47 protein-coding genes are annotated in these 52,653 nt (G+C 49.6%); 22 read left to right on the top strand and 25 right to left on the bottom strand.

Features of this window, described 5'->3' with window-relative positions:
• Positions 1 to 442 (bottom strand): GH116 family glycosyl-hydrolase (locus tag ACN4EG_RS14345; protein WP_431630386.1); only part of this gene is annotated, 442 nt, incomplete at its 3' end.
• Positions 443 to 902: 460 nt separating this feature from the next.
• On the opposite strand from ACN4EG_RS14345, the gene ACN4EG_RS14340 reads away from it, so the two are divergent.
• Both ACN4EG_RS14340 and ACN4EG_RS14335 read left to right on the top strand, forming a co-directional pair.
• Complete coding sequence (locus ACN4EG_RS14340) at positions 903 to 3,275, top strand: alpha/beta hydrolase family protein (RefSeq protein WP_431630383.1); 2,373 nt, start codon at positions 903 to 905, stop codon at positions 3,273 to 3,275.
• 147 nt (positions 3,276 to 3,422) lie between these two features.
• Positions 3,423 to 3,644: a hypothetical protein gene (locus ACN4EG_RS14335; RefSeq protein WP_431630381.1), complete on the top strand. Its 222-nt coding sequence runs from the start codon at positions 3,423 to 3,425 to the stop codon at positions 3,642 to 3,644.
• Between the two features lie 254 nt (positions 3,645 to 3,898).
• On the opposite strand, the gene ACN4EG_RS14330 is transcribed toward ACN4EG_RS14335, so the two are convergent.
• The 5 genes from ACN4EG_RS14330 to ACN4EG_RS14310 form a co-directional block, all read right to left on the bottom strand.
• A complete protein-coding gene (locus ACN4EG_RS14330) occupies positions 3,899 to 4,273 on the bottom strand; it encodes a hypothetical protein (RefSeq protein WP_190570888.1) in 375 nt (124 codons plus the stop codon).
• Between the two features lie 89 nt (positions 4,274 to 4,362).
• Positions 4,363 to 4,725, bottom strand: a complete 363-nt coding sequence (locus ACN4EG_RS14325) for a hypothetical protein (protein WP_431630378.1) — start codon at positions 4,723 to 4,725, stop codon at positions 4,363 to 4,365.
• 170 nt (positions 4,726 to 4,895) lie between these two features.
• A complete protein-coding gene (locus tag ACN4EG_RS14320) occupies positions 4,896 to 5,237 on the bottom strand; it encodes a hypothetical protein (RefSeq protein ID WP_431630377.1) in 342 nt (113 codons plus the stop codon).
• A gap of 57 nt (positions 5,238 to 5,294) precedes the next feature.
• Entirely contained in the window at positions 5,295 to 6,116 is an 822-nt protein-coding gene (locus tag ACN4EG_RS14315; RefSeq protein WP_431630375.1) for a DUF6745 domain-containing protein, read from the bottom strand.
• A gap of 18 nt (positions 6,117 to 6,134) precedes the next feature.
• Complete coding sequence (locus ACN4EG_RS14310) at positions 6,135 to 6,371, bottom strand: hypothetical protein (protein WP_431630374.1); 237 nt, start codon at positions 6,369 to 6,371, stop codon at positions 6,135 to 6,137.
• Positions 6,372 to 6,578: 207 nt separating this feature from the next.
• On the opposite strand from ACN4EG_RS14310, the gene ACN4EG_RS14305 reads away from it, so the two are divergent.
• Together ACN4EG_RS14305 and ACN4EG_RS14300 are read left to right on the top strand one after the other, a co-directional pair.
• Positions 6,579 to 6,947 (top strand): helix-turn-helix domain-containing protein, encoded by a 369-nt coding sequence (locus tag ACN4EG_RS14305; protein ID WP_431630372.1) that lies wholly within the window; start codon positions 6,579 to 6,581, stop codon positions 6,945 to 6,947.
• A 525-nt stretch (positions 6,948 to 7,472) separates the two neighbouring features.
• On the top strand, positions 7,473 to 7,694 hold the full coding sequence (locus ACN4EG_RS14300) for a hypothetical protein (RefSeq protein WP_431630369.1): 222 nt from the start codon (positions 7,473 to 7,475) through the stop codon (positions 7,692 to 7,694).
• 338 nt (positions 7,695 to 8,032) lie between these two features.
• Here the strand turns inward: ACN4EG_RS14300 and ACN4EG_RS14295 are convergent, their stop codons facing one another.
• Genes ACN4EG_RS14295 through ACN4EG_RS14280 form a run of 4 tightly spaced genes read right to left on the bottom strand, consistent with a single transcriptional unit; the run spans position 8,033 to position 11,456 of the window.
• Positions 8,033 to 8,314 carry a helix-turn-helix domain-containing protein gene (locus ACN4EG_RS14295; protein ID WP_431630368.1) on the bottom strand — a complete coding sequence of 94 codons (282 nt, stop codon included), beginning with the start codon at positions 8,312 to 8,314 and terminating at the stop codon, positions 8,033 to 8,035.
• The gene (locus ACN4EG_RS14290) at positions 8,311 to 8,448 is read right to left on the bottom strand and encodes a type II toxin-antitoxin system RelE/ParE family toxin (RefSeq protein WP_431630388.1); all 138 of its coding nucleotides are present in this window, start codon (positions 8,446 to 8,448) and stop codon (positions 8,311 to 8,313) included. Before ACN4EG_RS14290 ends, ACN4EG_RS14295 begins: the two co-directional genes overlap by 4 nt.
• 48 nt (positions 8,449 to 8,496) lie before the next feature.
• On the bottom strand, positions 8,497 to 10,170 hold the full coding sequence (locus tag ACN4EG_RS14285) for a tetratricopeptide repeat protein (protein WP_431630367.1): 1,674 nt from the start codon (positions 10,168 to 10,170) through the stop codon (positions 8,497 to 8,499).
• A complete protein-coding gene (locus ACN4EG_RS14280; RefSeq protein WP_431630366.1) occupies positions 10,167 to 11,456 on the bottom strand; it encodes a P-loop NTPase fold protein in 1,290 nt (429 codons plus the stop codon). Before ACN4EG_RS14280 ends, ACN4EG_RS14285 begins: the two co-directional genes overlap by 4 nt.
• 206 nt (positions 11,457 to 11,662) lie before the next feature.
• Here ACN4EG_RS14280 and ACN4EG_RS14275 point away from each other — a divergent pair, with 206 nt between their 5' ends.
• A complete protein-coding gene (locus ACN4EG_RS14275) occupies positions 11,663 to 12,295 on the top strand; it encodes a DUF4231 domain-containing protein (RefSeq protein ID WP_431630365.1) in 633 nt (210 codons plus the stop codon).
• Between the two features lie 28 nt (positions 12,296 to 12,323).
• On the opposite strand, the gene rppB is transcribed toward ACN4EG_RS14275, so the two are convergent.
• From rppB to ACN4EG_RS14245, 6 genes are all read right to left on the bottom strand, one after another.
• Positions 12,324 to 13,682 carry a two-component system sensor histidine kinase RppB gene (gene rppB, locus ACN4EG_RS14270; protein WP_431630363.1) on the bottom strand — a complete coding sequence of 453 codons (1,359 nt, stop codon included), beginning with the start codon at positions 13,680 to 13,682 and terminating at the stop codon, positions 12,324 to 12,326.
• A 99-nt stretch (positions 13,683 to 13,781) separates the two neighbouring features.
• Positions 13,782 to 14,483: a two-component system response regulator RppA gene (rppA, locus tag ACN4EG_RS14265; RefSeq protein ID WP_431630362.1), complete on the bottom strand. Its 702-nt coding sequence runs from the start codon at positions 14,481 to 14,483 to the stop codon at positions 13,782 to 13,784.
• 7 nt (positions 14,484 to 14,490) lie between these two features.
• Positions 14,491 to 15,924 (bottom strand): hypothetical protein, encoded by a 1,434-nt coding sequence (locus ACN4EG_RS14260; RefSeq protein ID WP_431630361.1) that lies wholly within the window; start codon positions 15,922 to 15,924, stop codon positions 14,491 to 14,493.
• Positions 15,921 to 16,718, bottom strand: a complete 798-nt coding sequence (locus ACN4EG_RS14255) for a cysteine synthase family protein (protein WP_431630360.1) — start codon at positions 16,716 to 16,718, stop codon at positions 15,921 to 15,923. The genes ACN4EG_RS14260 and ACN4EG_RS14255 overlap by 4 nt, the downstream gene beginning before the upstream one ends.
• Before the next feature lie 38 nt (positions 16,719 to 16,756).
• Positions 16,757 to 17,074, bottom strand: coding sequence for a pyridoxal-phosphate dependent enzyme (locus tag ACN4EG_RS14250; protein ID WP_431630359.1), 318 nt, complete (start codon positions 17,072 to 17,074; stop codon positions 16,757 to 16,759).
• A 110-nt stretch (positions 17,075 to 17,184) separates the two neighbouring features.
• Positions 17,185 to 17,862 carry a DUF305 domain-containing protein gene (locus tag ACN4EG_RS14245; protein ID WP_431630357.1) on the bottom strand — a complete coding sequence of 226 codons (678 nt, stop codon included), beginning with the start codon at positions 17,860 to 17,862 and terminating at the stop codon, positions 17,185 to 17,187.
• A gap of 245 nt (positions 17,863 to 18,107) precedes the next feature.
• On the opposite strand from ACN4EG_RS14245, the gene ACN4EG_RS14240 reads away from it, so the two are divergent.
• On the top strand, positions 18,108 to 18,824 hold the full coding sequence (locus ACN4EG_RS14240) for a Coq4 family protein (RefSeq protein WP_431630355.1): 717 nt from the start codon (positions 18,108 to 18,110) through the stop codon (positions 18,822 to 18,824).
• A gap of 71 nt (positions 18,825 to 18,895) precedes the next feature.
• Here the strand turns inward: ACN4EG_RS14240 and ACN4EG_RS14235 are convergent, their stop codons facing one another.
• Positions 18,896 to 19,642 carry an SDR family NAD(P)-dependent oxidoreductase gene (locus ACN4EG_RS14235; RefSeq protein ID WP_431630354.1) on the bottom strand — a complete coding sequence of 249 codons (747 nt, stop codon included), beginning with the start codon at positions 19,640 to 19,642 and terminating at the stop codon, positions 18,896 to 18,898.
• A 1,602-nt stretch (positions 19,643 to 21,244) separates the two neighbouring features.
• Here ACN4EG_RS14235 and ACN4EG_RS14230 point away from each other — a divergent pair.
• The 10 genes from ACN4EG_RS14230 to ACN4EG_RS14185 all read left to right on the top strand — a co-directional run bounded on the left by ACN4EG_RS14230 (position 21,245) and on the right by ACN4EG_RS14185 (position 34,110).
• Complete coding sequence (locus tag ACN4EG_RS14230; RefSeq protein WP_431630353.1) at positions 21,245 to 21,448, top strand: hypothetical protein; 204 nt, start codon at positions 21,245 to 21,247, stop codon at positions 21,446 to 21,448.
• A 262-nt stretch (positions 21,449 to 21,710) separates the two neighbouring features.
• A complete protein-coding gene (locus ACN4EG_RS14225) occupies positions 21,711 to 23,102 on the top strand; it encodes an SGNH/GDSL hydrolase family protein (protein WP_431630352.1) in 1,392 nt (463 codons plus the stop codon).
• A gap of 147 nt (positions 23,103 to 23,249) precedes the next feature.
• On the top strand, positions 23,250 to 24,809 hold the full coding sequence (locus ACN4EG_RS14220; RefSeq protein ID WP_431630350.1) for a class I SAM-dependent DNA methyltransferase: 1,560 nt from the start codon (positions 23,250 to 23,252) through the stop codon (positions 24,807 to 24,809).
• Positions 24,799 to 25,911 carry a virulence RhuM family protein gene (locus tag ACN4EG_RS14215; protein WP_431630348.1) on the top strand — a complete coding sequence of 371 codons (1,113 nt, stop codon included), beginning with the start codon at positions 24,799 to 24,801 and terminating at the stop codon, positions 25,909 to 25,911. The genes ACN4EG_RS14220 and ACN4EG_RS14215 overlap by 11 nt, the downstream gene beginning before the upstream one ends.
• Positions 25,908 to 27,161 carry a restriction endonuclease subunit S gene (locus tag ACN4EG_RS14210; protein ID WP_431630346.1) on the top strand — a complete coding sequence of 418 codons (1,254 nt, stop codon included), beginning with the start codon at positions 25,908 to 25,910 and terminating at the stop codon, positions 27,159 to 27,161. Before ACN4EG_RS14215 ends, ACN4EG_RS14210 begins: the two co-directional genes overlap by 4 nt.
• 38 nt (positions 27,162 to 27,199) lie before the next feature.
• Positions 27,200 to 27,796, top strand: a complete 597-nt coding sequence (locus tag ACN4EG_RS14205) for a hypothetical protein (RefSeq protein ID WP_431630344.1) — start codon at positions 27,200 to 27,202, stop codon at positions 27,794 to 27,796.
• A gap of 29 nt (positions 27,797 to 27,825) precedes the next feature.
• Complete coding sequence (locus ACN4EG_RS14200; RefSeq protein ID WP_431630342.1) at positions 27,826 to 30,981, top strand: type I restriction endonuclease subunit R; 3,156 nt, start codon at positions 27,826 to 27,828, stop codon at positions 30,979 to 30,981.
• 190 nt (positions 30,982 to 31,171) lie between these two features.
• Positions 31,172 to 31,780 carry a hypothetical protein gene (locus tag ACN4EG_RS14195; protein ID WP_431630340.1) on the top strand — a complete coding sequence of 203 codons (609 nt, stop codon included), beginning with the start codon at positions 31,172 to 31,174 and terminating at the stop codon, positions 31,778 to 31,780.
• Between the two features lie 164 nt (positions 31,781 to 31,944).
• Positions 31,945 to 32,529: a C39 family peptidase gene (locus tag ACN4EG_RS14190; RefSeq protein WP_431630338.1), complete on the top strand. Its 585-nt coding sequence runs from the start codon at positions 31,945 to 31,947 to the stop codon at positions 32,527 to 32,529.
• A gap of 33 nt (positions 32,530 to 32,562) precedes the next feature.
• Positions 32,563 to 34,110, top strand: a complete 1,548-nt coding sequence (locus ACN4EG_RS14185; protein WP_431630337.1) for an aminotransferase class I/II-fold pyridoxal phosphate-dependent enzyme — start codon at positions 32,563 to 32,565, stop codon at positions 34,108 to 34,110.
• A gap of 153 nt (positions 34,111 to 34,263) precedes the next feature.
• On the opposite strand, the gene ACN4EG_RS14180 is transcribed toward ACN4EG_RS14185, so the two are convergent.
• Both ACN4EG_RS14180 and ACN4EG_RS14175 read right to left on the bottom strand, forming a co-directional pair.
• Complete coding sequence (locus ACN4EG_RS14180; RefSeq protein ID WP_431630336.1) at positions 34,264 to 35,106, bottom strand: hypothetical protein; 843 nt, start codon at positions 35,104 to 35,106, stop codon at positions 34,264 to 34,266.
• Positions 35,081 to 35,230, bottom strand: a complete 150-nt coding sequence (locus ACN4EG_RS14175; protein WP_431630335.1) for a hypothetical protein — start codon at positions 35,228 to 35,230, stop codon at positions 35,081 to 35,083. Before ACN4EG_RS14175 ends, ACN4EG_RS14180 begins: the two co-directional genes overlap by 26 nt.
• An 83-nt stretch (positions 35,231 to 35,313) precedes the next feature.
• Between ACN4EG_RS14175 and ACN4EG_RS14170 the strand changes: the two genes are divergently transcribed.
• Positions 35,314 to 36,348, top strand: coding sequence for a DUF1350 family protein (locus ACN4EG_RS14170; RefSeq protein WP_431630334.1), 1,035 nt, complete (start codon positions 35,314 to 35,316; stop codon positions 36,346 to 36,348).
• A gap of 54 nt (positions 36,349 to 36,402) precedes the next feature.
• Here ACN4EG_RS14170 and ACN4EG_RS14165 read toward each other — a convergent pair whose 3' ends face one another.
• Positions 36,403 to 37,371 carry an RluA family pseudouridine synthase gene (locus ACN4EG_RS14165; protein ID WP_431630333.1) on the bottom strand — a complete coding sequence of 323 codons (969 nt, stop codon included), beginning with the start codon at positions 37,369 to 37,371 and terminating at the stop codon, positions 36,403 to 36,405.
• Between the two features lie 299 nt (positions 37,372 to 37,670).
• On the opposite strand from ACN4EG_RS14165, the gene ACN4EG_RS14160 reads away from it, so the two are divergent.
• The 3 genes from ACN4EG_RS14160 (at position 37,671) to ACN4EG_RS14150 (ending at position 40,488) form a co-directional block, all read left to right on the top strand.
• Positions 37,671 to 38,036, top strand: coding sequence for a carboxymuconolactone decarboxylase family protein (locus ACN4EG_RS14160; protein WP_431630331.1), 366 nt, complete (start codon positions 37,671 to 37,673; stop codon positions 38,034 to 38,036).
• Positions 38,037 to 38,175: 139 nt separating this feature from the next.
• On the top strand, positions 38,176 to 39,252 hold the full coding sequence (locus ACN4EG_RS14155) for a S66 peptidase family protein (protein WP_431630330.1): 1,077 nt from the start codon (positions 38,176 to 38,178) through the stop codon (positions 39,250 to 39,252).
• A 234-nt stretch (positions 39,253 to 39,486) separates the two neighbouring features.
• A complete protein-coding gene (locus ACN4EG_RS14150; RefSeq protein ID WP_431630329.1) occupies positions 39,487 to 40,488 on the top strand; it encodes a 2-hydroxyacid dehydrogenase in 1,002 nt (333 codons plus the stop codon).
• A gap of 20 nt (positions 40,489 to 40,508) precedes the next feature.
• On the opposite strand, the gene ACN4EG_RS14145 is transcribed toward ACN4EG_RS14150, so the two are convergent.
• The 3 genes from ACN4EG_RS14145 to ACN4EG_RS14135 all read right to left on the bottom strand — a co-directional run bounded on the left by ACN4EG_RS14145 (position 40,509) and on the right by ACN4EG_RS14135 (position 44,209).
• Positions 40,509 to 40,982, bottom strand: a complete 474-nt coding sequence (locus tag ACN4EG_RS14145; protein ID WP_431630328.1) for a hypothetical protein — start codon at positions 40,980 to 40,982, stop codon at positions 40,509 to 40,511.
• Between the two features lie 88 nt (positions 40,983 to 41,070).
• Complete coding sequence (locus ACN4EG_RS14140) at positions 41,071 to 43,317, bottom strand: CHASE2 domain-containing protein (protein ID WP_431630326.1); 2,247 nt, start codon at positions 43,315 to 43,317, stop codon at positions 41,071 to 41,073.
• A gap of 46 nt (positions 43,318 to 43,363) precedes the next feature.
• A complete protein-coding gene (locus ACN4EG_RS14135) occupies positions 43,364 to 44,209 on the bottom strand; it encodes a FecR family protein (protein WP_431630325.1) in 846 nt (281 codons plus the stop codon).
• A gap of 2,252 nt (positions 44,210 to 46,461) precedes the next feature.
• On the opposite strand from ACN4EG_RS14135, the gene ACN4EG_RS14130 reads away from it, so the two are divergent.
• Positions 46,462 to 47,790, top strand: coding sequence for an AAA-like domain-containing protein (locus tag ACN4EG_RS14130; protein WP_431630324.1), 1,329 nt, complete (start codon positions 46,462 to 46,464; stop codon positions 47,788 to 47,790).
• A gap of 231 nt (positions 47,791 to 48,021) precedes the next feature.
• Here the strand turns inward: ACN4EG_RS14130 and ACN4EG_RS14125 are convergent, their stop codons facing one another.
• On the bottom strand, positions 48,022 to 48,309 hold the full coding sequence (locus ACN4EG_RS14125) for a hypothetical protein (protein ID WP_431630323.1): 288 nt from the start codon (positions 48,307 to 48,309) through the stop codon (positions 48,022 to 48,024).
• 530 nt (positions 48,310 to 48,839) lie between these two features.
• On the opposite strand from ACN4EG_RS14125, the gene ACN4EG_RS14120 reads away from it, so the two are divergent.
• Complete coding sequence (locus tag ACN4EG_RS14120) at positions 48,840 to 52,355, top strand: DNA polymerase III subunit alpha (protein WP_431630322.1); 3,516 nt, start codon at positions 48,840 to 48,842, stop codon at positions 52,353 to 52,355.
• A 65-nt stretch (positions 52,356 to 52,420) separates the two neighbouring features.
• Here ACN4EG_RS14120 and ACN4EG_RS14115 read toward each other — a convergent pair.
• The coding region (locus ACN4EG_RS14115; RefSeq protein ID WP_431630321.1) for an ISAzo13-like element transposase-related protein at positions 52,421 to 52,653 on the bottom strand (233 nt) is incomplete at its 5' end.

Raw genomic sequence — 52,653 nt, 5'->3', positions numbered from 1 at the left:
AGGGTGGGAGGGTAGGGGGGTACCATTGCCAAGCGGAGAGGCTACCATCGTCCGGGGCAGCGGTGGCGAGGGCGTAGGCTTGGGTGCCGTTCTGTGTCGATTCAAAGATGCTGAACTGACAGCCTGCGAAATTCTGAAACACATGTTCGCCGCCGTCAATGTGCCATAGGTTAAATTGCCCGTTGGAGCCGCGCCCAATGCAACCCGCTCCAAAACCGCCCAGCGGTGCCCCATGCCATGGCCCATCGTCGAGGTTGCTGGGATAGCGGACGGTGTAGGGGTTGTCCCAGCCTTGACCGATCGATCGACGCCAAGCACAGGATGGAATGTTCACAGCAGCCATGGTTACGGGGTTCAGTACAGAGTTAACTTGACGGTTAAAATAAACCGCCTTCAGCATACTGCGAATTGGCGATCCTGGGCAGGGCAACGGCTCACCCACAACTAGACTCCTGAAAAATCGATCGTTCCTCAAACACTGACGGTCGATCGGGCAACACATCCGTAGCCTTGAGCCGCGTGCTTCACCGGAGAGAACAGAAGATGAATCCTCTTTAAATTTAAAAGCAAGAATTTCCTAGTAATTTAGGGTTTTAATCCTCAATTTCGTCGGCATTGTTTAACGACTGTTCCAGCATTATTCATGACATTTTTAGGCATCGAGAAATCTATTCTTCTAAAGGATTGGCTCGCAAGTCTCTCCTGTTCTGGCAGAGGGGGCGAGGGTGAACGGTAACCCCAATTTTTGAGCGGCATTCCGTTGAATTAGATACGAATCGCATTAAATTTTTCTGATATACGAAAAAATACGCGCAAAAGACCCGATCGCCCATCTAACCACGCGCCGTAACGATTGCCGCTATGATAGAAAGACTTTCCTGAATGTTAATCTTCTTTAAGTAATGACCGAAACCGCAAATGCGCCCGTAACTTGGCAACGTCCCCCCGCGCCGATCGATCAAATCCTCAATGCACCCGCCTCTCCCACGGTGGCCATTTCCCCTAACAATCGTTGGTTATTGGAATTGGAATATACGGATCTGTTACCGATCGCTGAACTTGCCGAGCCAGAAATTGCGGTTGCTGGATTTCGCCTCAATCCCCAAACTAACGGCCCCGCCCGTCCTAATCCCTACCGCAAGATTAAAATTCACGAACTGAAAACCGATGGTTCGCCCTTGTCCGAGGCCATTCCAATCAACCTGCCGGACAATGCCCGCATTAGTTTTCTCTACTGGTCACTCTGCGGCGATCGCTTGGCCTTTACCCTAACGCGCAACCAGCATTTAGAAGCTTGGTTACTGGATTTGCCGACGGCTAGTGCAAAACAATTGACCGATACGCCCCTGAACGGCACCTACGGCACCCCCCTGCGCTGGTTATCCGAAGACACCCTACTGTGCAAAGTGGTGGATAGAGATCGGGGTATCCCTCCGGTGGCCAAACCCGTTCCCTTTGGGCCGATCGTCCAGGAAAACCTGGGTGGCAAAAAACCCAACCGCACCTACACCAAACTGCTGCACAATCCCCACGACGAAGAACTGTTTGAGTATTACGTTAGTTCGACGTTAGAAATTGTTAACCTCAACGGCGAACACCATCGCATTTGGCCTGCGTCGTTGATTGATGAAGCGATTCCCTCCCCCGATGGGCAATACATTCTACTGACAACGCTGCACCGTCCCTATTCCTACCAATTGCCTGCCGACTATTTTCCCCGCAAGATCCAAGTCATCGATCGCCAAGGCAACTTAGTTTATACCATTGCCGATGTGCCGTTGATTGATAGCCTATCAACCAAGTTTGATGCGGTACGGACGGGCAGACGGCATGTTTCCTGGCGCAGCGATCGCCCCTCTACGCTCTATTGGGTGGAAGCCTTGGACGGCGGAGAACCGACACAACCGGCGGACGATCGGGATGTGGTGTTTCAACTGCCCGCCCCGTTTACTGAGGAACCCCAGGAATTGTGGCGCTGTGGCTATCGCTTTCGGCGGCTGCTCTGGGGCCGGGAAGATGTGGCACTGGCCTGGGATCGGTGGTATGACACGCGGCAAATTCGCATGTGGCGGATTAATCCCTCCCAACCGGAGCAAGCGCCTGTGTTGTTATTGGAACGCAGCTTTGAAGATAATTACAGCGATCCGGGGTTACCCTTGCTGCGCCGGGGAGACCATAATTGGAACGTGATGTACTTTACCTCCGATGGAGAAGGCATTTACTTCACCGGGCGCGGGGCTTCGCCTCAGGGGGTATATCCGTTCCTCGATCGTATGGATTGGCAAACGGGGGCAATGGAACGCATTTGGCAATGTCAAGATCCCTATTTTGAAGGGGTCGTTGATTTGTTAGATGCTGGAGCCAATGTCTTTATTACGAACCGTCAGTCCACCACAGAACCGCCGAATTACTGGTTGTATTACGATCGCACGCAACAGCCCATTCCCCTGACGCGCTATCCTGATCCGGCTCCAGAATTTGCCGGGATTTCCGAAGAATTGGTGCAGTACAAGCGTCAGGATGGAGTCGCACTTTCCGCCAAGCTGTATCTCCCCGCAGGCTATAACCCCGATACCGATGGGCCATTACCGACGATCTTTTGGGTTTATCCGGAAGAATACAAGGATGCAAAATTAGCGGGACAAATTACGACCTCCACTAACCGCTTTAGTCGTCCCTATCGCACATCGATTTTATTTTTACTGACCCAGGGGTATGCCGTGTTGGATAATCCCAGCATGCCGATCATTGGCGAAGGGGATGCGGAACCCAATGACACCTATGTTGATCAATTGATTTCGGGTGCAAAGGCGGCGATCGATTATGTGGTCGATCGAGGCATTGCCGATCGCGATCGTATTGGTATTGGTGGCCATTCCTATGGCGCGTTTACCACAGTGAATCTTCTAGCGCATACGGATTTGTTTAAAATTGGGATTGCCCGCAGCGGAGCCTATAATCGCACCCTGACGCCCTTTGGGTTCCAAGGGGAACAGCGGAACTTCTGGGAAGCTTCAGAAACCTATATTCAAATGTCGCCCTTCACCCATGTGCACCAGGTCAAGTCGCCCTTGCTCCTAATCCATGGGGGAGATGATAGCAACGCTGGAACCTATCCGATTCAAACGGAGCGGTTGTACGAAGCGCTGAAGGGATTGGGGGGCATTGTCCGCTGGGTGGAGCTACCGTTGGAGGATCACAGTTATCGCTCCCAGGAGGCAGTGGCCCATGTGTTGTGGGAAATGGTGAATTGGTGCGATACCTATCTGAAGTGACAGGGGTAGGAGGGTGAAGGGGTAGGAGGGTAGAGGGGGGACTATGGATCCGAGAACTATGTCTGGGGATCGTAACGTTCTATCAAGAAAGTGTGTAAGTGTCCCCAATATTTTGTAGCATTGACTACAGAATCTCGAGGGTTTGCCATGGCCGTTATCACTTCAGGTCGTACACCTCTGCCGTCGTTCCAGACTGCGAGTCCAGTGCCATCACCATCTTGCAGTAATCGCTGGGTGAAGCTGAAGGCTCAATTGTCGGAATACAGCTTTGATGAAGCACTCTTATTGTGCGAGTGTCCCGACGGACGCTGGATTGCTTGGGTGCCCGATTTTGGTGAAGCTTGTCTCAGCCCTGAGCAGTTTGAGTAAAAGAACTAGCGATCGTCGGTTCTGTTAAGGATTTCACGATCGTTGAAACGCGCACGATCGCGGTAAGTTTTTGGTGCATCCCATTGTCCTCTCCAATATCACACTCATTGATACCAGAAAAGCACGGCAATGCCGTGCTTTTTCATGACTAGCTTTTTTTATGGGCCACTGAACAGGCTAATTGAACGTAAGTGCGATGAAGTCAGAGTTGTGAGGGACAATTTTACTTGTCAAACTCCCGTTAATTGAACGGGCTAAATGCCGACCAGTTCGCGGGTTTCCAGCCCAACTAATTTCTGGGCGATCTCCAACTGCGTTTCCAGTTTCGCGACGCCAAATTCGTTGCGCAGATGTTCCAGTCGCGCGGTGGCGTTGGCTTTGTCCATGGTTAGCCGATTGAGGGTTTGCAGGGCTTGGGTGTATTCCAAGTTGGCCTGTAGGACTTCGAAGCGACGGGCTTTGCGCTGATTGTCATTTTTCAGTCCCGTTTCAAAGGCGACAATCATCTCAGCGTTGCCTTCTAGCTTGGCTAAGTGTTGGCGAACTTCATTCAGTTGGTATTCAACTTCGTTCATCGCTTGCATGGCTTGAGCGATCGCGGTGGGATATTGAGCGAGGTTTAAACGCATAGGACACCTTGGGTTGAATGGTTAATAGGGTTGAAAGGGGTTGAGATTCCCCTCCCCTCCTTCACAAGGGAATTTCAATAGCGGGGATATTAGGCTGCAATTTCAGCAAGCTGTTCTGCACTCACAGGATTGGCGAGTTCTTCAGGCGCATTGATCGTGGGGTCGATCGACCGTTCAATCGTTCGGCGGGACAAGCTACGCACAGGTTCGATCGGAACTTGTTCTAAAACCGTGACTTCTAGGTTGATGGCCACTAGGTAGGAACCGGGTTGTTCGCCGACGAGTTGCGCGACTAAACCCGCGATCGTGGGTTGTTCTCCCGTAATGGGATTCTGTAACGTGCACTGCTCCCATTCAAATTTGGCATTGGGGTTGAGGTTAAGAACGAAGTGTTTTAGCATGGCAGGGATGATGGGTAAAAGGACAGGTTCGATCGCAAGATGGGATGACAAGGTAGAACAAATATTTGATTGCTAGCGAGCTTGTTGTAATACCAAATTGATTAATTAATGCTACAGATCCGATCCCCCCTAGCCCCCCTTAAAAAGGGGGGGAATTCAGGCAAATTCTTTCAAAGTCCCCCTTTTTAAGGGGGATTGAGGGGGATCGTTATGTGTTGCAATTACCAGTTGATTTGGTATAAGGCGTGTAAAGAGGATGGCTGCGATCGATGTTTTGCGTGGTCTTTGCGATCCCAATAGGCCAAGGTTTTTGCCAGTTGGCAGTTACCAAAGAGTTCAATTTCGTAACGCTGGGGGAGAAGTTGGTGGGAACGGAGTTGGAAGGAATAGCCATGGCTGGCCAGGTATTGAGCAAAGCGCTGGGCTTGATTGAGTTCATCAAAGCCAAAATAACACCGATCGGGATTGGCCATTTGAAACGGTTGACGCACTAACAGGACGCGGGAGGAGAGATATTGCCCAACCTGTCCGTGCTGGAGTGAGAAGAATTGTCCGATACGCATAGGGCAGTCTGTGGGGTGGGATAAAGGGGAGCAATCAGACTGACGCAACTTGATGACTCAAGAAGCTTGCCACATTTCCGGTGGACGAATGCTGAAAAAGGGTGGCAAACTTGCGCCTTCGTGGGCATAGACCTGAAAGCCATCCCGATAGACGACGGCGGGTTCTCCCACGGCATGGAGCCGATCGTAGGCATCAAATCGCAGTTTTGACGGTCGATCGCAGACAATACAGAGCCTTTCAAAGGGCAGAATCCAACCACACTGTTGCAACATCGTTTTCATCACCGTCCAGAGTTGAACATCAGAGGGAACCTGCATCACAGAAATTGCAAAATCAAAGCGCATTGCAGATTGCATCCAGGAGGTTAACAGTAAGCAATTGTGAATGCTGGAGTCAAACTGGGGCAATGCTAATAAGGTTTCTTGGACGGGCACTTCGTACAAGGCCCAAGTACGGGTGAGTTGGGCCGTGAGGTGCCACGGGATTTGGATGTTCATCGATCGGGAAAGGGCCTGGTGAATTTGGAATAACTTACTTTCCCAAATCCCTTCGATCGATTTTTGGCGGAGGGGCGCACCGATGATTTGCTGAAGCAGATCGCGTTTGGCGGCCTTGGGGTAGCGATCGATGAGCCAGTCCAGGTTATCGCCAATGGACTGTTTTAAGCGATCGTTTAACAGATGGGGAATGGCAGCGGGACTGGGACAGACGATCACCTCCGGGGGTGGGTGGTGAATGGCTCGGTAGGCGGCGGTGACGGCAGAAATTGCAGCCATGGGATCGATCGGGTCGGTGCTGAGGGCCAGCGATCGCCAAGTTTGCACAAGGTGGGGAATTTGGGCAGCTTGTTCACGGGTCAGTCGGGGGGTCGTTTGCATAAGGAGTCGCAAGCATCGTTATTGCAAGGGTTTGAGCCATTTGACCGAAATGCGTTTCCAGTGTTTTCGAGGACGTTTTTTCCAGTGAAGGTGTTGCTGTTGCAGTTCTCGATCGAGGCTGTTCCAGTAGAGGCGCATCCGTCGCCAGGATTTGCCGATATTTTTGCCGCGTTTACGCTTCGGTTTGCGCCAGGTGGCCCCTAGGGTTCCAGGGGGAACGAGCCAGGGACTCTCGGCGGGAACGATCGTTTTCATGGCAATCCTTGATTTTCCTGGTATATTAGAGGTAAAGAATGACAACTGTGGTTTGCATCTCTTGTTTACTACTATAACCGCTGAGTTCAAAAATTGCAACTCAGATTCACAAATTCTGTAAACTATAGTTGTCAAAGGCAGTATGATGAAAGAGTAAGGGCTATCTGGTTTGAGTTCTCTCATGAGTTCTCTCAAAGGACAGGATCTATGGAAGACTTTGGAAAATTGGTGCGCGATCGTCGCCGCCAGGAAAAACTGAGCCAGGAGGAACTGGCGCAGCAGGTTGGAATTTCTCGCAATTATCTGTCGCAGATTGAGCGGGGGCAGGCGACGAATCTGTCTTGGCAGGTGCGTGAGAAGATATCGGCGGTGTTGGGGCTGAAGGACACTGCGGAGGCGGGCGGAGAGGTGGAGGAGTCTTTGCCGCAGAGTTTATTGGAATTTGCCCAGGCTGCGCAGTTGCCGCCGGATGATGTGCAAATGTTGGCGAATTTGAAGTATCGAGGGCAACAGCCAACGACGCCGGAGAAGTGGGAGTTTCTCTATAATGTGATTAAGATGACGGTAGGGAAATGATGCGATCGCGGTTGTGATGAATGCTGAGGGGAATGGGATCACTAACGCAGCGATGAATGCTGTGATGATTTTGAGTGCGGTGCTCTGGAGTGGCGGCCCTTCGTTCCTAGACGGTTGTGGGGGGAGGGCGGGGCGGATCTACACGATCGCGGTGGAGGGCGGAAGGTGTTGCTGCTGAATGTCAATGTTTCTGGGTATTACGAAATTGCAATGTCTCGTAATACGGTTGACAGAACCTTCATTTATCCGTAGGCTTGTTTTCCATAGCTGATTACAACTGTGTTTTAACACCCCGTTGGTCGAAGATAGCCCGTCGGGTTATGAATCAGCTAGTTTCCCAAAAATTAAGGCGCTACCCAGCGTTGTTAGAGCAACAAAGGGTAGCTAAACCCCGAAGCTGGTTGAGTCAGCTAGGCGGTCTGACACGGATTGTAACATTCGATCGGGCCACCCTACTTGTCCTGCGCAAAAGGGTGGTCTTAATTTTTGGGGTTTCTTCCCGTCTCTACAATCAGGAGAAATCCCATGTTTATTGGTTTGGGTGATGCCGATCGTGCGATCGACGATGGGCATAGACCGTTTCGCTTTTATTTGTTTGGTACTCGCGAGGAAGTGCAGTCAGCGATTAACCAACTGCATGTTTTGCGTTTTAGCGACAGGGTGCGTTGGAGTCCGCCGATGCCTGTGCCGGGATCGGAGTGGCAGTACGTGAGCATGATGGAGCGAGATCGGAGAGATCCCTCCTAGCCCCCGCGCTACGCGCCGCTAACATTAGAAAAAAGGGGTTAACAAGAGTAAATACAACAAAATAGGAGGAAGACATTTAAAATCTGTACTTCTAATCTTTTTCCCCTAAATCCCCCTTAATAAGGGGGATTTAGGGGGATCGAATCTCCGCGATCGACGGATTAAACCTCACTTGCACCCGATCGGGCATCTCGCAAAACCATCAAAATCGTAGTCGCGATCGGGCTCGATCTCGTGTATGAATGCATTCTTAATCCCTGTGCTATTTAGTCAGACTTCTCAGATCGACCGTCTTCCTCCACAATCCAAAATCTAGAATCCTATCTTCTTAATGCTCACTAAACCAATTCAACTCGTAATCGCTTTCCAAGAACGATCGCGGCTTGTTCTAAGGTGTTGAGGGTTGCTGAAGTATTGGTTGGGTCGAGGAGTCGATCGAGAGCGGCACGACTGGTTTTCATTTTTTTTGCCATGTCGGTTTTGGTTAGGTTTTGTTCTTCCATAAGTTGTGTGATTTGGAAGGCAATTACCCGTTTCCATGCAATGCTTTCGACTTCTACTAGAATTCCTTCTTCTTCTAAAAAGTCATCAAAGCTACTACCGATATGTGGGTTCATCATTTGTGGTTCTCCAGATTAGCAATACGTTTGAGAGCAAGTTCTAAATCTTCCGGGGGTGTTTTTTGAGATTTTTTAATGAATCCGTGTAGGAGAATAATGTGATCTTGATCGATCGTGAATAGAGTTCGAGCAATTCGATCGGAAAGTACTGCCCATCAGTTACTCCAGCCAGTTTCTAAATGCTAGAACCCCATGGTTTTGCCTTCTGCTTCGATTTTTTCTAGGTCTTTGATTGCGCCGAGTTGGGTGAACAGTTGGTGGGCGGTGGTGTAGTGCTGGTGGGCGAGTTCGGGTTGATTTTTGGTGTGGTAGAGTTGGGTGAGATCCCAGTGGGTTTCTGCAATGCTGGCAATCATACCCAACTGTTGCATTTGCAAGAGGGCATCCTTTAGGAGCGTTTCAGCTTCATCGAGGTTGCCGCGTCCTAATTCATTTTCACCTAAACACCCCATTGAAGCTGCCATGCCTGCCCGATCACCCAATTCTTCGCACATCTGTTGGTATTGTCGAAAGAGTTGTTCAGCAGCGTCCCAGTTCCCGCGTTTGCGTTCGATATCACCGAGCACGCCCAAACTCAATGCCATACCCGCCCGATCTCCTAATTCTTCGTATATTTTTTGGTATTGTCGAAAGAGTTGTTCAGCAGTGTCCCAGTTCCCACGATAGCGTTCGATATCGCCCAGTTGCCCCCAACTTATTGCTATGCCTGCCCGATCTCCCAATTCTTCGCTCAGTTGTAAGGATTGTCGATAGAGTTGTTCAGCAGCATCCCAGTTCCCGCGTTTGCGTTCGATATCGCCCAGTTGCCCCCAGCTCGTTGTTATACCCTCCCGATCACCTAATTCTTCCCGTAATTGTAAGGATTGTCGATAGAGTTGTTCAGCAGCGTCCCAGTTACCACGGTTGCGTTCGATATCGCCTAAACAGCTCCAACTCGTTGCCATACCTGCCCGATCACCCAATTCTTCCTCAATTTGTAGGCATTGTCGATAGAGTTGTTCAGCAGCGTCCCAGTTACCGCGTTTGCATTCAATATCGCCCAGCACGCCAAGACATAGAGTTTCACCTGCCCGATTATTAGCGACTTGATGAAGTTGAATGGCACGATTGATAACAGTTTCCGCACTATCCCAATTCCCCCGATCCCGCTCCGTAAATCCTAAATTTTGGTAAAGACGTGCCAAAAGGGGAGACTTGGGATCGGATTGTAATAACACCTCTAATTCTTCCCACTGAGCAGCAGCTTTGCGACCGAGTTCCGATTGATCATTTTCTAAATTTGGCTTAATTAATTCAAGCGCTTCCCCCTCGAACTGCAAAGGCGCAACCTTAATCTCCTTGCCTTCCACCTTCTGAGTCACAAACTCAAACACTGAATTACCACGCCAACTCCAAAAATCAGGGGAAGTCGTCGCAATGCCATTGACCACTTTATTAGAAACCCAAATCACGATCGGACATTCAAACGATCGCAACGCCTCCCGCGTCCACTGCAACGAAAACAACAGTTGCTCTAAAGCCGATCTCTCCTCCCCCAGCCGCAAGTCCAATAGCTCCGTCGCCCCCAGCACAGACACGATCGCCCCAGCCCCCAGAACACCCCCCTGCTCCTGCAAGGCCAACAAACTTTGCTTCAAACTTGGCGATCGTTGAGCCAACTGCACCCGATAACACCGCAGCCCCTGGGCCTGTAACTCCGCCTCATACCGCCGAATCCAAGCATCCCGCTCCACCGGTCGATCGCACACCGCCAGCAGCAAATTCAACTTTCCATCACTCGCCTCGATCACCGTCACCAATCGAACAAACGTTCGGAGATTCGCCCGCTCTTGTTCCGCAGATAGTAAGGCACTCATGCTGAAATTACCTTCCGTCTGCGTAATAAATCCTGCACGATCGGATGGACATCATACCAAACATCCCCATTCTCATATTCCAACACCATTAATCCATGCAGCATTTCCACAAAGGATTCATCTTCTGTTCGATCGAGTGTGGAATAAACCTCCCCTAACAGGGAATATTTTGTCCCGATTTGTCGCGCAAAGTCATTTCGCAAATTACCGATCGCAGCATTTAAAATCTCATCATTAATCGTTATATCTGCCGATTGAGCAGGGTCAATCTTTAACTGAACCATTGCCTCCGTACAACACTCTCGTCCAATTCTGACCAATTCCCGCATCACTCCGCCACTCAACAAAACAATCTTCCTAGCGGTTTCTGGGGCCAGGAAGCCAACGGGGAATCGTTTCTGCAAAATTGACTCAAACAGTTTTAACGGCTTTTCAAAGGGAACTGCGGATGGATCATGGCAGTTATCCCGCGAAAAAAACTTGGCCACCGGGAACAAAACCGGACGCACAATTCCTTCAGAGTTCAATGCACCCATAATTCGAGGTTCCTGGGTCGCTGAAACTGGAATCGTAAAAATTATCTTAAAGCCCGGTGAAAATAACGACTTCAAATTATCGCGATAAATCGGCTCAATAATACTGGGATCCAGCTTATCTAAGTCATCAATAATCACCAGAACAGGCTTCTTCGTCTGGCCCTGAATCGTAGCAGCTAAGCGATCGAGTTGCCCCACTAACTCTGAAATCTTACGGGAATAGGTCTGCTCTAGTTCTTCCCGAAAACTCCGCTCTCGCTGCAATTTTAGCGTAATCAAATTAAAAATATCATCCCCACCTAAGCCAGACTCTTCTTTAAATTCAGTTTCTTGAGAAACGGTACGCTCTGTGGTCATCCATCCCAGTAAGGACTTCTGTAAATCAGATGCCACCGATAGCTTAATTTTTGTCGCCTGACTCAGCAGCATAATCGCGATCGAGTACAGAATATTGACATGACTGACATCCGACATCTCAATCAAATCTGAGATCGAAAATCGCACCACAAAATACTGGGATTGCATATCCACCGCAAATTGTTTTAGCAATGTCGATTTTCCACAGCCTCGATGCCCAGCAAACACCACTTTCCCTGCTTTACCTGAAGCCTCTACCTCACTCTCTAAGCGCACCAAAACCTCCCGCCCATACTCCACCCGAAACCGCTCGATCGCCTCTGGTTCCAGCAATGGAAAGAGATCCAAATTTCGGTAGGTAGATTGCAGGGTTTCCAACAAAGTTGAGGTCATAATGCACTATCTAAGCAAGATTCCCCCATTTTACACCCTTCTCACTGTGCTACGATGGCCCCGCGATCGTCCCCATGACTCTACCCTCCCACTCCCCCACCACTCCCCATCCCAAGTATCAAAATCTTCCAAACTTGCTTGAACTCCCCAGCCCCTTGCTAAAATTTCGGCAGACTATTACCACCCAACTACCGCTCTAAACCACCATGACCAACCCCTCTGCATCTTCCCCAGAAACCACCTCAGAAACCACCGTCGTCCCCTCAGCCCCCGCCGCCCCCCCCGAAGTGCCCAAAGACTACCGCGAGCAACTCAAGCAAGACTTCAAGCAGATGATGGGCACGATCGACCTCGACGAACTCCAAAAATACTACCTCACCGCCCGTTGGCTCGACCAAGTCCTCTGGATCGAAAGCCGCGCCTCCCAATCCCGCGACTGGCACTATCGCCTGCGCGTCACCGCCATCATCGGCAGCGTTCTCGTTCCCATTCTCGTTGGCATTAACCCCGGCCTAGAAGGTGGACAAAAAGATGCATGGCGTTATTTGACAACCGGAATTAGCGCTGTCGTCGCCGGAGCCACCGCGATCGAGCAATTTTTCAACTACGGCGAACGTTGGCGTAACTATCGTCGTGCTGCTGAAGAACTCAAAAGCCAAGGCTGGCAATACTTTGAACTCTGTGGCCCCTACAATAACACCACCCATCGCCAAGGCTTTTCCAAATTCCATGAAGCCGTAGAAGACATCATCCGCCGTGATGTCGCCATCTACTCCACCCAAGTCATCCAAGGCCAACAACCCGACGGACGCCCCGATCGCAAAGACAACAACGATTAACCCACGCCTCCAACCCTAACCCAAGGCTCTATCTCCCATCCTTCGCCAACGGAAGAAACACACTAAAAGTACTGCCTCGACCCACCTGGCTCGTCACCCGGATGGAACCCCGATGGTCTTGCGCGATCGCTTGGGCAATGGCCAGACCCAACCCAGACCCACCCGTCCGGCGCGATCTATCGGTTTCAACCCGATAAAATCGATCGAAAATTCGCGCCTGCTGGGCGATCGGAATACCAATGCCCGTATCCTTCACCTGAATCACCCCATAGCGATCCTGTTTACCAAGAATGACCGTCACCCTTCCCCCGGCATTGGTGTAATGAATCGCATTGACAATCAAATTCGTCAATAATCGATAAATCTTTTCCTCATCCCCTTGGATATGTAACATCTGCTGATTGGGCAACTCCGATCGTAGATCCACTTGGGATGCCACCGCCAACGCAGAATACTCTTCCACTAAATCATCGACTAAATCATTCAAACAACACCGTTGTAATTTCTTAGGCCACGCTTGCAGATCCATTTTGGATAGCAAAAGCAAATCCTGAACTAGTTGCGACAACCTCAAAGCTTGGCGTTCCACCGTTTGCAAAGTCGTCCTTGCATTCTCCTGTGTTAAATCAACATCCGCCAACGTCACCTCCACCGTACTGCACAAGGCCGCCAACGGCGTTCGCAACTCATGGGCAGCATCGGCAGTAAATTGCTGGATTTGTTGATAAGCCAGATAAACCGGGCGCATCGCCAACCCCGCCAACCACCAACTCGCCCCCCCAATTACCAACGTCGCGATCGGCAGTCCAACCAACAAAATCGTTTTAAGTGTCATTAAATGTTGGTTGTAGCCCGCCAGCGATCGGCCCACCTGCAAATAGCCCCAAGGCTGGCCCGTCGTGGTTTTCAGCAGAATAGCTGATTGATGTACCGAAGGATTCAGAAAATTGATCAGCGAAACGCGGGGATCGGAATTTTGGAGAGGAGACAACGCGAGATGATCCGGGGGTGCGGTGTAGATAGTCGCAACGACATGGGAGGATAACGTGATCAACCGCACGTAATAGGGTTCAGGTTGATCGCTGCCAAATACATGCAGATGGGAACTGCTACTGGAACCGGAGCAGGGCTGACCTGCTAAACACAGATCTGGCACAGTTTTGATCCCCGTTGATGGCAACTCTCCCGGCGTTTCCAAAACCGGTTGAATGCGATCGCGCAAACTCACTGCAATGGTTTGCAATTCACCATCGATCGCCTCAAAGTGACTACGCGCCATATGCACATAAACCATTGCCCCAAACACACTCAAAATCACTCCCATCACGCTGGCATACCAGGCTGCCAACTGCAAACGAGTTCGGTTGAACAATTGACTCTGATGCATGAAGAGAGATAATGGGGTTGAAGGGGAAATCGGCGGCTAGCAAGCAAAAATTGAAGGACTCTGGCAATCTTGGCTACAGCAATCTTGGCCACAGCAATTTTACCCCGGAGAACGGGCAATATTTAACCGATAGCCGAGTCCATGAACCGTTTCGATCGCGGAATCAACCCCTTGATCGGAAAATTTACGGCGTAGCAAGCGAATTTGCGCTGCAACCACATTACTGGAAGAATCGGAATTAATCGGCCACAATTGATTACGAATTTGATCGCTACTGACAATTTGATTGGCATGTTTCATTAAATACTCTAACAATTGAAACTCCTTCGCAGTCAGAAACAGGGTGAGCATCGTTTCTGTCGCGGCCACCTTCACCGTCGAAGTTCCATAGTCCAACGTCAGCTTCCCCACCTGTAAGCTTTGGGATTGCAACTGGGGCGATCGCCGTTGCAACGCCCGCAATCGCGCCAGCAGTTCCACCATGCCAAAGGGCTTGACTAAATAATCATCCGCCCCCGCATCCAACCCCGTCACCCGATCGGTCAAACTATCCCGTGCCGTCAGCATCAAAATTGGCAGCGCACTCTGCGTCTTGCGGAGCCGTTGGCAAATCTCAATGCCTGATAACCCCGGCAGCATCCAATCAATCACTGCGATCGTGTATTGCACTTCCGGCTGCATCAAGCACTCCCAAGCCTCCCTACCATCTTGCAGCCAATCGACAATATAGCGCTCCCGCGTCAGAGATTTCGCAATGGCGGTGCCCAGATCCGGTTCATCCTCCACGAGTAAAATTCTCATAACGCGATTACGCCTTAGTACGCCGTTTCCACAATAGACAAAGCACTTCCGATAGCATTGCCACTACCATCGCGATCGCAGCGGCCAACGATCCCGGTACCCCCCGATCGATCGCTACGATCGTAATCAGGAGCAATAACCCCGTACCAATCCAAGTCGCAAAATTCACCGATCCCGTGCGCCCTTCACTTACCAAAAAGCCCTGGGTTGCATTCTGCATTGCCACCAGCAAAGGCACGCCCGCACACACCAACAGCACTGGCTTAATGCGATCGGCCAAGGTGACATCATTGCCAATAAAGCTCCGAACAACTTGTTCGCCCACGGGTGTCACACTCATTAGCAGTAACAGCGCTGAACAGGCTCCCCCCACCGTCACCGCAAAGATCAACAACTGCCGATCGGCCACTTGGCGACGATATTTAATCACCATTTGCTGCACCATGCGGGTGGAATTGGCAATCACTAACACCAGCCCCCAGGCCGCAGACCAAGCCGCGATCGCCACGGTGGCATCCTGAGCCCGCGCCAACAGGCTAATCAGCATCGCCCGTCCACCCCAGACGACCAACATGGAATTCGCCAATGGAAAGTAAAATCGCCACACTGCTTTGAGGGTCTGGGGCAGTTGCGTTGCTGGTTGCGTTTCGGGCAGGCGATCGGGGGGCGGCAGCGTCGCGCCGGAACGGTAGGCAAACACCGTCACAACGATCGCCTCCACCAAGACACCCACCATCAAGGCCGAACCCGCGAGAAGCGCCCCGGACAGTTTGAGCCAAAAGCCGATTGCCATGATGGCAATCAGAGTCGTCAATCTTGCCACACTGGCCTGCGCGAGGGCTTGGGACTGGCCATGGTAAATGAGCAAGCCTTGAAAATAGCGCCGCCACGCGATCGCAAACGCCCATCCGCCCATCAGGAGCAACACCTGACTCACGGTCGCCAATAACTCGATCGGAATGCCTAAGACCGTTGGCCCCACCTGATTAAACACGATCGGCAACGCCAAAACCGTCAGCAAAAGGCTAAGACCACCGCCTGATAAACAGGTAAATCGCCAAAGAGCCCGCCGAGAAGCCGACGACCCCGCCAAGGCATTGGACGCATGCAAAATCATGATGATCGGACTTTCAAAAAACACCGCCAAGGATTTTGCTAACCCCACTGCGGCTAAGTTGAGTCGTGCTTCAGGCAAGTGGGCCAAGGTGGTCGTAATCACCGGATCGCCGCAGGCCATCGTCACATCACTCAGCGACAGGGGCAAAAATTCCCGCCATAGTTGGGCAAGGCTAATGTTTTGGGGTACCGGCGTGGCTGCCTGAGGCGATTCCTGGGGGGCTTCTGGAGGGATTTCCTGATGTGATTCCTGGGGCGGTTGAACCTCCTGGGACGGGATAGAAGAAGGCTGAGACATCTGCGATCGAGTCTGGTCTAACGTCACTGAGCTGCCCTCCGAACCAAGTCCAAGGGCACGGGTTGAAGATGATTAATCGCTTGCACGAGATCCTGATCCTGCAAAATAGTGAGATGGTGTTGTTTTAACCAATCCGCATCATAAACCGTTTCTAGGTAGCGATCGCCGCGATCGGGATTGAGTAACAGATAGGTTTGGGGTTGCGTAAACCGTTGGACATCCGCCAGCGCCGCCGCCACGATCGCCCCGGTCGAGGCCCCCAACAACATTCCTTCCCGCTGGGCCAGGGCATGGCAGACGGAAAACGCCAATGCATCGGATACGCTGTAGGCCGCGTCTAACACCTGGGGGTCATAGTTAGGCGGAATAAACGAAAGTCCCAGCCCCGTCATTTTGTAGGCATGGCGTGGAGTCCCCAGAATCGCCGATCCCGCCACATCAACGCCAATGATGCGGGTTTTGGGAGAGTGTTGTTTGAAATAGCGACTGATTCCCGTCAGTTGGCCCGCAGTGCTTACCCCAATCACGATCGCGTCTGGCCCCGTTGGAAAGGCAGCTGCAATTTCCTGGGCAGTCCAAATGCTGTGGGCTTCGACATTTTGCGGATTGGTGTGTTGAGCCGGATACCAGGCTCCCGGAATGGTGCGTTCCAGTTCCTGCGCCCTTTGCATCCGCGCAACCTGCATTGATCCATGGGCATCGGCGGCATCCAGCGGCACTTCCACCAACTCTGCACCATAGGCTTGCAACATCCGGCGAATGGTGGGTGAGGTTTTCGCATCAATCACAATCATGACGCGATAGCCGCGTGTGGCTCCCACGATCGCTAACCCGATGCCAAAATTCCCTGAACTGGATTCTACGATCGTTCCCCAGGGCGCAATTGTCCAGACTGTTCTGCTTGATGCACCAGGTAAGCAGCATTTTTTTCCTTAATGCTGCCCCCCGGATTACAGGATTCTAATTTCAGGTATAGGTCATGGTTGTGACAAGTTGGATGCAGGCGATTTAAGCGAACAATGGGAACTCGGCCTAAGGCATCGGTCACTGAAGCCGCTAGAGGCGCAGATACAAAAGGCGGAGAAGACAAGGCGGCGGAAAATGCAGATGCAGCCGCCACTGGCAAGCCTAACCCCGCGTCGAATCGATTTCCCGGTAGTGAACTGAGAGAAGCCATGATTGTTCAAAAGATTCAAAACTCTCTACAGTTACTAGGATGGCAACTCGAAATGAAATCAAGATGAAATCTTGACTAGGTCAGGATTGAATCACGATCGGGAATACTGCCTATTGGGAATACCAACGCTTACGCCATTGCTGCATTAGTTCAATCTCATTGGTTTGCCCCGACACGATCGCTTTAGCAAGTTTCTGCATTTCAGGCCGCTTTGATTTTTCGAGGACCTCTTGGGCCATCGTCACAGCTGCTTCATGGTGCACAATCATCGCATTGAGAAACCGTAGATCAAACTGTGGATCAGCCTTCCCCAAATCCATCGTCATTTTCATCCCATGAATTTGTTCCTGGGACATGGGCATAGAATGCTTCATTTCTCCATGCCACGCGATCGGGGCTTTGGGTGCTTTAGGATACCAATCGGCTCGCCACCGCTGCATTTGCTGAATTTCTGGATTTTGGGCCGCTATAATGCCCTGCGCTAGCTTCTTCAGTTCAGGCCGCTGGGATTTTGCTAACACTGCCTGCGCCATATCTACAGCCCCTTGGTGGTGGGGAATCATCGCATCGATAAACCGCAAATCAAACTCAGCATCCGCTGGCCCCAGATCCATCGAGTGCCCCATCATGGTGTGGGACATTGGCATCGGCGTCATCGTTACCGAGGGGGTTGAACTGGCAGAAACTTCGGATAACGTCGGCGGAGTAGACGGACAACCTGTCAGGCTAACTGTACTGACGATCGCGATCAAAAAAAGCTGAGGATTAATGGAAACTTGCATTCTCATGGGCCATTTATTGCTGAACAGACCGTCAGAACGGGTGATCTAGTAGATTCTCAGTGTGCCATACCTGTATGAAATCGGCATGAAATTTTCAAGGCGCTGTTCCAGTGGCTTATCTAAACCCTGAACCGGATTACAGCGATTTTTCAACATGGAGAAATCCGATCGCTCCTCTCTTCCGTATTCCTGAGCAATCAACAAAGTTCAAAAATTTTCCATGTCCCTTTAGCCAATTGCTCAACAGATCTATGCTGAACAATACCATGACAGTTGAGGAAGCTGAATTGCTGTATTCTCCTTTATCTACAGCATTTTTCTCCACAGATCCCCAGCTATCCCCCAATGCCACCAAAGCTTTGGGAGCTTTCCTCCAACTGATCCAAAATCCAGCGGAATTTAGTGCCATTTATGACCTCGATGAAGTACTACGCCAGCAACCCATTAGTGAAATCGCCTGCGCCTATCTCAAAGCCCAGCCCCCCATGGCAGCCCTCATCGAAACCCGCTATCTCCCTGCGCCACCGGATGTAGACCAATTACTCACCTATCCCAAAAATTCGCTGGGATATTGCTACGCCAAACACCTACGCGATCAACAATTCGAACCTGTTTTCTATCGCCAACGAGATGCCCAAGATGACATTAGTTACATCACCTTACGACGGAGCCAAACCCATGATATTCACCATGTAATTACAGGATTTGGTACTGATCTAGCAGGAGAAATTGGATTGCAAGCCTTTCAACTAGCCCAAATGCGATCGCCCCTTGCTATCGGCCTCATAACCAGCGCGATCGTCCATGCTTTAGCGCAACCGGATTTACTAACTGCCATCATGCAACAGATCACGATCGGCTGGGACATGGGATGTCAGGCCCAACCAGTATTTGCCCAAAAGTGGGAAGAGGCTTGGGAAAAGCCGGTGGAAGTTTGGCGGCAAGCACTCAACATTCGGGCACTGTAAATATTCAAGTACTGTAAATATTCAAGTACTGTAAATATTCAAGTACTGTAAATATTCAAGCACTGTGACACCTACCAGGGCAGTCGGCTCCCATCCCAAGAGAAAAATTCACCGCTGTCCTGTTCCGTTAACCGATCGATCACCCCCAGCAATTGCTGAACCGTTCGATCGACGGGAAAAAGTTTATCCGCTGGCACATTGCGCTGAAAGGGTTTCGACAACTCAGTATCCGTTGTACCGGGATGCAAAACCGTGACGATCGCGCGCGGCACCCGTCGTTTATATTCGATCGCCGTCGTCCGCATCAACATATTCAACGCTGCCTTAGACGCGCGATACCCGTACCATCCCCCCAGAAAATTATCGCCAATACTGCCCACCTTAGCGGAAATTGTTGCAAACACACTGCGGCGATCGTGCTTTAGCAAAGGCTGTAAGTGTTTGGCCAGCAACACCGCACCGATACTATTCACCTGAAAATATTGCATCAGTTGCTCGGCATTCAATTGCTGCAAACTTTTCTCGGGCTGTAAAGAACCTTGATGGAGCCAACCCACGCAGTTGATCACCAAATGTAAACTTTCTGTTTCTCGCTGAATGGTTTGCAGGGTTGTTGCAATCTCTGCTTCATTCGTCAAATCTAGGGATAAACAGATCAAACGCGGATCATTAATAGTTAAAAGCTCGGACTCAGGATCGCGATAGGTCGCATAGAGTCGATCGCAGCGATCGTGGGCTAATAAATGCTGGACAAAGCCCAAGCCAATGCCGCCACTTGCACCAACAATCAATACAGTTTGGGATGTAGCTTGGATCATCGATCGCTCTTTTGCTTCATAGCAGTGGTGTTGTCTGTCAGATTCTAATCACCCCCTCCTAGAAGTTGCAACTCACCCGCCCAAGTCTCCCCAGCGTTACCCTCCAGCGAAATCATTTCATAACAATCCCCATCACAAAGATTCGACCTCCCCGTCACGAGCACAGGAAGGCCGAACCTTTATAGTTGCGCTTAATTTAGTCTAACCTGTATAACCTCCTCTCAGACCGAGTTGGTAATTTTTAGGTCAATAACATCGAGAACGTTAGCTACAGAACTCCCTGAAACAGATCGCGTTCCATAAAGAGACTAACTAACCGATAGACTAACTAACCGATAAACTACAGTATCTAACAACGATCTAACAGAATTACGTTCCTCAAAATTTAGCGAGTTTGGTTAGAGATGCCCTAACGATGAACCTTCATGAAGGCATGAAAATTCGGGAAGTTAGAAGAGACATTGCTCTCAGTTGAATTGTGGAGGAATTACTGTGATCCAGTTGCGATACTGTCTAAACCCAAACTAGAAAAGTTCAATGTGGCGTCAGTAGCGATCGCCATTTATGAACATCAAACGTACAACTTGACAGAAAACAATACTCCGTATCCCTTTGCCACACTCTTTCCTCTAATAGGTTGAGCGTTCTAAGAGCTGGGCTGAACTAGCTGACATTGCAGCGTTAGGCTTTTAGGGATATTCAGCGCCGATTCTCTTTATGCAACAGAGGAGGAAATCGGGGAAATAGGTTCGAGTACTTTTGAGAAATGAGCCAAAATGCTCTTGCAGAGATTGATTTTGACCTCCTATTTAATTTGTGAAGTGAACGATTGGACTGTTTGGGCAGAAGCGATGGTGTGTTTGCTTCTTGATTACTAAGATAGCCCCAATTAGATGTGAATGGGAATACCAGGAACAAATGTTTACGATCGCACAAGTAAATACATCTGTTGAGTCTGCTGTTCACTAGCCACGATCAACCACGATCGGCGTCTTCTATATCTCCCTAATCCACGACGCATCGGACTATTTCAGACCCTGCGTTAGCTTTTCCAGGTGAACTTTCGATCGCTTTCCCTCAACTACAGGAAAAATCTCTGCACAGGAAAATTTAAAAGGATCCAGAATTGCAGAAGGTATTAGGATATTCGATGACTAATAATAAATAAAGGAGCCCCAGGCAGGATCCGCCGTCAATGTTGGTTCTCTTCTCCGGGATTAGTTTGAGTGCATCCCAGTTTGAGAAACTTGCCCTCTATCCCCCCAAACCTTTCTCCCAAAATAGGAGAAGGGGAGCCAGATTCAAAATTCAAAGTCCCTCTCCCAGTGCGGGGAGAAGCATTTAGGGTAAGGGTTGTAAAAGTGGGATACACCCTTAATTTGCGACATGATCTACAGAGATAATCTGCAAATCTCTACAACTAAAGAATCAAGGTGTCCCACTGCCAGTAGCCGAATTCAATGAATTTAGGTATAACTAACAAGATTTCCTACTCCAAAGCGTGTTAGCCCTGGAAGGAGATGCATTTTCAGTTAAAGTGCATCTTTAGGTAAAGTGCATCATGTAGAGTGCATCTCCAGTCCATTTTGACTCCTTTTAATCATGATCCAACTTCAAACTTGTGGTCGAACTCGTAGTCGAACTCTTTCTATCAGTCAAGCCACTGAGCAAACGATCGGGCCAGTCCATCCTCGAGTGCACTTTCAGATGGACTGCCCCACGGTTCAGGGTATGGGCAATCATCTACTCTTGCTCCCCAACGGCCCGATCGCGGCATACCAATCCTTCGATCTCAATCACAACTGAGGTTTTATTCCAGTGTCAAGGTGGCATAGAAGTCATACTTCACTGAAATTTGACTCCGGGAGTGATCGTTAGCCGAAATCTTCTTTTTTCTAAGTTATATAAGTATTTGCATAGAATAATTAGGCATGTGACAAATACTACGTTCGATCGGATTGTCCTGAAAGCTATGCGCCGGGACGCAATTTAGTAGTATGATCCAGCCCTGTCTACGTTCCCGGTCGCGATCGATCAGCGATCGTGTGTTGAGTTCTGGTAATTCTGAATGTTTAATCTTCGTCGTCGCACTTCTCCGTCCTATTCCAGTTCTTACTACGGTTCCCGTAAGAAGAAACAGCGCATTCCCAAGTTGTGGATTATCGCAGCAATTCCCTTAGGCATCTTGGGTCTTGAAATTCTTCTGCGGGTGGGAACGGGCATCCTCGGCAAAAGCAATGAACTGACAGCCTACGTGGGGGAGCCAGAGATTGCCGCAGACTATCACCTCAAACCCCTTAATCAAGCAGGCCAACCTATGCAAGGGATTTCTGGCCATGGGAGCTTAGCCATTCAAGAGACCCCCCTCACAGGATTCAAGCTGGTCGGCAACCAGAAAAATAATGCAGTTCAAATTAACGCCCAAGGGTTTCGTAGCAGAGAAGCCGTTAATTGGTCTAAACCTAAAAATGAAGTCCGCATTTTTGTTCTAGGAGGATCATCCGCCTTTGGACAGTTCAATAGCAGCAATCAAGCAACCTTTTCTACGCTGCTAGAAACTCGGCTGAATCAGCAAGTCCAGGAACAAAAGAGCAATACCAAGAAATTCCGTCCAGACATCCTGCCATACTATGCGGACGAATTGGAAAAGGCCCTCAAGTTACCCCCCAAAATTCGGGATGGACAGTATCGTGTGATTAATGCCGCCGTTCCGGGTTATGCCTCGGGGAATACCTTGACGCAAGTGGCTTCGCATATTTTGGCCTATCAGCCGGATGTGCTAGTGGTGATGGATGGCTACAGTGATTTATTGCTGTCCAGTCGGAAGGATGCCGCTAGCATTGAAGTGACCGATCAACTGTTATCCAACGCCACTGGACATTTCATAGCGAGCTTGTCCCAAGGAATAGGAGACTTCTTCTCCAGTCTCTACTTGGTCAAAACTGTTCAGTATTGGATCCTAAAGCCCAAGGCATCGATCGAACAGTTGGTTGATCCGCTGTCCAGTTCCAATCAGAGCTTGGCCGATCGGTTGGCGAGCCAGCCGGAGGAACTCAATCGTCGGGTCGATCGCTATGGAAGATATTTGCTGCAACTGGCCCGTCTATCCAGTGCATCTAAAGCGTCCCTTGTGATTGCATTACAGCCGGAGGTTAGCCAACGGCAGAATCTCACTGCGAAGGAAAAACAACTGGTTGAACAATTGGGAACCGCCTATCAGCAGCGGGTACAAACGGGGTATCAACGGCTCCAGCAGACGGTTGAGCAGGTCAATAAACAGTCTTCGGGGGTGACCACCGTTAAATTACAAGATGCCCTCAATCAGTTCCAGGGTGATGCATTTCAGGATCCGATTCACCTAACGGATGCAGCAAACCAAACCATCGCCGATCGCCTCTATGACACGATCGTGACGCAACTACAGGTGCAACCTAAACCCTTTACTGGGGGGCAACCCTAGGCAAAATTATCCAGGTCAACCATCAAGCAAGTCATCAGCCGCAGCCGCAATCTAGGGGTTAGATTGCTACGATCGAAGATTAATTCGGGCGCTTGATTGACCCTAACAATATAATGGGTTCTCGGTAACGGATTACTCGATATCTCCATGCCTAAATCTGCGAAGTCCCAAACGAATAATGGTGCCAGTCTTGGCTATGAGGCTGATCTCTTTAAGGCGGCAGACAAGTTACGGGGCAATATGGAGCCGTCGGATTATAAGCACGTTGCCTTGGGGCTGATCTTTCTTAAGCACATCTCCGATCGTTTTGAGGCCAAGCGTCGGGAGCTGGAGGAAGAATACCCGGACGGGCTGGAAGATCCGGATGAGTACACGGCGGAGAATGTGTTTTGGGTGCCCCAGGCGGCGCGGTGGTCGCATCTGCAAGCCAACGCTAAGCAACCGACGATCGGCAAGCTGATTGATGAGGCAATGTTGGCGATCGAGAAGGAGAATGCGTCGCTCAAGGGGGTGTTGCCGAAGGAATACGCCCGTCCCGCGTTGAATGCGGTGATGCTGGGGGAGTTGATCGACCTGATTTCTAACATTGCGTTGGGAGAGGCGCAGGATGCCGCCAGGGATGTGTTGGGGCGGGTGTATGAGTATTTTCTGGGTCAGTTTGCCGGATCGGAGGGGAAGCGGGGGGGCGAGTTTTATACGCCGCGATCGGTGGTGCAGGTGATGGTGGAAATGCTGCAACCCTATCAGGGCCGGGTGTATGACCCCTGTTGCGGTTCTGGGGGGATGTTTGTGCAGTCGGAGAAGTTTGTTGCAGACCACCAGGGACGAATTGGCGATATTGCAATCTATGGCCAGGAGAGCAACTACACCACCTGGCGGCTGTGCAAGATGAATTTGGCTGTGCGGGGGATTGATTCGGATATTCGCTGGAATTCGGAGGGGTCGTTTCACAAGAATGAGTTGCCGGATTTGCGGGCGAATTTTATTCTGGCGAATCCGCCGTTTAATATTTCGGATTGGGGCGGGGACAGGCTGCGGGAGGATGGCCGCTGGAGGTTTGGGATTCCGCCGGTGGGTAATGCGAACTATGCCTGGTTGCAGCATATCTGGCATCATCTGGCTCCGACGGGGACTGCGGGGGTAGTGTTGGCGAATGGGTCGATGTCGTCTCAGCAGAGCGGCGAGGGGGAGATCCGCAAGGCCATGATTGAGGGGGATGCGATCGACTGCATGATTGCGTTGCCGGGGCAGTTGTTTTATTCGACGCAGATTCCGGCTTGTTTGTGGTTTTTGGCGAAGGATAAGTCGAATGGGGTTGCGCGGGATAAGAAGCTGAGGGACCGCCGAGGGGAGATTCTGTTTATTGATGCCCGGAAGTTGGGCTATATGGTGGACAGGACGCGGCGGGAGTTTAGCGATGAGGATGTGGCGCAGGTTGCCGAGACGTATCATTGCTGGCGCGAGGGGAGCGGCTATGAGGATGTGCCGGGATTTTGTAAGTCGGCGACTTTGGAGGAGATCCGGGGGCATAACTATGTGCTGACGCCGGGGCGATATGTGGGGGCTGCTGCGGCTGAGGAAGATGATGTGCCGTTTGAAGAGCGGATGGCGGAACTGACGGCGAAACTGGCGGAACAGTTCAAGGAGTCGGCGCGGTTGGAGGCGGCAATTCGGGAGAATTTGGGAGGATTGGGCTATGACTTCTAATGCAGATGAAAATTTGGCAGCGCCGCCACCAGCAGGGCAAATTCTGATTTATCAGGATGGGGGGCTGAATTTGCAGGTGCGGCTGGATGGACAGACGGTATGGCTGACACAACGTCTGATGGCTGACTTGTACCAAGTCTCTGTCCCAACTGTTAATGAGCATCTGGCAAACATTTACAGCGAGGGGGAACTGTCCTCTGAGGCAACTATTAGGAAATTCCGAATAGTTCAAACCGAAGGTAATCGTCAAGTTACACGAAACCTTGACCACTACAGTCTAGAGGCGATCTTGGCGGTGGGGATGCGGGTGAGGTCGGCGCGGGGGACGGCGTTTCGGCAATGGGCGATCGCACGCTTAGGGGAACTCCTGGTGAAGGGTTTCACGATGGATGATGAACGCTTGAAAGCGGGGCGGACGCTGGGGGATGACTATTTCGAGGAGCTGCTGGCGCGGATTCGGGATATTCGATCGTCGGAGCGGTTGTTTTACCAAAAGGTGTTGGATATTTACGCCACCAGCATTGACTATGACGGGAAGGCGGAGACATCGCAGCTATTTTTTAAGACGGTGCAAAACAAGATGCACTGGGCGGCGCATGGTCACACGGCGGCGGAAATTATTGCAGAGCGGGCGGATGCCAGCCAACCCAATATGGGCTTAATGTCTTGGGGAAACTCACCCCACGGCGCGATTCGTAAGAAGGATGTGAGTATTGCTAAGAATTATTTGAATGGGGAAGAGTTGGAGGCGTTGAATCGGATTGTGACGGCGTATCTGGAGTTTGCGGAGTTGCAAGCTCTCAATAAACAACCGATGCATATGAGCGATTGGATCGCTAAGCTGGATGATTTTTTGAAGTTATCGGATCGGGAGATTTTGACCCATGCGGGCAAGATTTCGGCAGAGGTGGCGAAGCTGAGGGCGGAAGGGGAATATGAAAAGTTCCACACAGCGCAATTGGCAAAGCCCCAACCTGTGGATCGAGAGTTTGGTAAAGCGATCGGACAGATTAAAGAAATTGAGACGCAAACAAAACTGAGAACGACCCGTAAGAAAAAAAGTGCTGATTCAGGAGAAGTTGGGCGAGGTGACGATCGATGAGTGAGTGGAAAGATACGACCTTAGGCAATGTAATTGAACTGAAGCGTGGCTACGATCTACCCCAACAGAGAAGACGAAATGGCTCATTCCCCATAGTTTCTTCTTCCGGCATCACTGATTTTCACTGTGAGCCGATGGTCAAGAGTCCAGGTGTAGTAACTGGCCGATACGGAACGTTAGGGGAAGTTTACTACATCACAGATGATTTCTGGCCTCTAAACACTACTTTATATGTAAAAGATTTCAAAGGTAATCATCCTAGATTTATTGCCTATTTTCTAAAATCCTTAGATTTTTCTGCTTACTCTGATAAGGCGGCTGTTCCAGGACTAAATAGAAATCATTTACATACTGCCCAAATTAAGTTCCCGCCGACACTTTACGAACAAAAAGCGATCGCATCTATCCTCTCTTCCCTCGACAACAAAATCGAACTGAATCGGCGGATGAACGAAACCCTGGAGGCAATGGCTAGGGCGATCTTCAAGGATTGGTTTGTGGACTTTGGCCCCACCCGCGCTAAACAGGAGGGACGTGCTGCCTATCTGCCGGAGTCGTTGTGGTCGCTGTTTCCAGACGCGATCGATGAGGAGACAGACTTACCGGAGGGGTGGGAGATTAAAAAATTGGGGGATTTTATAGAAATAAAGCATGGTTATGCATTTAAAGGAGAATTTTTTAGAACAGAACCACCCGGAGATATTCTACTTACACCAGGTAATTTTGCCATTGGAGGTGGTTTTAAAGCAGATAAATTTAAATATTATCTTGGAGAAATCCCAGATGATTACATCTTGGAGCATAACGACCTATTGATAACAATGACTGACTTAAGCAAAGCTGGTGATACTCTTGGGTATCCTGCTTTGATTCCAAAAGCTTCAAAGTATAAATATTTACATAACCAGCGTCTAGGAAAAGTTATTTTCCTGCCTCAAAGTCTAATTAGCAAAATGTACTTATACTACTTGCTTAAAACTGATAGTTATCGTTGTGAAGTGCTTGCAAGTGCATCCGGTACATCTGTTAAACACACATCACCTAAAAAAGTTCAAGCCTACAGCTTTCCCTGTCCTCCTCATACTCTTCTACAAAAATTTGAAGAATATGTTGCTTCTTTTCAAGAATTTTTAGATACAAATAGTCAACAAAATTTAATCTTATCTGAAACCCGCGATCGCCTCTTGCCTAAGCTCATGTCCGGCGAAATTCGGGTCAAAGACGCTGAGAAAATCATAGAAAAAATTTAGTAACAAACCACCGAACACTTGACCCCTCATTAACCACAATGGCATACAACAATTTCACCCTAAACTCAGTCAAAGACCTATTCAAACTAAAAGTCAAAGATGCACCATTCTGTGAAAACATTTCACCCGTCGAACCCTCCCCCGAAATGGCAAGCATCCTAGCCGAATGGTTCCCCATCGCCCAAGCCGCCCGCACCGAAAAAGCACTTTCAGAACTCTTAGTCAGTCCCATCTTGCTAGAAGCCAGAAAACTAGCCAACCAACCCGTACAACTCTTTTCTGGTGAAGAATTTGATATCGACCGCGATCGGGGACTCAATGGATTCTGTGACTTCCTATTTAGTCGATCGGAAAGTCGATTAACCATTGAAGCACCCATACTCATGATCGTTGAAGCCAAACGCGGAGAATTAGAATTAGGTCTAGGTCAATGCATCGCCGAAATGGTCGCCGCCCAAATTTATAACCAACAACAAGAACAACCCATTTCCACCATTTATGGCTCAGTCACCAGTGGCAAACTGTGGCAATTTCTTAAACTAGAAAACAACATCGTCACCGTTGATTTAACCTTCTATCCCGTAATGCCCGTCCCAAAAATTCTGGGTATCCTGAAGTGGATGCTGACTCAGTGAAAATATCAGCACGGTCAGAAAAATAAACCATGTCTTACCTCACTGAAGCCGACATTGAACAAATGCTCCTAGAGCAACTGCAACACCTCGGCTATGCTCATCTTGCGGGTGTCGTCACCAATCCTGACGGTTCCCAACCCGAACGGGAATCCTACGCTGACACGATCCTCGCCCAACGGCTCCGGGATGCCCTCGATCGCCTCAACCCCACCATCCCCGCCGAAGCCCGCGACGATGCCTTCAAAAAACTGATCGCCACCGAAAAACCCAACCTGATCGAAGAAAACCGCCGCCTGCACCAAGCCCTCGTCGAAGGAATCGATGTGGAATTTTACGCCGAAGATGGCACCATTCGCGGCGATAAAGTCTACGCGATCGACTTCGCCAACCCCAACAACAACGATTGGCTCGTCCTCAACCAATTCACCGTCATCGAAAACAGCCACAAACGCCGTCCCGATGTCGTGGTCTTTATCAACGGACTCCCGATCGCCGTCATCGAAATCAAAAACCCCGGCACCGAAACCGCCACCCTCGCCGCCGCCTACAACCAACTGCAAACCTACAAAACCCAAATCTCCGCCCTCTTCCGCACCAACGCCCTCCTGATCACCACCGATGGCCTCACCGCCCGCATTGGCTCCCTCACCGCCGACCTCGAACGATTCATGCCCTGGCGCACGATCGACGGCACCGCAATCGCCAAACCCGGCACCCCCGAAATGGCAACGCTAATCGAGGGCGTCTTGACCAAACACCACTTGCTGAACCTGATCCAACACTTCACCGTCTTTGGTGACGCCAGCACCGGGATCCGCAAAATCATCGCCGGATACCACCAGTTCCACGCCGTCCAGAAAGCGATCATCAGCACCCTCCACGCCACCCAAAAAGACCGTAAAGCAGGCGTCATCTGGCATACCCAAGGTTCTGGCAAAAGCCTCCTGATGGCCTTCTATGCGGGCCAACTCGTGCGCCGCCCCGAACTCGAAAACCCCACGATCGTCGTCATCACCGATCGTAACGACCTCGACGATCAACTGTTTGGCACCTTTGCGATGTGCCGCGATCTGATTCGCCAAACCCCCCAACAAGCCGACAGCCGCGAAGACCTACAGGCCATCCTCAACCGTGCCTCCGGCGGCGTGGTCTTCACCACCATCCAAAAATTCGCCCCCGCCAAAGGAGAAAGCACCTATCCCATCCTGAGCGATCGGCGCAACGTGATCGTGATCGCCGACGAAGCCCACCGCAGCCAATACGGGTTCAAAGCCAGAGTCGATCAAACCAGCGGCGCGATCGCCTACGGCTTCGCCAAATATCTGCGGGATGCTCTACCCAACGCCTCCTTTATCGGCTTCACCGGAACCCCGATCGAAGCCACCGATGTCAACACTCCCGCCGTTTTCGGCCACTACATCGACATCTACGACATCAGCCGAGCCGTGGAAGATGGCGCAACCGTCCCCATCTACTACGAAAGCCGCCTCGCCCGCATCGAACTCCCCGAAGCCCAAAAGCCCCAGATTGACGCAGAAATCGAAGAACTCTTTGAAGACGAAGAACAATCGGAACGGGCACAGATCAATCAAAAATGGGCAACGGTGCAAGCCCTAGTCGGAGCAGAAGCCCGGTTAAAGCTGGTCGCAGCCGATCTGGTCACTCACTTTGAAAACCGCGTCTCGGCGCTGAGCGGTAAAGCCATGATTGTCTGCATGAGTCGGGCGATCTGCGTCAAGCTTTACGACCAGATTGTTGCCCTCCGCCCCGACTGGCATTCCCCCGACGATAACGAAGGGACGATCAAAATCGTCATGACAGGTTCCGCCTCCGATCCTCAAGACTGGCAACCGCACATTGGCACCAAAGCCCGCCGCGATCTGCTGGCTAAGCGGGTTAAAGATCCCAACGATCCCCTGCAACTGGTGATCGTGCGGGATATGTGGCTCACCGGGTTTGATGCCCCTTCAATGCACACCATGTATATCGATAAACCCATGAAAGGCCACGGCTTAATGCAGGCGATCGCTCGCGTTAACCGCGTCTTTCGCGATAAACCCGCTGGCTTAGTCGTAGACTATATCGGCGTGGCCCAGCGGTTGAAAGAAGCCCTACGGGACTACTCCGCCCAAGACCAGCAACAGGCAGGCATCGACGAAGCCCAGGCGATCGCCCTGATGCTAGAAAAATATGATGTCGTTCGAGCCATGTTTCACGGTTTCGATTACCAGCATGGGTTAGCGGGTACCCCCCAAGAACGGCTAGTCGTGATGGCTGAAGCGATCGAATGGATTCTAGAACAACAACACCAAGCCGCCCAGCAAGAAACCGACGACAATGCCAAAAAGCAGGCTCACCGCCGCTATCAAGATGCAGTGCTGGCACTATCCAAAGCCTTTGCCCTGTCCGCCGCCAGCGATGAAGCCCGCCAAATTCGCGATGAGGTCGGCTTCTTCCAAACCATCCGCGCCGCCCTGGTGAAATCCTCGACCACCCCTGGCAAGTCCGCCGCAGACCGGGAATTCGCCGTCCAACAAATCATCGATCGGGCCGTCGTCTCCACGGAGATCGTCGATATCCTCAGCGCTGCCGGACTCTCTTCTCCAGACATTTCCATCCTGTCCGATGACTTCCTGCTGGAAATTCAGCAAATGAAGAAGAAGAACCTGGCGCTAGAAGCCCTGAAACGCTTACTGGATGACGAGATCCATTCCCGTACCCGCACCAACGTCACAGAAGAGAAAAAGTTTTCCGAACGCCTAGAGCAAGCGATCGCGCGATACCACACCAACGCGATCAGCACCGTTGAAGTCATCCAAGAATTAATTGCGATCGCAAAAGACATCCGCACCGCCCGACAACGAGGGGATGAACAGGGGCTTTCCGCCGATGAAATCGCCTTTTACGATGCCCTCGCCGAGAATGAAAGTGCGGTTGAGGTAATGGGCAACGACAGCCTCAAAATCATCGCCCATGAGCTACTCATGAGCTTGAAAGCCAACGTCACCGTGGATTGGGCCCATCGCGAAAGTGCCCGCGCCAAACTCCGCAAAACCGTTAAGCGCATTCTGCGACAGTACGGCTACCCTCCGGATCTTCAAGCTGCTGCCGTTCAAAATGTATTGCAACAAGCGGAAGCACTATCGGCTACATGGATCGCTGGTGGTTCAGTTCCAATCCCCTAGGCGTCTGAAATATAAAGGCAATACACCCAAAATTGCATCAAGCAATCTAACCCTCGATGGGCCAGATCCCGCTAGCTGTCCAACGGGTTAAGATTTAAAGCTGATTATCAACATCAATAGAGCATTGTAATTAAAATTTATCCTCTCCGAAATTTAGATATGGCAGGCTGTTGTTACTAGAGATCACCCCATGGGAATTCTGATATTGTCTGCACGATCGCAGAATGCCCAGTCTTCTCCAACATTCATCCCTATGCCACAGTTGCCTCGCTCCATTTTTGCTGTCACTGCGCTACTGACCCTTGGGATCACGCCTGCGGTTCAAGCGGGCCCAGCAGTTCCCAGGGTTCAAGCAGATACAGCAGTTCCCATTACGCGAATTTCCTTTAACAGTGCAGCAGGTGATTTTACCCATCGGACAGCCATCTTTACGGTGCCCGATCGGGATACAACCGTTTCCGCCTATGGGGGCAAACTGCGGCGCTACGATGTCCACATTGCCAAAATGATCGAAATTACCCATGCCCAATGGTGCAGCGATCGGCCCAAGTTTGAAGGGGTGTATTGGAACTACCGAGCCGATGATGGCAATATCGAGATGGGGCAATTTTACGTCACTTGTAAATTGGCCAAACAGATGGTCGCGGCCTATGGGCTAGGGCGATCGGAGCGGACAGTGATGTATTTCAATCCTGGGGATGTCAAAGATACCGCTGATATTCCAGTTCTCAATCTGAATGGCGACAAAATTCCTAAATTTATCCAATGGGTGAAAAACTTTAAGCCCCAATCTAGCTAAGCCCCAACCAGCCCCCCTTGAAGCTGAGCACCAGTTCCAGCCCCATGCAGTTCTAGCCCCATTCAGATCCAAACCAGTTAAACTCCAGACCAGTTAAACTCTAGACCAGTTAAACTCCAGGCCAGTAGCCCATACTTTTTTGCGATTCCGGGAGTAGACGCTCTATGCAAGAAATTCGTCTATCTGTTCCTCACTATTACCAAATCGATAATGCCGAAGAATTTTTTGGGCCAGGATGGCGGCAGTGTAACCTGACTGCCCATGCGATGGCGCTAAATTATCTTCTGAAGGGATTACTCAGTCAGAAAGCCGCAGAAATGGGCTATGAGCAACCCGAAAGTTACTACGGCTACCTCCTCAATTCCTATGGGGATACCACCAACCACGATGCCCATACCGCTTGCATCAAACAGGAATTTGGCCTTGATTCCGAATGGCGTATGGATTTGACCCGAGAGATCATCACTGAACAACTCCAAAAATCGATTCCAGTACCCGCAGGCATGGCCTACAAAAGTTCGGGTCACATCATTTGCATTGTAGGGGTCAACGATAAAGGATTTCTGATCCATGATCCCTATGGAACGCGGTTGGGAGCCAATGATGAATATGACGTGGGAGTCGGTGGAGAATACGATTTCTATTCCTGGAGCTTACTCGATCGGATTTTCTTTGTGGATGGGCCACAAAGTGCCTGGGGACGAATTTTCAAGATACCTTCCCCCGCAACCAGTGCACCTTCAGCGTAAGATGAACAGGTTTATGCCTGTTGTCTCTTGTTCATGTCTGAAGCCTTTCAAGAGTCGGTTGACTCATTCAACCACCCATCGCGTCCCGATCAAACGTCCATGCCCTTAGTGGAGCAGTTACAGCAGTGCGCAGGCCGGAGCTACGCCCCCTTCCATACACCGGGTCATAAGCGGGGGAAGGGGGTTTCGGCTGAATTCCGATCGTTCTTAGGGGATGCGGCTTTTGGTGCAGATTTGCCGGAACTGCCAGAATTAGATAATCTATTCAATCCAGAAGGGGTCATTCAACAGGCCCAAGCGTTAGCGGCTGAAGCCTTTGGAGCCGATCGGACGTATTTTCTAGCGAACGGTTCAACAGCAGGATTGCTAGCTGCGATTTTAGCCACCTGCCGACCGGGGGATAAAGTGATTCTGCCGCGCAATGTCCATCGATCGGTGATTTCTGGATTGATTTTAGCGGGCGCAATTCCGGTCTTTATTTTACCGGACTATGATGCTGACTTGGACATTGCCCATGGAGTTGCCCCTAGCACGATCGCGCAGGCTTTAGAAGCGAATCCAGCTAGTAAGGCTGTCTTGCTAGTTTCTCCTACCTATTACGGCACCTGTAGCGATATTGCAACCATTGCTAAAATCGTTCATCAATTTGCATTGCCGTTGATTGTAGATGAAGCCCACGGTGCCCATTTTGCGTTCCATTCCGCGCTCCCGATCTCAGCCCTCAAAGCAGGCGCAGATGTAGTGGTACAGTCCACCCACAAAACCCTAGCGGCGCTGACTCAGGCATCCATGCTGCATTTACAGGGCGATCGTGTGTCACCCGATCGGATTGCCCAAGCATTACAACTAGTGCAGTCCACCAGTCCGAACTACCTCCTACTGGCATCCTTAGATGCAGCCCGGATGCAGATGGCGACCCAAGGAGAAGCGTTACTAGATCGCACGATTGACCTTGCAAATGACGCTCGATCGCGGATTGCCCAAATTCCGGGACTTCAGGTTCTCGGTAGCGATCGCGCTACGACTCCAGGATGTTTTGCCCTAGATGCCACAAGGTTAACGGTAATCGTGACTGGCTTAGGGATTGATGGGTTTGCGGCGGATGAGATCCTGCATCAAGAACTGGGCGTCACCTGTGAGTTACCTGCGATGCATCACCTGACGTTCATCATGACCCACGGCAACACTCCCGAGGATATCGATCGTCTCGTCGCCGCCTTAGAAACCCTGTCCCAACGATGTCGCGATGCTGCCCAGAACGCGGTCCAGAACGCTGCCCAGAACGCGACCGCACGATCGCTGCCTATCTTCCCCATCACGAGTCTTCAAACCCAAGCAACCTATTCCCCCCGCGATGCCTTCTTTGCACCTAGTCAATCCTGTGCGATTACGGACGCGATCGGTCGCCCCAGTGCGGAGTTAGTCTGTCCCTATCCACCGGGAATTCCAGTGCTAATGCCAGGAGAACTAATTACCCAATCGGCGATCGACTACTTGAAACACATTCAAGCGATCGGGGGGGTTATCACAGGCAATAGTGATCCTGAACTCAATTATTTAAAAGTAATTTTTGAACCATAATCATCAATGTAAATAGATCAATAAAAAGCCTAGCATTTTCAATAAACTAAAAATGCTAGGCACCATTGTCGGATGATTTGTATTAGAGGCTATTCGGTTGGGCTGACTTAGGAATGATCCAAGGGATGATCCTAAAAAGGATTCTATCGCCCATTACTTCACTGCAACAGTGCCATTCGCTACAGTCGGCTGACCCACTTGCTTCGCCATGAGAACTTCTAGACCTTCAATGCGCTCAGTCATCAGATTAAGAGCCTGTTGCAAACTATCTGCGGGAACAGCAGGAGCCATGCGCACAGAATCCACCCCTGGACGGGTCAGCAAAGCTGGATTTTCCTGGATTTGACGCAGCAAATCGGGATCCAATTCCAATAGTTCCGGAGAGAGAATCGGGGGACGCCCGATCGGGAAGTTGATCTGTGCCAAGGTGATTTGGGAACCACCAGTTGCTGTGGGCAAGCCATAGGCCAGTTGGTCAAAGTCTTCACGGGTGCGGGCAGCAGGCGCAGGGGGCACTGGGGGAACGGTATAACCCTTGGGCAGGAAGGTTCCCCGTTGTTGCGGCGTAACCAGTAGGTTAAAGCTATTGGAACCGAAGGGCGTCGCCAGGGACAGCGTTGCATAGCCTCGAACTTCTACATTGGCATTTTCTACGACACTTTTTTGAGTGACGTCCGGTTGTAGGATAAATAATCCCGTATCGCCAGGTTCGATCGTAAACGTATAGGTGCGGCTCGTTGCGCCCGATAGGGTGGGTACGAGCAAGCTATTAGTGCCATTGGCATCAAGAAAAGCTAATAGAGGCTGACTATTTAAATCAACCGATTGTGCTCGAAAGTTGAGCCGCAACCGTGCAGCAACACTAGTATTGAGATTCGTAATGGTTAGGAAATACCCTTGAATAATTGTGCGACCGGCACCCAGGATATCGGCATCTGGCTGTACGAGGGGCTTAACGAGCAATTCATAATTAGACACGACTGAGGAAATAGCCATTCTTGTCAATCTCCAAGATTAGATAAATAACTGGATGGGTCGTCTTTCGTTTTTCGTTTCGGGTAACGCCATCCGGGATGTTCTTAGTTTCGTCGTCGATCGAAACCTTTGGCAGTACCCGCATGGGTGATTCCTTAAATTTTCATGAATGCCAATATGGAAAAATCTTTCCTATGCATAAGTTGCGTAACATTCCTAAATATGACGATGGATAACTCCGTATCGATCGAGCCACAGTTCCAGCTATTTTCCTCTAGCTGGGTTGCAATTCATCCCTATCCCAAGGGAGTGATCCAATTCATTGGAGGGGCATTCTTTGGTTCGTTTCCCACAGTAAGTTATCAGTATTTCCTAAAGCAGCTTTTTCAGGCTGGATATACAATTATTGCTCTGCCTTTCCGGTTTACCTTTAACCATTGGGATGTCGCCTTAGATTTGCTAGAAGAACACTATGCAGTCCGGTTAGGCATTATTGAGAAATTAGCAGAATTAACAGAAGACTTATCAGACACTCCGGATTCCAACAGCGATCGAGCCTACGACTATCGCCCCTATTTAGCAGCCTCTAATTATTGCTGGATTGGGCATAGCTTGGGGTGTAAATATATTGCATTACTAGAACTCCTGAATGATGGTTCAGAGAAAGTGTTGCAGAATATGGCAACGATCGCTGACGCCAAAACTGAAACGCAGATGATCCGTTATCGCTTGCAACACATGGCCCAACGCTTAAACCAACGCTTAGAACAATTGCCAGCCTGTGCCCAGCTATCGATCGAGGCCATCCCCATCGGCATTACCGATCAAGCCTCCTTACTTCTAGCCCCCGTCATTCAGGATTTAAACGCCGCGATTCCACTGCCCTTGCTCCAGCGCGCCTTTCAGACCGTTGGCCTCCAAGTTTTACCGACGGTGGAACAAACCTATCAGCTCATCGATCGGAGCCAGTCGTTTAACTTAACTCGTTTGATTACCTTTGATGCAGATAAACTCGCGATCGCAACCCGCGATCGATTGCTACAAAAACAACCGAATGGCCTCTTTCAAACCCTGAAAGGGAAACATCTGGAACCCGTGGGTCTACAGTTAGGGAACGCTGTCGTGGATTTCAATCCGTTGGATAAGTGGAGCGAACCGATCGTCGATCGGGATCTGGAGACGGTGACGATCGCGGCACTGGAAGAACTTCAGCAAATTCAAGCACAGATTGCTAATCCCACTATCCTGCCTGTAGAGTGCTGAATTACTTCTAGTTGAACACAGCGAGGTGAACACACTCCATCCTTTGCAGGCTCTCTAACAGCGTTTTCGTAGAACTTCTAGTAACTTGGTGAGGGACTCCGGCAGGGGTGCGATCGCTTCAATCCAGTCAGCGGTAACCGGATGCTGCAAGCGTAAGCGCCATGCGTGGAGGGCTTGTCCTGGTAGGTTCACGCCGATCGCTTTGCGGCCAGACGCATAAACCGGATCGCCCACGATCGGATACCCAATATGCGCCGTATGAACTCGGATTTGGTGGGTTCTGCCCGTTTCCAACTCAAAGTCCATGAATGTGAAATTGCCCAGCCGTTCTTTAACTGACCAGTGGGTGACAGCTCGGCGACCACCCCGATCTTCGGGTACAATGCCCATTTTTTGCCGATCGCTAGGATGCCGCCCGATCGGTTCATCCACCGTACCAGAATCGGCATTGGGCGCACCATACACGATCGCAACATAACTTCTCCGGGCGGTCTTTTCACGAAATTGATCTTGCAAATGTTGCAAGGCTTGTTCAGTTTTGGCCACCACGATCGCGCCAGTAGTATCTTTATCCAAGCGGTGCACAATGCCGGGACGTTGAATCCCATTGATTCCCGGTAGCGTTTCTCCCCGTGCAGCACAGTGAGCTAACATAGCATTTACCAAGGTACCGCTTAGATGACCGATCGAAGGATGAACGACCATTCCCGCTGGCTTATTGATCACAATCAATGAACTATCTTCGTAAAGAATCTCTAGAGGGATTGCTTCAGGTTGTAACTCTAAAGGCTCCGTGGGGGGAATGGTGATCGTGAGGTGATCCCCCAGTTGAACCATCACTTTCTTAGCCGTACAGATTTGTCCATTAACCTGAACGCAACCTTCTGAAATCAATTTTTGGAATCGCGATCGGGATAGATTTGCAATACGATCGGCCAAATAAACATCCAATCGCTGTCCTGAAGACTCTACTTGGAGTTCAATGACATCTAACGCATCAGCAGACAACTCAGAGGACAGCATAGAGAGATTGGGAAAGGGTATAGGAAAAAACGTTATCCACGACTGCTCTGAGTATAACGCTCGGGGGGATAGGTATCACGCTAGGCTCTAAGTTAGGAGAATGCTTGATCGCGTCATGTACAAACCTTAAAAGAGATTTATAGGGAATTCTCTAATAAAGTTCCTAGAATCAAGCGCGTACATCCCTTGTCCCCCTGAGACGATCCAACGCACGATCGTTAAATTTTTAAGGAATTACACAACAATCTGGATTTCATTTCTAGGATAAAGGAACGGCTGACATTATGCGCTGAAAAACCATGACAGAACCGACGACGAAATCCTCTTACAGCGATCGCATGAAAACGGTCAGGAGCTATACTGGACAACTTTCCAATGCTTTGCCAGAAGTGATGAAAAACTTCTATGCCCTGAGTAAAGCGTCGTCCACACCGGGAGTTTTGGATAGCAAAACGAAGGAACTCATTGCCCTAGCCATTTCGGTGGCAACCCATTGTGATGATTGTATTGCCTTTCATACCAGTTCAGCCCTCAAAGCCGGAGCCACCCAAGAAGAAATTTTGGAAATGCTGGGAGTCACTGTTTTCATGGGAGGTGGACCAGCCTTGATGTATGCCACCCATGTCATAGCAGCAATGGATGAATTGCAAGCCACCCATCCCTGAAAATCTTGTTAACAAGCATTCCTAGGGCTTTGCTAAGAAATAATCTCCCCGATTCATCCACCACCCCCACCGCCCCATCCCCATTGGGACTTTTATCCACATTAGGACTTTATTAATCCGCTGTTCCCCTATCGCATTCATGCCTTTCTCGAATCCCTTTTCTCTATCCCGTAGAACCCTGTTGGGTCTCGGTTCCACCCTGGTTGCTACAAGTCTTGGGCAAGTACGAGCCCAGGCTCAAATAGCTTCCATAATCCCCTCTGGGCAGAAACCTCCAGTGCTGAGACGGGGCGATCGGGTCGGTATGGTTGCCCCTGCGAGCAATGCCTACGAACCTGAAGACATTCAACTAGCGAAGGAAACTATGGAGCAGTATGGTTTCCAAGTGATCCTCGGTCAACACATTAACGATCAGTATGGCTATTTAGCAGGCCAGGATCGCGATCGAGCGGCAGACATTAATGACATGTTTCGCCGCCCCGATATTCGCGGCATTGTCACCTTTTCCGGGGGCTACGGTTGCTGCCGCCTCCTGCCTTACTTGGACTACGACCTGATCCGTCGCCACCCGAAAGTCATCGTTGGCCACAGCGATATCACCAGTTTGCTGCTCGCTATTTACCAAAAAACGGGGGTGATCACCTTCCATGGATCGTCCGGTTTAACGGGGGTGGGAGACTACGCGATCGCCCATTTCAAACGTGCGATCATGTCCACCGCCACGATCGGGGAAATCGCCAAACCGCCGACCGCCGATGGAGTAGAACGGAACCATCGCCTCGTCACGATCGTTCCCGGAGAAGCCACGGGGCCACTCATCGGGGGCAATTTAACCCTGTTAACGAACCTGCTAGGCACACCCTACGAACCCGACACGCGCGGCAAAATTTTGTTCATTGAAGAAATCGGTGAAGAACCCTATCGCGTCGATCGGATGTTGACCCAATTGTGGCTGGCTGGCAAGCTGCAAGACGCAGCAGGCATTGCCCTAGGGCATTTTGTGGACTGTTACCCCAAGGAATTTCAGCCATCCTTTGTGCAAACCTTAAGCTTGGAAAATGTATTGCGCGATCGATTCAGTTCCCTCGGTAAACCCACCCTCTACAACCTCATGTTCGGTCACGTTCGAGAGAATGCTGTATTACCGATCGGGATTAATGCTACGTTAAATGCAACCCAAAAAACACTCATTGTCAATGAAAATGCTGTAATTTAGTTTTGGAATGAATCCATTCCTATCACGAAGAACGATAGACACTGCTGGCTGAATAGACAGAACGAGTCTACGGTACCAAAATCCCAATAAAAACCTGTTTCAAGCCGAACCAGATAGCTGCTTGTTGCAGAAATACGAACGCTCCCACCCAAAATGTTTAACGTCAGCAGAACTTCCGGCTATCCCTCGCTATCCTAAAGACTATTAAGCATCGGTTGATAAAGGGGTTTTTACATGAAAGTAGCTGTCTTCAGTAGCCATTCCTACGATCGCCAGTTTTTGACCGCAGCTAATCAACCTCACCACCATGACCTTGTTTTTTTTGAACCTCGACTAACCCCAGAAACGGCTCCTCTAGCAGCGGGATTTCCTGCCGTTTGTGCTTTTATTAACGATACCCTCAGTGCCTCCGTATTAGATGTTTTGGCAGCCCAAGGCACGGAATTGCTAGCCCTACGATCGGCGGGATTTAACCATGTTGATCTCGATCGGGCTCACCAACTGGGTCTGAGCGTCGTCCGGGTTCCGGCCTACTCTCCCTACGCCGTTGCAGAGCATGCAGTTGCCCTGATTATGGCACTCAATCGTAAAATTTATCGAGCCTATAACCGAGTACGGGATGATAACTTTGCCCTGGAAGGCTTACTGGGCTTTGATCTCCATGGCAGTACAGTAGGCATCATTGGAACCGGTAAAATTGGTCAATGCTTCGCCAAAATTATGCAGGGCTTTGGCTGTCACCTCTTGGCCTATGACCTCTACCAAAGTCCGGCCTGCCTGGAATTGGGAACGCGCTACGTGGCCCTTTCTACCCTCCTAGCCGAATCCGATATCATTTCCCTCCACTGTCCGTTAACGCCCGATACCTACCATTTGATTAACGAAACTTCGCTACAATCCCTTAAACCTGGAGCCATGTTAATTAACACCAGTCGGGGAGGCTTGATGGACACCGATGCAGTGATTAACGCCATCAAATCTAGTCGCATTGGCTATCTGGGCATTGATGTCTATGAACAAGAGGAAAATCTATTTTTTCAAGATCTTTCCGATGAAATTATTCAAGATGATACCTTCCAACTGCTCCAAAGTTTTCCGAATGTTTTGATCACAGCGCACCAGGCATTCTTTACGCGCAATGCCCTCTCAAATATTGCAGACACAACCCTTGCTAACATCACTCAATTTGAACAGGGACAACCTCTTGCCAATCAAGTACATCCTAAATTCGATTAGGGGTGTCAAGGACTAGGTGTTTACCAAGCCTGGGAAATGACATTCATGGAGGGATTGGTTTCTAGGTACGATACCAAGCGGAGTAGCTCGATCGCTAATTCCTGTAAGCATCCACACAAATGGGCCAGTATTCGATCAAACAGGAACTGAAATTCCCTTAATCCCGTGGAATGCACATCTTGGGTATGGAACTCCAGTAGCATATTAATTTGTTTAATTTCTTGCTTGATTTCTTCGAGTCCTTGATGAACGGCCCAAAGCCTAGGGGGCCAACTCTGGGGACGCTCTTGGGCCAGCTCTTGGGAATGTTCTTGAGTCTCTGTCTGTCCTCTGAGAAACGGATCATGCTGATTCAACGGGAGCAGATTATTGTGGCGAAGTTGTTGTCGCCGCAGACGCTGATAGCAGATTGCATTCAACCACGCTTGGCTCCGAACCATTCGATCCACGAAGTTTTCTGGCATCGAGTTTTCTAGCATCGAGTTTTCTGTCATGACCCATTCCAAAAATTGGCTATTGTTAATTTTCAGTAAACCTCAAACTGCCCTGTCCGCGCCCTTTGAACCTCAATTCCTGTATGGTTCAGGTATAACTGATGGGGAGTTCGATCGTAAACTCAGTCACCAAATTATCACTTTGCACTTGGATAGAGCCTTGAAGATGACTGATTAAGCGTTTGACCAACGCGAGTCCAAGGCCCGTTCCGCCCTGCTGCCAGCGATCGCCCTTGGGAATTCGGTAAAACTTTTCAAAAATCTGCTCTTGATCCTGCGGTGAGATTTCTACACCCGTATTCCGGACTGAAATCAATACGCGATCGCCGTTTAGTCGCCGAGCAAAAATTCGAATTTCTCCCAAAGGTGGCGTATATTTGCAGGCATTATTAATTAATTCGACTAGAATTCGTTCTAAACTTTTGGCCTCCGTAAAAATCTCAGGAATATCAGATTCAACATAGCAGGATAAATGTTGTTGCCGGGTACGAGTCCGTGTTTCAAAGGAATCCACAATTTCGGGCAGCCATATGCTGAGATTTAACGAAGTCAGATCTACGATATTTTGCCCTAATTCCAAGCGTTGTAGATCCAATAAATCATTAATTAAATCCCTTTCTCGGTGACATTCCTGTTCTAGAATGCTTAGATACTGTTGTCGTTGTTTATCAGATTGTGCCACTTTTAGCATTTGAATGGCTAACCGCATATTTGTAATAGGTGTGCGGAGTTCGTGAGATACCGTACTCAGAAAATCATCCTTGAGTTGGCTGATGCGTTCTAATTCTTGAACTTGCTTTTCGAGATTACGCTCTACCTGTTTACGATCGTTGATATCTTCAATCACCAATAACAAGCCCTGTGGAGGCATAAATGCAAAATCAGTGACCTTTTTAGATTGTTTATATTCCAAAAGTTGTAGCGTGAGACTATAGTAACGATCGCGGTACTCCACCTCATGCACCTCAATGGATTGGCCCCGACAAAGGAACCAAACATCTTGATGCCACTGATCTGCACTATACCAACTAGGCACTAAAACCGCCTCAAGATTTTGACCAACCTCAGCGCCAAGCCATTCAGTAGCCAGTGAATTACAGAACCAAATGTTGCCTTTGATATCCAACGCTACTAGGCCAACGGATAAACTGCGAGAAATGACACTTTGGGTAGATTGTGATCGCCCCAATTCTTCCGCAAGGTTAGCTAGGCGCACTACAGCGCGGATCGAGGTGGGATGGGAAGAGGGCAACAGCAATCGATCGGGCTGCCAATCAGGACGTTGCTGCATTAAATCAGGCACATAAGCTTCCCAGATGTATCGAACCTGTTGTTGTAAAAACCAGTTCATACGCAGCCGCTCACATAGCGCGACTGTGATCGTTGTGCCAACAAACAGACTACCGGGCAGCGCAACAGGAATCCAAATATTGTGATGCAGTAACAGCAATGCTGTAATAATCCACATACCATAGCAAGTTGTGCCGATCGCCAATTGAATCTCTGTTCGCCATAGACTGAGAATCAAACTAAATCCCGGCATTAAAAGTAACAACACCGTAGTCCAGACCGGATCGAAATAGACTTGCAGAGAATTGCCCTGGAGCAAATTGGAAGCAACTGCTGTATGGAGATAGACCCCGGTGGTGGCAGGAGACTGATCAAAGGGCGTCAACATCGTGTCAAAACCCGTTCCCGTCACCCCGATAAAAACCAACTTATCTTGAAAAGTGCTGGCTGGAACTTGTCCTTCCAACACATCTACAAAGGAATATTGTTGCAATCGTCGGACTGATCCAGGCCAATTAACCCAAAACGCTTGGGTCAGATCGGGAAGTGCGACGGGCTGATTAACGAGACTATACACTTGGGTTGCCATGGCTCCTAGGCTTAAATCATCTTTGCCTTGAAGCGGCACCTTGCGCGTAATTCCATCGAGATCCGGTTGCCCAAACAAATGCCCTGTCGCAATGGCCGACTCTTGGAGAATAGGCACTGGCTGAAGGGGTAAGCCATTGGCATCCGTTGCCTGGGCCAGAACGACTCGGCCATTGCGCAACATCGCCTCTGCTAACTGGGCATCATCAGGACTGGATTCTGAAAAAATTAAGTCAAAGGCAATCACACTCGGATTGCCCTTAGTTAACACATCAATTAATTGAGCATAGTATTGTCTGCGCCAAGGAAATCGTTCTAAACGGCGAATACTATCATCATCGATCGTGATTAGCACAACGCGATCGTCCCATGATCGTTCCCCACGCAGCCAAAACAACGTGTTGTAACTGAGCAATTCCAGAGGCTTGATTGTACCTACCACCAGAAGAAGCCCCATGGTCACTGCCGTGAGCCCTCCCGGCAGTAGCCGCCATATATACTCCCTAAAGCGCGATGTCATATCGTTTTTCTGTACCCAGTGGTGTTGTGACCACAACCTGAATTTTTAGATGGGAGGGGGCAGGAAAGAACACAGCAAATTGACCAGTTGGATCGGTATCTAGGGGGGTACCGTTGACAGTCACAAAATTAACTGGGTCAACTTGGCCTACAAGCTTAATGCGCCGAATTCCTCTATTCACTAATTTTTGCAGTTGATAGTTCAAATTGGTATCTTCCCTAAGTGGGACTACGGGGGCTGGAGCATCCCCAGGCACCGTAAAACTTTGGAACCCACCCGGTACACTGACCTCTTGGCTCTGGGCTTCACTGGACACCGTTCCCTCTAGAACGGCTAGGCCAGTTTTACCACTGGGTTGAATGGCTAAGCCAAACTCTGTCCCTCGAACGCCATTGATACCCGCAGGAGTTTGAATTTCCAGCCGGGAATTGGGGGACGTAAATTTTCGTAACTTTAACCTTGCCCGACCATAGGGTATGGCTAATCGAGTAATCCGTCCCTGATCAGTCACTGCACTGAGATTTTGCACTTGGAGCTTGGTATTTTCCGCTACTTCGATCGTCCCAATCGCCGTATCCACCAAGAGTTTGGCGCGCGATCGCTGCCCCGTTGTAATACTGTCACCCACTGCTTGTAAGCGATCCCCAATTTTAGCGGGGCGTGTTCCTCTAGGGGTGGAAATCGTAACCGTCCCTGAAATCTCTTGGACTTGGAGCCACTTCTGCACCCGCACAGAAAGCGTAGACTGACTGAGACTTGCACTAGGCCATCCTAGGATTGTTACAACCACTAATCCTGCTGTTCCCCATTGCTTGGCACGACCCCCCATTTTCCCAATCCTTTCTAAAACAGTTGCAGTTCTTACCTTTGCATTCTAGTGAGGGATCTCATTGCTATGGCAAGTATTTTTGTCTAGGCTTATGTAAACTTAATAACTAAGACATCCAATAAGATGGGTAGCTATACAGGTTGAGCCATCGGAACCCACTTTAGAATTCAAGCCTTCCCCCCTTTCTACTGATTTCAAAATTTGAACTTTACTAAAACTACGGCGGATTGCATAACGACAAGGAACAGATATAACGCCTAAATTCTGTTGTGCTGTTGACTGTATATATCGATCGAACAAGAAAAGGGTAGTAAAGAGAACTCTGAAACCTCTGAAATCTTTGACATCACTCACCTTCTTTTACAAGGAATGTAAATCAATTCTTTCAAGTTCTCCCTTTTACAAGAGATTTACGAGACTGGGACAAATTTCAATCTATCTTAGCAACTTTGACCACAGTAAGCTCTTCAGCGCGGTTTCTACCGCTGAATTTGCAGTACGATCGATTTTCCCTAGAAACAACTTGCAATGCAGTCATTATCTTAATTAATTCAATGAATCAATACCGCCAAAAAAAACTTCATCATAATTCTATATTCTCCAACAGCACGGGCAGCATGTCGTTATATAGAATTTTAAAAACCAGATAAAACTCCAGTCAAGCTAGTTTGAAACGTATCATCCTTAATAATAGATTCAGTGACTATAGGCTAAATAGCTCAATTTTTCCTAATAGAAAGCCTCAAAGAAGACCCAATTTCAGCATTGCTCAATTAATGGAAACGGCAAATGAATGGGAATTAACCAAAAACAAGGAATTCACGATAACAGAACAGAATACGCAACCATCTCAACAATCAATAGCCTTGTCGCGATTGAAAGCAGTCTATCGTTGAGAAGCAACTTGTATAGCTGTAGCCAAAATTGTGAGGACAATCATATCTTTGCTTGCCAGACTTCTGATCCCCCTAATTACCCCTTAAAAGGGGAATTTGAAAGAACTTAGCCGAATCCCCCCTTTTTTCTAGCGCAGCGGCGCGTAGCGCGGGGGCTAGGGGGGATCGAATCTGTCGCATCAATGAATCAATTCAATATCACTGTCTTAAGCTCATTGACTATGACTATAGTTCTACGATTTGTAATTCCACGATTTGTTAGAGATTGGCCAAGAAATAACATCCCCGATTCATTCACTCATCCACCTACCTAGCCACTTGAGATGCTACGTCCTCTTTCTTAGAGAATGGAGAATAATCGAGCTTCGTCGAAAGCTTTGTAGCAGGAGCCTGTCAGCTTAAGGTTATTTTTCCCTATCCTTTGCGTCAGGCACCACCAGATTTTATTTGTACACCACTCCTTATGCATCACGACATGCATCACGACTTGTTATCCCACTGATTAGTAGTAGAGGACTAAGGGATTTGCAAAGAAATAATATCCCCTCTTCATTCCCCTACCCTCCTACCCTTTTACTCTCCTACCCCTACCCAATTGGGATTTTATTTATGCGCTGTTCCCTAAGTAGTAGAGGACTAGTCACTTCATAATCCCGTCAGGAAGATTCGTATCTTCATTGATAGTAACTTGGGATTGATAGCGACTTGGGCCGTTTACGATGGCAGGAGAGCGTCTCAACAGCACAAACTATTCAGGCACGATCGATCTTTAGTTGGTGCACTGACAGTCTTAATACAGTCTTAAGGCATTATAAACTAGTAGACTATTGGTATCCCTATAAGAGAGTATCTGTCTGTATGAGATACTCTCGGTAGGAATAGGACACACCGTCAGCACCAAGGTAAGCCTCGAAAAATCAAGGAACACAGCATTAGCAGCTTCTCTCTGCAACCTAAAGTGACTCTCGTTGAGAGAAGTTGATTTTAGAGAAGTTAGTTTTGGAGGAATCCGTTTCACCCAATCCGTTTCACCTAATCGGTTTCACCCAAAGGAGAATGCACAGTCTATTCAACCTGAACTGTATCAAGTGATACTACTGAATTTCGGGATACCTCTATCTATTGGTACTTACTCTTTGTCATGATTCCTGATTATTCTTTGATCCGTAGAGTTCCTTGACAGAGTAGTCTGTAATCTATAAGTTTTCTGGGTAAGTCATCGTTATGGAACAAGATACTCACTGAATCACGACTTAAGTTATTTCTTTTTGAGGGTGGAATTTGTTCGTCTAAGAACAGTTCAATCATTTTTGTCCATAATTATGCTCCAATAAAAGCCTTCTCATGTTGACCAACATGTCCCAGTCAAATCAACCCGCAAAACGTAAACGAGGTATTCTGCTTAGTGCCAAAGGTTGGCAACGTTTACAGGCGGCAGAAATGCGCTTAAGTCAGCAAGACAATGCAGGAAAGCCCTATACGCTTCAGGATCTTAGCGATCGCACAGGGTTGAGCTCCAATACCTTAGCCCGGGTTAGAGGCCGCAAAGTTCCGGTCGATCACCAAACCTTGGATTGTTATTTCCGCGCCTTTGACCTGGTGCTGAATCCCGATGACTACACCGACTCTGAAAGCACAGTTACCGCGCAACGGCCCCTGTTGCCGCCCAATGGCCAACTCTCTGTAGATTCGCCATTCTACATTCCCCGATCGCCCGCCGAAGGGCTGTGCTACGAAGCGATTCTGCAACCTGGAGGGCTGGTTCGCCTGAAGGCTCCTCGGCAAATGGGAAAAACTTCCTTGGTAGCGCGTACCTTAATGCAAGCGCGGGAAAATCAGTTCGCAACAGTAATGCTGAATCTACGTCTTGCTGATGCCAGCATTTTCAGGGATTTATCTCGCTTTTTGCAATGGTTTTGTGCAGTTGTGACTCGGGATTTGGAATTGCCCAACCGCCTGGGAGAGTCCTGGGATGACTTGTTTGGGGCGAGTTACAACTGTACCCACTACTTTGAGACCTATTTATTACCTGCATTAGATCGGCCATTGATATTAGCCTTGGATGAAATTGATGCAGTTTTTGAATATCCCGAAGTTGCATCTGATTTCTTTGCAATTTTGCGGGCTTGGTACGAAAAAGCACGCTATGGCGACGATCGCAGCGAACTTTGGCAGAAACTACGGTTGATCCTAATTCATTCCACGGAAGTGTATGTTCCCCTCAGCATAGCCCAGTCGCCCTTTAATGCTGGATTAATGGTCGATTTGCCAGGATTTACCGAGTCCCAAATGCAAGATCTGGCCCAGCGCTACCACCTACCCAATTCTGCTGAAGTCGCCCGACAGGTTCTTAAATTGGTTGGAGCCAATACACACCTAACTCATTTAGCCATTTATTACCTCAGTACTGAGCGGGTTAGCCTAGAACAACTTGTCAGTTCTGCCCTATCCCCCGATGGCATTTATAGTTCCTACCTACGGCAACAGTTATCTGAGCTACAGCAATACCCCGAACTACTGGAAGCCTTTAAACAATTGGTGCTGTCGGAAACCCCCATTTCCCTAGAGCCCATTTTAGCCTTTAAGCTCCAAAGTAAAGGGTTAGTGCAGGTTCAGTCCCATCAAATTATTCCTAGTTGCGAACTGTACCAGCAGTATTTCTCCCAAGTCTTTCGGAGTCTGTAGGTTTTGGTTGCCCAGTGGGGGAACTTTCATCCCAGCGACACGGGAGAGAAAGGGACTGCTCTGCTCCGATCGTTTAAAGTGAACGAATCAGTTAGAGTTAACGAGCCAGTCGGTTGCGAAGACTGGTTAGGGATTTGCAAAGAAATAATATCCCCTCTTCATTCTCCTACCCTCCTACCCTTTTACTCTCCTACCCCTACCCAATTGGGATTTTATTTATGCGCTGTTCCCTTAGGTATCTGCTGGAGGAATTACCTCGGCAGACTCGCCCGATCGCGCCACAACAATCCAGCCCACTTTATCTGAGTCCACTGCCTCAGGATCCTGGGTGACTTTGAACAAGAGATCACCAGCTTTGCTTGCGACAACAAAGTCCGCTTTGGGCGAAAACGTGACCACCTTAAACCCCCGATCGCGCAAACAATATACTGCCCAGCCCTTCAGCGTGTGGTTAATGGGATCAAAGGGCTTAGGTGGAGCTTGAAAGACGGTCTGAATGAGCGCGATCGCAGAATTCATAGTCTGTGTCCAGTCAAGGCTAAACGGTTGAACAGCTCAACGATAGAGCAAGCCATGCGAGGAAGTTGCTTCCTGCGGCTTTCCCAATCCTACAGGAACTTGGTTCCCTAAACGAAACACCTCACTGTGCAGTTTGCTTACCATTTTGCAGTAGACTAAGACTGCATTTTTACTGCATCTTTCCTACCGCCTTGATTTGCATCGCTTGATTGTTGACTGCACTTTAATACGAAAGTACTATTTTTATTAGGAGTCGGTTGTTCTGGCTGGGTTCCTACCACTTTAAGGATCCACAGCCACAGGATTCTTAGGTAATGGCCGTCATTCTTCCCCATAAAGTCCCCTTCAAGACACTATCAATAGTTCTATCAAACTATTGACCTACTACATATAGTGACTATAATCTGATCAACCTTCGTGGAGTCCTAGAGGGATGTGGGGTAGGGAAGTGCTTTGAGCGGCCCTAGCTTTGCAGTGCTTTAGGGTTTCAGTCTGCCCCAACCTTGTAGAAAAACGTCCAGAGAAACGCCATGTCTTTTGTCGGTTTGCATATCCATAGCGACTACAGCCTTCTCGACGGTGCCAGTCAGTTACCAGAATTGATCGATCGCGCGATCGACCTGGAAATGCCTGCGATCGCCCTGACCGACCACGGTGTGATGTACGGCGCGATCGAAATGCTCAAGGTCTGCAAAGGCAAGCCGATTCGCCCCATTCTGGGCAATGAGATGTACATCATCAATGGTGACATTACAAAACAGGAGCGCCGACCCCGATATCACCAAATTGTTCTAGCAAAAAATAAAATTGGCTACAAGAATCTAGTCAAGCTGACTACGATTTCCAACCTGAAGGGGCAGCAAGGGAAGGGAATGTTTGGTCGGCCCTGCATTAACAAAGACTATTTAGAGCAGTACCGGGAAGGGCTGATTGTCACCAGTGCTTGCTTAGGGGGCGAAATTCCCCAGGCGATTTTGCAAGGCCGGGGGGACGTGGCGCGGCGGGTGGCCCAGTGGTATAAGGATCGCTTCGGGGATGATTACTACTTGGAAATCCAAGATCACGGCTTGCCGGAAGAACGGGTCGTCAATCCTGAGATTGTGCGGATTGCCCAGGAATTAGATATCAAACTGGTGGCGACGAACGATTCCCACTTTATTTCCTGCTATGACGTTGAGGCCCACGATGCGCTACTCTGCATCCAGACAGGCAAATTAATCAGTGAAGAGAAACGCCTGCGGTATACCGGAACGGAATATTTAAAATCCGCCGAGGAAATGAGTTGGTTATTTCGCGATCACTTACCGGAAGACGTGGTGCAAGTCGCGATCGCGAATACCTTAGAAGTTGCTGCGAAGATTGAAGACTACAACATTTTGGGAGAACCTCGGATTCCCGATTATCCCGTGCCCGCAGGCTATACCTTAGCCAGTTACTTCGAAGAAGTCACCCGTAAAGGCTTAGTCGATCGCTTCCAAGTCTCCAGCTACGAAGACATTTCCCAGGACTATCGCGATCGCTTGGAATACGAGTTGCAATTGATGCAGCAAATGGGCTTTGATGCCTACTTCCTCGTGGTGTGGGATTACATCAAATATGCCCGTGATAATAATATTCCTGTGGGGCCGGGACGCGGTTCGGCGGCGGGTTCCCTGGTTGCTTACGCTCTAGGTATTACCAATATTGATCCAGTACACCACGGCTTGCTGTTTGAGCGCTTTCTCAATCCAGAGCGCCGATCGATGCCGGATATTGACACCGACTTTTGCATCGATCGTCGAGAGGAAGTCATCGACTACGTCACGCAGAAATACGGCGAAGAAAAAGTTGCGCAGATTATTACCTATAACCGCATGACCTCCAAAGCGGTGCTGAAGGACGTGGCACGGGTGCTGAATGTGCCCTACAGCGAATCGGACAAAATGGCGAAAATGATTCCGGTGATGCGGGGCAAGCCAACCAAGTTAAAGGTGATGATCTCGGACGAAACACCCACAAAGGAATTCAAAGAGAAATACGACAGTGGCGCGATCGTTCCTGGTACGACGATTACTTACAAAGATTGGATTGATACCGCAATCCGCATCGAAGGTACCAACAAGAGCGTTGGCATTCACGCAGCGGGAGTAGTGATATCTGCGGAACCGCTGGATGAAATTGTGCCGCTCCAGAAAAACGATGACGGGGCTGTCTTTACCCAATACTTCATGGAAGACATTGAGTCCCTAGGACTGCTGAAAATGGACTTCCTGGGCCTGAAGAACCTGACCATGATCCAAAAAACCGTGGACTTGGTGCGGCAGAATTACCAAAAGGAAATCGATCTAGATCGGCTCTCGCTGGAAGATCCGGAGGTTTACAAGCTCCTGGCCCGAGGCGATTTGGAAGGCGTATTCCAGTTGGAATCTTCCGGAATGCGGCAGATTGTGCGGGATCTCAAACCCTCTGGGATTGAAGATATTTCATCCGTCCTAGCGCTGTACCGACCGGGTCCCTTGGATGCGGGACTGATTCCCAAGTTCATCAACCGGAAACACGGGCGGGAACAGATTTCCTACGAGCACAAAGTTTTAGAACCCATCCTCAAGGAAACCTACGGCATCATGGTCTACCAAGAGCAGATCATGAAAATTGCCCAGGATATGGGCGGCTATACCTTGGGGGAAGCGGATTTGCTGCGCCGCGCCATGGGTAAGAAAAAGAAAGCCGAAATGGAAAAGCACCAGGAAATTTTTGTGGCTGGGGCGAAAAAAAACGGCATTGATGAAAAGGTTGCGGCGGATCTGTTTGCCCAGATGGTTCTGTTTGCGGAATATTGCTTTAACAAGTCCCACTCCACCGCCTATGGGTACGTCACCTATCAGACGGCTTACCTAAAAGCGCACTATCCCGTGGAATATATGGCGGCGCTGCTGACGGCCAACAGTGGCGATCAGGAGAAGGTGCAGCGATACATTGCCTCCACGCAATCCATGGGCATCGAAGTCTTACCGCCGGACATTAATCGATCGGGGGTGGACTTTACCCCTTCGGGTCGCAACATCCTATTCGGCCTCTCAGCGGTGCGCAATGTCGGGTTTGGGCCAGTTTCAGCGATTTTGCAGGCCAGGGACGAGGGCGGCCCCTTCCAGTCCTTGGCGGATTTGTGCGATCGGGTAGACAGCCGCACGCTAAACAAACGGGCCTTAGAATCACTCATTTACTGTGGAGCCTTCGACAGCATTGATCCCAATCGCCACCAACTGATCAAAGACTTAGAAGTGGTGTTGGACTGGGCGCAGTCGCGATCCAAGGATCGGGAAATTGGCCAAGGCAATATTTTTGACTACCTGGCAACTGTTGCAGAAACGCCCCGATCGACGGTGGAGTCTGCCCCGAAAGCAGCCCCAGTGGCAGACTATCCCCAACAGGAACGGTTGCGCCTAGAGAAGGAAGTCCTGGGCTTCTACATTTCCGATCACCCATTAAAAACGATCGGCAAATCGGCCAAGGTGCTGGCCCCCATCAGCTTGGGTGATCTCAAGGAGATGCCCGACAAACAAAGTGTCAGCGCGATCGTCATGCTGATCGCCGTGAAGCAAGTCACCACCAAAAAAGGCGATCCGATGTGCATTGTCCAGATGGAAGATCTGACGGGCCAAACGGAAGCGGTGGTCTTCCCGAAATCCTTTGAGAAAGTGGGCTATTTGATGCAGCCGGATGCCCGCTTAATGGTGTGGGGCACGGTCGATCGTCGGGACGAGCAAGTGCAATTCATCATTGACGATGCAGAACCGATCGATCAGGTGCGGCTAGTCATGGTGGAACTGGATCTGAAGAAGGCCAGTGATGTGGAAGCCCAGCATAATCTACGCACAATTTTGCGATCGCAAACCGGAGAAGACCGCAGCGCTAAGGTTCCGGTTGTGGCCGTGGTTTCTGCGAATAACCGCCGTCAATTTGTTCGCTTTGGCCAACAATTCCGCGTCAAGGACAGCACTGCAGCGGTGGCGGCCCTGAATCAGGCGGGCTTTATGGCTAGAACTTCGACAATCTTGGGAGCTTAGGGCTGACTCTCGTTAATAAGGTGAGAAGTCACTAAGAGCGCTCCAAGAAAAAAGTCATCCAATGGTTAGGCACTGACCGCTGGAATCTCGACGAACCATTTTTCCAGTCCAGGTAAGCGGTGCCATTGCTTCTCTAGTTCAGCCATGGCTGCTTGCGTCAATTTAACGCCAGTTTTGTAAACCTTTGAGACCAATTGCACCACCGGTCGATTGCCTCGAAATTCTAAACTCCTAGCAAAATTCAAGACGGTATCCACACTATCGAGCAACTCTCCATTCCAGTGTTGTTCTAACCAGC

This window comes from Alkalinema pantanalense CENA528, from assembly GCF_050753345.1.
Taxonomy (GTDB): domain Bacteria; phylum Cyanobacteriota; class Cyanobacteriia; order Leptolyngbyales; family Leptolyngbyaceae; genus Alkalinema; species Alkalinema pantanalense.
Note: the sequence above shows the minus strand (reverse complement) of the source record. Positions and strands in the feature narration are given on the sequence as shown.

What these genes read in the sequence shown, in the direction of transcription:
- ACN4EG_RS14340 (WP_431630383.1), top strand. Translation starts at nt 903, where the DNA reads ATGACCGAAACCGCAAATGCGCCCGTAACTTGGCAACGTCCCCCCGCG.
- ACN4EG_RS14335 (WP_431630381.1), top strand. Translation starts at nt 3,423, where the DNA reads ATGGCCGTTATCACTTCAGGTCGTACACCTCTGCCGTCGTTCCAGACT.
- ACN4EG_RS14330 (WP_190570888.1), bottom strand. Translation starts at nt 4,273, where the DNA reads ATGCGTTTAAACCTCGCTCAATATCCCACCGCGATCGCTCAAGCCATG.
- ACN4EG_RS14320 (WP_431630377.1), bottom strand. Translation starts at nt 5,237, where the DNA reads ATGCGTATCGGACAATTCTTCTCACTCCAGCACGGACAGGTTGGGCAA.
- ACN4EG_RS14315 (WP_431630375.1), bottom strand. Translation starts at nt 6,116, where the DNA reads ATGCAAACGACCCCCCGACTGACCCGTGAACAAGCTGCCCAAATTCCC.
- ACN4EG_RS14310 (WP_431630374.1), bottom strand. Translation starts at nt 6,371, where the DNA reads ATGAAAACGATCGTTCCCGCCGAGAGTCCCTGGCTCGTTCCCCCTGGA.
- ACN4EG_RS14305 (WP_431630372.1), top strand. Translation starts at nt 6,579, where the DNA reads ATGGAAGACTTTGGAAAATTGGTGCGCGATCGTCGCCGCCAGGAAAAA.
- ACN4EG_RS14300 (WP_431630369.1), top strand. Translation starts at nt 7,473, where the DNA reads ATGTTTATTGGTTTGGGTGATGCCGATCGTGCGATCGACGATGGGCAT.
- ACN4EG_RS14295 (WP_431630368.1), bottom strand. Translation starts at nt 8,314, where the DNA reads ATGATGAACCCACATATCGGTAGTAGCTTTGATGACTTTTTAGAAGAA.
- ACN4EG_RS14285 (WP_431630367.1), bottom strand. Translation starts at nt 10,170, where the DNA reads ATGAGTGCCTTACTATCTGCGGAACAAGAGCGGGCGAATCTCCGAACG.
- ACN4EG_RS14280 (WP_431630366.1), bottom strand. Translation starts at nt 11,456, where the DNA reads ATGACCTCAACTTTGTTGGAAACCCTGCAATCTACCTACCGAAATTTG.
- ACN4EG_RS14275 (WP_431630365.1), top strand. Translation starts at nt 11,663, where the DNA reads ATGACCAACCCCTCTGCATCTTCCCCAGAAACCACCTCAGAAACCACC.
- rppB (WP_431630363.1), bottom strand. Translation starts at nt 13,682, where the DNA reads ATGCATCAGAGTCAATTGTTCAACCGAACTCGTTTGCAGTTGGCAGCC.
- rppA (WP_431630362.1), bottom strand. Translation starts at nt 14,483, where the DNA reads ATGAGAATTTTACTCGTGGAGGATGAACCGGATCTGGGCACCGCCATT.
- ACN4EG_RS14250 (WP_431630359.1), bottom strand. Translation starts at nt 17,074, where the DNA reads ATGGCTTCTCTCAGTTCACTACCGGGAAATCGATTCGACGCGGGGTTA.
- ACN4EG_RS14245 (WP_431630357.1), bottom strand. Translation starts at nt 17,862, where the DNA reads ATGAGAATGCAAGTTTCCATTAATCCTCAGCTTTTTTTGATCGCGATC.
- ACN4EG_RS14240 (WP_431630355.1), top strand. Translation starts at nt 18,108, where the DNA reads ATGCTGAACAATACCATGACAGTTGAGGAAGCTGAATTGCTGTATTCT.
- ACN4EG_RS14235 (WP_431630354.1), bottom strand. Translation starts at nt 19,642, where the DNA reads ATGATCCAAGCTACATCCCAAACTGTATTGATTGTTGGTGCAAGTGGC.
- ACN4EG_RS14230 (WP_431630353.1), top strand. Translation starts at nt 21,245, where the DNA reads ATGATCCAACTTCAAACTTGTGGTCGAACTCGTAGTCGAACTCTTTCT.
- ACN4EG_RS14225 (WP_431630352.1), top strand. Translation starts at nt 21,711, where the DNA reads ATGTTTAATCTTCGTCGTCGCACTTCTCCGTCCTATTCCAGTTCTTAC.
- ACN4EG_RS14220 (WP_431630350.1), top strand. Translation starts at nt 23,250, where the DNA reads ATGCCTAAATCTGCGAAGTCCCAAACGAATAATGGTGCCAGTCTTGGC.
- ACN4EG_RS14215 (WP_431630348.1), top strand. Translation starts at nt 24,799, where the DNA reads ATGACTTCTAATGCAGATGAAAATTTGGCAGCGCCGCCACCAGCAGGG.
- ACN4EG_RS14210 (WP_431630346.1), top strand. Translation starts at nt 25,908, where the DNA reads ATGAGTGAGTGGAAAGATACGACCTTAGGCAATGTAATTGAACTGAAG.
- ACN4EG_RS14205 (WP_431630344.1), top strand. Translation starts at nt 27,200, where the DNA reads ATGGCATACAACAATTTCACCCTAAACTCAGTCAAAGACCTATTCAAA.
- ACN4EG_RS14200 (WP_431630342.1), top strand. Translation starts at nt 27,826, where the DNA reads ATGTCTTACCTCACTGAAGCCGACATTGAACAAATGCTCCTAGAGCAA.
- ACN4EG_RS14195 (WP_431630340.1), top strand. Translation starts at nt 31,172, where the DNA reads ATGGGAATTCTGATATTGTCTGCACGATCGCAGAATGCCCAGTCTTCT.
- ACN4EG_RS14190 (WP_431630338.1), top strand. Translation starts at nt 31,945, where the DNA reads ATGCAAGAAATTCGTCTATCTGTTCCTCACTATTACCAAATCGATAAT.
- ACN4EG_RS14185 (WP_431630337.1), top strand. Translation starts at nt 32,563, where the DNA reads ATGTCTGAAGCCTTTCAAGAGTCGGTTGACTCATTCAACCACCCATCG.
- ACN4EG_RS14180 (WP_431630336.1), bottom strand. Translation starts at nt 35,106, where the DNA reads ATGGCTATTTCCTCAGTCGTGTCTAATTATGAATTGCTCGTTAAGCCC.
- ACN4EG_RS14175 (WP_431630335.1), bottom strand. Translation starts at nt 35,230, where the DNA reads ATGCGGGTACTGCCAAAGGTTTCGATCGACGACGAAACTAAGAACATC.
- ACN4EG_RS14170 (WP_431630334.1), top strand. Translation starts at nt 35,314, where the DNA reads ATGGATAACTCCGTATCGATCGAGCCACAGTTCCAGCTATTTTCCTCT.
- ACN4EG_RS14165 (WP_431630333.1), bottom strand. Translation starts at nt 37,371, where the DNA reads ATGCTGTCCTCTGAGTTGTCTGCTGATGCGTTAGATGTCATTGAACTC.
- ACN4EG_RS14160 (WP_431630331.1), top strand. Translation starts at nt 37,671, where the DNA reads ATGACAGAACCGACGACGAAATCCTCTTACAGCGATCGCATGAAAACG.
- ACN4EG_RS14155 (WP_431630330.1), top strand. Translation starts at nt 38,176, where the DNA reads ATGCCTTTCTCGAATCCCTTTTCTCTATCCCGTAGAACCCTGTTGGGT.
- ACN4EG_RS14150 (WP_431630329.1), top strand. Translation starts at nt 39,487, where the DNA reads ATGAAAGTAGCTGTCTTCAGTAGCCATTCCTACGATCGCCAGTTTTTG.
- ACN4EG_RS14145 (WP_431630328.1), bottom strand. Translation starts at nt 40,982, where the DNA reads ATGACAGAAAACTCGATGCTAGAAAACTCGATGCCAGAAAACTTCGTG.
- ACN4EG_RS14140 (WP_431630326.1), bottom strand. Translation starts at nt 43,317, where the DNA reads ATGGGGCTTCTTCTGGTGGTAGGTACAATCAAGCCTCTGGAATTGCTC.
- ACN4EG_RS14135 (WP_431630325.1), bottom strand. Translation starts at nt 44,209, where the DNA reads ATGGGGGGTCGTGCCAAGCAATGGGGAACAGCAGGATTAGTGGTTGTA.
- ACN4EG_RS14130 (WP_431630324.1), top strand. Translation starts at nt 46,462, where the DNA reads ATGTCCCAGTCAAATCAACCCGCAAAACGTAAACGAGGTATTCTGCTT.
- ACN4EG_RS14125 (WP_431630323.1), bottom strand. Translation starts at nt 48,309, where the DNA reads ATGAATTCTGCGATCGCGCTCATTCAGACCGTCTTTCAAGCTCCACCT.
- ACN4EG_RS14120 (WP_431630322.1), top strand. Translation starts at nt 48,840, where the DNA reads ATGTCTTTTGTCGGTTTGCATATCCATAGCGACTACAGCCTTCTCGAC.